Annotated in this window: 56 protein-coding genes (2 of these 56 running past the window's edge); 27 read left to right on the forward strand and 29 right to left on the reverse strand. The window is 47.1% G+C overall.

What is annotated here, in order from left to right; all coding sequences use genetic code 11:
* The 3 genes in view from DXN05_RS05235 to pnuC are tightly spaced (at most 14 nt apart) and all read right to left on the reverse strand, a layout consistent with a single transcriptional unit that may run on beyond the window.
* Positions 1-194, reverse strand: the 5' portion of a protein-coding gene (locus DXN05_RS05235; protein ID WP_116846119.1) for an NAD(P)H-dependent oxidoreductase. 340 nt of this gene lie to the left of the window's left edge; 194 of the gene's 534 nt are visible here — the first part of the coding sequence; it begins with the start codon at positions 192-194; its stop codon lies off the left edge, out of view.
* Between the two features lie 14 nt (positions 195-208).
* A complete protein-coding gene (locus tag DXN05_RS05240; RefSeq protein WP_116846120.1) occupies positions 209-781 on the reverse strand; it encodes an AAA family ATPase in 573 nt (190 codons plus the stop codon).
* A gap of 4 nt (positions 782-785) precedes the next feature.
* Complete coding sequence (gene pnuC, locus DXN05_RS05245; protein WP_158559131.1) at positions 786-1,412, reverse strand: nicotinamide riboside transporter PnuC; 627 nt, start codon at positions 1,410-1,412, stop codon at positions 786-788.
* A 135-nt stretch (positions 1,413-1,547) separates the two neighbouring features.
* Between pnuC and DXN05_RS05250 the strand changes: the two genes are divergently transcribed.
* Positions 1,548-2,663 (forward strand): AI-2E family transporter, encoded by a 1,116-nt coding sequence (locus tag DXN05_RS05250; RefSeq protein WP_211329979.1) that lies wholly within the window; start codon positions 1,548-1,550, stop codon positions 2,661-2,663.
* On the opposite strand, the gene DXN05_RS05255 is transcribed toward DXN05_RS05250, so the two are convergent.
* From DXN05_RS05255 to purN, 3 genes are all read right to left on the reverse strand, one after another.
* A complete protein-coding gene (locus tag DXN05_RS05255; RefSeq protein ID WP_116846122.1) occupies positions 2,660-2,905 on the reverse strand; it encodes an anti-sigma factor family protein in 246 nt (81 codons plus the stop codon). The genes DXN05_RS05250 and DXN05_RS05255 overlap by 4 nt on opposite strands.
* Positions 2,906-2,931: 26 nt before the next feature.
* Complete coding sequence (locus tag DXN05_RS05260; protein ID WP_116846123.1) at positions 2,932-3,486, reverse strand: sigma-70 family RNA polymerase sigma factor; 555 nt, start codon at positions 3,484-3,486, stop codon at positions 2,932-2,934.
* Positions 3,487-3,714: 228 nt separating this feature from the next.
* Entirely contained in the window at positions 3,715-4,314 is a 600-nt protein-coding gene (purN, locus tag DXN05_RS05265) for a phosphoribosylglycinamide formyltransferase (RefSeq protein WP_116846124.1), read from the reverse strand.
* Between the two features lie 597 nt (positions 4,315-4,911).
* Between purN and DXN05_RS05270 the strand changes: the two genes are divergently transcribed.
* The 14 genes from DXN05_RS05270 (at position 4,912) to DXN05_RS05335 (ending at position 21,071) form a co-directional block, all read left to right on the forward strand.
* Positions 4,912-6,198, forward strand: a complete 1,287-nt coding sequence (locus DXN05_RS05270; RefSeq protein WP_116846125.1) for a c-type cytochrome — start codon at positions 4,912-4,914, stop codon at positions 6,196-6,198.
* 101 nt (positions 6,199-6,299) lie between these two features.
* Positions 6,300-9,443, forward strand: a complete 3,144-nt coding sequence (locus DXN05_RS05275; RefSeq protein ID WP_116846126.1) for a TAT-variant-translocated molybdopterin oxidoreductase — start codon at positions 6,300-6,302, stop codon at positions 9,441-9,443.
* A gap of 77 nt (positions 9,444-9,520) precedes the next feature.
* A complete protein-coding gene (nrfD, locus tag DXN05_RS05280) occupies positions 9,521-10,966 on the forward strand; it encodes an NrfD/PsrC family molybdoenzyme membrane anchor subunit (RefSeq protein ID WP_116846127.1) in 1,446 nt (481 codons plus the stop codon).
* A 94-nt stretch (positions 10,967-11,060) separates the two neighbouring features.
* On the forward strand, positions 11,061-11,648 hold the full coding sequence (locus tag DXN05_RS05285) for a DUF3341 domain-containing protein (RefSeq protein ID WP_116846128.1): 588 nt from the start codon (positions 11,061-11,063) through the stop codon (positions 11,646-11,648).
* A 24-nt stretch (positions 11,649-11,672) separates the two neighbouring features.
* On the forward strand, positions 11,673-12,320 hold the full coding sequence (locus DXN05_RS05290; RefSeq protein WP_116846129.1) for a c-type cytochrome: 648 nt from the start codon (positions 11,673-11,675) through the stop codon (positions 12,318-12,320).
* A gap of 45 nt (positions 12,321-12,365) precedes the next feature.
* Positions 12,366-13,595 carry a quinol:cytochrome C oxidoreductase gene (locus tag DXN05_RS05295; protein WP_116846130.1) on the forward strand — a complete coding sequence of 410 codons (1,230 nt, stop codon included), beginning with the start codon at positions 12,366-12,368 and terminating at the stop codon, positions 13,593-13,595.
* An 80-nt stretch (positions 13,596-13,675) separates the two neighbouring features.
* A complete protein-coding gene (locus DXN05_RS05300; RefSeq protein WP_116846131.1) occupies positions 13,676-14,782 on the forward strand; it encodes a cytochrome c oxidase subunit II in 1,107 nt (368 codons plus the stop codon).
* A gap of 64 nt (positions 14,783-14,846) precedes the next feature.
* Positions 14,847-16,664 carry a cytochrome c oxidase subunit I gene (locus DXN05_RS05305; RefSeq protein WP_116846132.1) on the forward strand — a complete coding sequence of 606 codons (1,818 nt, stop codon included), beginning with the start codon at positions 14,847-14,849 and terminating at the stop codon, positions 16,662-16,664.
* Between the two features lie 109 nt (positions 16,665-16,773).
* Positions 16,774-17,682: a heme o synthase gene (gene cyoE / locus DXN05_RS05310; RefSeq protein ID WP_116846133.1), complete on the forward strand. Its 909-nt coding sequence runs from the start codon at positions 16,774-16,776 to the stop codon at positions 17,680-17,682.
* 41 nt (positions 17,683-17,723) lie between these two features.
* On the forward strand, positions 17,724-18,299 hold the full coding sequence (locus DXN05_RS05315; protein WP_116846410.1) for a cytochrome c oxidase subunit 3: 576 nt from the start codon (positions 17,724-17,726) through the stop codon (positions 18,297-18,299).
* Positions 18,300-18,377: 78 nt separating this feature from the next.
* A complete protein-coding gene (locus DXN05_RS05320) occupies positions 18,378-19,055 on the forward strand; it encodes a cytochrome c oxidase subunit 3 (protein WP_116846411.1) in 678 nt (225 codons plus the stop codon).
* A 51-nt stretch (positions 19,056-19,106) separates the two neighbouring features.
* A complete protein-coding gene (locus DXN05_RS05325; RefSeq protein WP_116846134.1) occupies positions 19,107-19,544 on the forward strand; it encodes a cytochrome C oxidase subunit IV family protein in 438 nt (145 codons plus the stop codon).
* Positions 19,545-19,638: 94 nt separating this feature from the next.
* Positions 19,639-20,451: an SCO family protein gene (locus DXN05_RS05330; RefSeq protein ID WP_116846135.1), complete on the forward strand. Its 813-nt coding sequence runs from the start codon at positions 19,639-19,641 to the stop codon at positions 20,449-20,451.
* A 35-nt stretch (positions 20,452-20,486) separates the two neighbouring features.
* A complete protein-coding gene (locus tag DXN05_RS05335) occupies positions 20,487-21,071 on the forward strand; it encodes a DUF420 domain-containing protein (protein WP_116846136.1) in 585 nt (194 codons plus the stop codon).
* Between the two features lie 182 nt (positions 21,072-21,253).
* Here DXN05_RS05335 and DXN05_RS05340 read toward each other — a convergent pair whose 3' ends face one another.
* The 4 genes from DXN05_RS05340 to trmB form a co-directional block, all read right to left on the reverse strand.
* Positions 21,254-23,050 carry a CocE/NonD family hydrolase gene (locus DXN05_RS05340; protein WP_116846137.1) on the reverse strand — a complete coding sequence of 599 codons (1,797 nt, stop codon included), beginning with the start codon at positions 23,048-23,050 and terminating at the stop codon, positions 21,254-21,256.
* Positions 23,051-23,085: 35 nt separating this feature from the next.
* Complete coding sequence (locus DXN05_RS05345; RefSeq protein ID WP_116846138.1) at positions 23,086-23,475, reverse strand: MGMT family protein; 390 nt, start codon at positions 23,473-23,475, stop codon at positions 23,086-23,088.
* 74 nt (positions 23,476-23,549) lie between these two features.
* Positions 23,550-23,756 carry a DUF5522 domain-containing protein gene (locus DXN05_RS05350; RefSeq protein WP_245975129.1) on the reverse strand — a complete coding sequence of 69 codons (207 nt, stop codon included), beginning with the start codon at positions 23,754-23,756 and terminating at the stop codon, positions 23,550-23,552.
* Positions 23,737-24,441, reverse strand: a complete 705-nt coding sequence (gene trmB / locus DXN05_RS05355) for a tRNA (guanosine(46)-N7)-methyltransferase TrmB (protein ID WP_116846412.1) — start codon at positions 24,439-24,441, stop codon at positions 23,737-23,739. The genes DXN05_RS05350 and trmB overlap by 20 nt, the downstream gene beginning before the upstream one ends.
* A gap of 194 nt (positions 24,442-24,635) precedes the next feature.
* Here trmB and DXN05_RS05360 point away from each other — a divergent pair, with 194 nt between their 5' ends.
* Positions 24,636-25,811: a PAS domain S-box protein gene (locus DXN05_RS05360; protein WP_158559132.1), complete on the forward strand. Its 1,176-nt coding sequence runs from the start codon at positions 24,636-24,638 to the stop codon at positions 25,809-25,811.
* 383 nt (positions 25,812-26,194) lie between these two features.
* Complete coding sequence (locus DXN05_RS05365; protein WP_116846141.1) at positions 26,195-26,674, forward strand: Lrp/AsnC ligand binding domain-containing protein; 480 nt, start codon at positions 26,195-26,197, stop codon at positions 26,672-26,674.
* Between the two features lie 98 nt (positions 26,675-26,772).
* On the opposite strand, the gene DXN05_RS05370 is transcribed toward DXN05_RS05365, so the two are convergent.
* The 3 genes from DXN05_RS05370 to DXN05_RS05380 all read right to left on the reverse strand — a co-directional run bounded on the left by DXN05_RS05370 (position 26,773) and on the right by DXN05_RS05380 (position 30,042).
* Complete coding sequence (locus tag DXN05_RS05370) at positions 26,773-27,855, reverse strand: ABC transporter permease (protein ID WP_116846142.1); 1,083 nt, start codon at positions 27,853-27,855, stop codon at positions 26,773-26,775.
* 208 nt (positions 27,856-28,063) lie between these two features.
* Positions 28,064-29,125, reverse strand: a complete 1,062-nt coding sequence (locus DXN05_RS05375; RefSeq protein ID WP_158559133.1) for a glycosyltransferase family 2 protein — start codon at positions 29,123-29,125, stop codon at positions 28,064-28,066.
* Positions 29,126-29,238: 113 nt separating this feature from the next.
* A complete protein-coding gene (locus DXN05_RS05380; protein WP_158559134.1) occupies positions 29,239-30,042 on the reverse strand; it encodes an alpha/beta fold hydrolase in 804 nt (267 codons plus the stop codon).
* Between the two features lie 223 nt (positions 30,043-30,265).
* Here DXN05_RS05380 and DXN05_RS05385 point away from each other — a divergent pair, with 223 nt between their 5' ends.
* Positions 30,266-30,712 carry a MarR family winged helix-turn-helix transcriptional regulator gene (locus tag DXN05_RS05385; RefSeq protein ID WP_116846145.1) on the forward strand — a complete coding sequence of 149 codons (447 nt, stop codon included), beginning with the start codon at positions 30,266-30,268 and terminating at the stop codon, positions 30,710-30,712.
* Positions 30,713-30,738: 26 nt separating this feature from the next.
* Complete coding sequence (locus DXN05_RS05390) at positions 30,739-32,532, forward strand: acyl-CoA dehydrogenase family protein (RefSeq protein WP_116846146.1); 1,794 nt, start codon at positions 30,739-30,741, stop codon at positions 32,530-32,532.
* A 62-nt stretch (positions 32,533-32,594) separates the two neighbouring features.
* Here DXN05_RS05390 and DXN05_RS05395 read toward each other — a convergent pair whose 3' ends face one another.
* The gene (locus DXN05_RS05395) at positions 32,595-33,524 is read right to left on the reverse strand and encodes a DUF3078 domain-containing protein (RefSeq protein ID WP_116846147.1); all 930 of its coding nucleotides are present in this window, start codon (positions 33,522-33,524) and stop codon (positions 32,595-32,597) included.
* A gap of 124 nt (positions 33,525-33,648) precedes the next feature.
* On the reverse strand, positions 33,649-34,740 hold the full coding sequence (locus DXN05_RS05400; RefSeq protein ID WP_116846148.1) for an acyl-CoA dehydrogenase family protein: 1,092 nt from the start codon (positions 34,738-34,740) through the stop codon (positions 33,649-33,651).
* Positions 34,741-34,785: 45 nt separating this feature from the next.
* On the opposite strand from DXN05_RS05400, the gene DXN05_RS05405 reads away from it, so the two are divergent.
* From DXN05_RS05405 to DXN05_RS05420, 4 genes are all read left to right on the forward strand, one after another.
* Entirely contained in the window at positions 34,786-35,964 is a 1,179-nt protein-coding gene (locus DXN05_RS05405; RefSeq protein WP_116846149.1) for an N-acetylmuramoyl-L-alanine amidase, read from the forward strand.
* A gap of 404 nt (positions 35,965-36,368) precedes the next feature.
* Positions 36,369-36,824 (forward strand): nucleoside deaminase, encoded by a 456-nt coding sequence (locus DXN05_RS05410; protein WP_262511492.1) that lies wholly within the window; start codon positions 36,369-36,371, stop codon positions 36,822-36,824.
* A 193-nt stretch (positions 36,825-37,017) separates the two neighbouring features.
* On the forward strand, positions 37,018-37,494 hold the full coding sequence (locus DXN05_RS05415; RefSeq protein ID WP_116846150.1) for a GAF domain-containing protein: 477 nt from the start codon (positions 37,018-37,020) through the stop codon (positions 37,492-37,494).
* Between the two features lie 177 nt (positions 37,495-37,671).
* The gene (locus DXN05_RS05420; protein ID WP_147313840.1) at positions 37,672-38,091 is read left to right on the forward strand and encodes a hypothetical protein; all 420 of its coding nucleotides are present in this window, start codon (positions 37,672-37,674) and stop codon (positions 38,089-38,091) included.
* A gap of 95 nt (positions 38,092-38,186) precedes the next feature.
* On the opposite strand, the gene DXN05_RS24570 is transcribed toward DXN05_RS05420, so the two are convergent.
* From DXN05_RS24570 to DXN05_RS05435, 4 genes are all read right to left on the reverse strand, one after another.
* On the reverse strand, positions 38,187-38,348 hold the full coding sequence (locus tag DXN05_RS24570) for a hypothetical protein (RefSeq protein ID WP_158559135.1): 162 nt from the start codon (positions 38,346-38,348) through the stop codon (positions 38,187-38,189).
* Positions 38,349-38,390: 42 nt separating this feature from the next.
* Entirely contained in the window at positions 38,391-39,047 is a 657-nt protein-coding gene (locus DXN05_RS05425) for a phosphatidylserine decarboxylase family protein (protein ID WP_116846152.1), read from the reverse strand.
* 78 nt (positions 39,048-39,125) lie between these two features.
* Positions 39,126-40,007: a phosphatidate cytidylyltransferase gene (locus DXN05_RS05430; protein ID WP_116846153.1), complete on the reverse strand. Its 882-nt coding sequence runs from the start codon at positions 40,005-40,007 to the stop codon at positions 39,126-39,128.
* Positions 40,008-40,024: 17 nt separating this feature from the next.
* Positions 40,025-40,921 carry a CPBP family intramembrane glutamic endopeptidase gene (locus DXN05_RS05435; RefSeq protein WP_158559136.1) on the reverse strand — a complete coding sequence of 299 codons (897 nt, stop codon included), beginning with the start codon at positions 40,919-40,921 and terminating at the stop codon, positions 40,025-40,027.
* 142 nt (positions 40,922-41,063) lie between these two features.
* Here DXN05_RS05435 and dusB point away from each other — a divergent pair, with 142 nt between their 5' ends.
* Entirely contained in the window at positions 41,064-42,104 is a 1,041-nt protein-coding gene (gene dusB / locus DXN05_RS05440; protein ID WP_116846155.1) for a tRNA dihydrouridine synthase DusB, read from the forward strand.
* Between the two features lie 102 nt (positions 42,105-42,206).
* On the forward strand, positions 42,207-43,109 hold the full coding sequence (locus DXN05_RS05445; protein WP_116846156.1) for an alpha/beta fold hydrolase: 903 nt from the start codon (positions 42,207-42,209) through the stop codon (positions 43,107-43,109).
* Here the strand turns inward: DXN05_RS05445 and DXN05_RS05450 are convergent.
* The 3 genes from DXN05_RS05450 to DXN05_RS05460 form a co-directional block, all read right to left on the reverse strand.
* The gene (locus tag DXN05_RS05450; protein ID WP_116846157.1) at positions 43,093-43,611 is read right to left on the reverse strand and encodes a hypothetical protein; all 519 of its coding nucleotides are present in this window, start codon (positions 43,609-43,611) and stop codon (positions 43,093-43,095) included. The two genes, DXN05_RS05445 and DXN05_RS05450, sit on opposite strands and share 17 nt — an antisense overlap.
* Positions 43,612-43,633: 22 nt before the next feature.
* Positions 43,634-44,203 carry a glutathione peroxidase gene (locus tag DXN05_RS05455; RefSeq protein WP_245975130.1) on the reverse strand — a complete coding sequence of 190 codons (570 nt, stop codon included), beginning with the start codon at positions 44,201-44,203 and terminating at the stop codon, positions 43,634-43,636.
* Positions 44,204-44,277: 74 nt separating this feature from the next.
* The gene (locus DXN05_RS05460) at positions 44,278-45,654 is read right to left on the reverse strand and encodes an aldehyde dehydrogenase (protein ID WP_116846159.1); all 1,377 of its coding nucleotides are present in this window, start codon (positions 45,652-45,654) and stop codon (positions 44,278-44,280) included.
* A 201-nt stretch (positions 45,655-45,855) separates the two neighbouring features.
* Between DXN05_RS05460 and DXN05_RS05465 the strand changes: the two genes are divergently transcribed.
* Positions 45,856-47,343 carry a Gfo/Idh/MocA family protein gene (locus tag DXN05_RS05465; protein ID WP_116846160.1) on the forward strand — a complete coding sequence of 496 codons (1,488 nt, stop codon included), beginning with the start codon at positions 45,856-45,858 and terminating at the stop codon, positions 47,341-47,343.
* 132 nt (positions 47,344-47,475) lie between these two features.
* On the opposite strand, the gene DXN05_RS05470 is transcribed toward DXN05_RS05465, so the two are convergent.
* Both DXN05_RS05470 and DXN05_RS05475 read right to left on the reverse strand, forming a co-directional pair.
* A complete protein-coding gene (locus DXN05_RS05470) occupies positions 47,476-48,828 on the reverse strand; it encodes a Gfo/Idh/MocA family protein (protein WP_116846161.1) in 1,353 nt (450 codons plus the stop codon).
* Positions 48,829-48,877: 49 nt separating this feature from the next.
* Positions 48,878-50,290, reverse strand: a complete 1,413-nt coding sequence (locus DXN05_RS05475; protein ID WP_116846162.1) for a 3-keto-disaccharide hydrolase — start codon at positions 50,288-50,290, stop codon at positions 48,878-48,880.
* 158 nt (positions 50,291-50,448) lie between these two features.
* Between DXN05_RS05475 and DXN05_RS05480 the strand changes: the two genes are divergently transcribed.
* On the forward strand, positions 50,449-51,732 hold the full coding sequence (locus DXN05_RS05480) for a Gfo/Idh/MocA family protein (protein WP_245975131.1): 1,284 nt from the start codon (positions 50,449-50,451) through the stop codon (positions 51,730-51,732).
* Positions 51,733-51,782: 50 nt separating this feature from the next.
* Here DXN05_RS05480 and DXN05_RS05485 read toward each other — a convergent pair whose 3' ends face one another.
* From DXN05_RS05485 to DXN05_RS05505, 5 genes are all read right to left on the reverse strand, one after another.
* Positions 51,783-52,634 (reverse strand): sugar phosphate isomerase/epimerase family protein, encoded by an 852-nt coding sequence (locus tag DXN05_RS05485; protein ID WP_116846164.1) that lies wholly within the window; start codon positions 52,632-52,634, stop codon positions 51,783-51,785.
* A 147-nt stretch (positions 52,635-52,781) separates the two neighbouring features.
* On the reverse strand, positions 52,782-53,351 hold the full coding sequence (locus DXN05_RS05490) for a gluconate 2-dehydrogenase subunit 3 family protein (RefSeq protein WP_116846165.1): 570 nt from the start codon (positions 53,349-53,351) through the stop codon (positions 52,782-52,784).
* Between the two features lie 33 nt (positions 53,352-53,384).
* The gene (locus DXN05_RS05495) at positions 53,385-55,100 is read right to left on the reverse strand and encodes a GMC oxidoreductase (protein WP_116846166.1); all 1,716 of its coding nucleotides are present in this window, start codon (positions 55,098-55,100) and stop codon (positions 53,385-53,387) included.
* A gap of 4 nt (positions 55,101-55,104) precedes the next feature.
* Complete coding sequence (locus DXN05_RS05500) at positions 55,105-56,784, reverse strand: GMC oxidoreductase (protein WP_116846167.1); 1,680 nt, start codon at positions 56,782-56,784, stop codon at positions 55,105-55,107.
* Positions 56,785-56,914: 130 nt separating this feature from the next.
* Positions 56,915-57,671: the 3' portion of a hydroxypyruvate isomerase family protein gene (locus DXN05_RS05505; RefSeq protein WP_116846168.1), read on the reverse strand. 128 nt of this gene lie beyond the right edge of the window; the window shows 757 of its 885 coding nt (coding positions 129-885); the start codon falls outside the window, past its right edge — the gene reads right to left on this strand; the stop codon is at positions 56,915-56,917.

Genomic DNA, 57,671 nt, shown 5'->3' on the forward strand with positions numbered 1-57,671 from the left:
AACTGCAGTATAATTTGTTCATATCCCTCTACCAAATGTTGTTCTGCCACAGTATCAATTTGCCAGGAAGGGTATTGCTCATATAAATCGTGTATGGTAAATTCTTCAGGATAATCGCGCAGTGCGTTTATCCATTGTTTGTTTACCCTTGAAGAAGCGATATCCGGATGCGCTACTATCACCAGTGTTTTCATAGCATGCCATTGTTTTAGTGCAAACAAAATTCTTTAACAGCTGCAATGCCTTTTTGCAGTCTTTCTTCATAATTGCCGGTAATGTTTACCCAGGGAACGTGCTGGTTAATGAGCAGGTCACGGTAAATATGAAACAGCTCTTTTCGTGGTTGTTCATCAGGGTACTCGCGCAGCTCGTCTTTTATCCAGGGCAGATCGATATTGCAGAAAAGATACAGATCGTAACTGCGCTGCACAATATGATCCAGCACAAACTGGTGGCAGCGGCCAAATACAAACTCGCCCCATACCTTCATCACATACATATCCGTGTCGATAAACAATACCGGGTTAACGGTAGGTTTCTCTTTTTTATGTTCCCATTGTTCAGCAGCCATCAGTGCATACCTGTCTTCGAGCGAAAGCTGTCCTTTGGCAATGGGCAGCAAATCGGCATACCTGTAATCGGTGCCGTGCAAGTGCAGGTAGTCCCTTGCATACTCGGGTGCCCACAGTGTTTGAAAATGTTGTGCCAGCTGTTCGCACAAAGTGCTTTTGCCGGTTGATTCGGGGCCTATCACTACAATTTTTTTCAACTGGTTGTTCATGCGGTTAAACAGGTTCGGGTTGGGTTTGGTGCTGTTTTTTGTACCAGGTTACCCAGCCTGCAATGGCCAGTACTAAAAGTACGGTAAACTGTACGCTGGTAAAAACATAGCCTTTGATAAAATACAGCGGTATGGAAACGATATTCGTAATAATCCACCACAGCCAGTTTTCAATTTTCTTTTTGTTCATCAGCAGCATGGCCGTGTAGGCAGTGGCCGAGGCAAAAGCATCGGCAGCAGGAACGGCACTGTTGGTAAACCTGCGTAAAATGGTGTAGAGCAATAACCACATTAATGCAAAAAACGAGCAGGCCAGCAGCCAGTCGCGCCGGTTGCTCGGGGTTATATGCAATACTTTTTCGCCGGTTGTTTTTCGCTGTGCCCACATATACCAGCCAATCATGTTCATTACCGTGTAGTAAATGTTTAAACCGGCTTCGGCATACAGGCCGCCGTGAAAGCTGAGATACACATATACCACGGTGTTGAGTATACCGGTGGGGAATACCCAGATATTTTCAGCGCGCGAAAAGGCAACGCTGGCGATACCTGCAAAAACAGCCAGGTATTCGGGCCAGGTGGTTTGCTGCATACCTGCCACAAATTGCCTGATAACATCGTCGCCGCTCATGCTGTGAAGATACGGTAGGATTTTTGAACAGCTATGGTATGCAACAGCGGTATAAGTGCACATTTCAGGGTGGCCGCCAACCCGGAGTATGTCGCCGCAGTACAGTATATTACAGTTTCATTTCAAAATCCCGCCATGGAAGTTCAGCGCAGACCATTTTATATTAAACTGAGCCATTGCTTAATGGCAATAGTGCTTATTTTCCTGATCCTGTACATGGCACAGGGCATTTGCGTGCCGCTGTCGTTTGCAGGCCTGTTTGCCATTATACTCAGCGCCCCCTGCGGTTACCTGGAGCGCAAAGGGGTACCCAAAGGCATCGCTGCACTGATCTCCCTGCTGGCTGCCCTGATTGTGATGTTCGTGGTGCTGTATTTTATTTCCTCGCAGATCATGAGTTTCAAAAACGAATTGCCTGCATTAACCAGTCAGCTGCAGTCGAGCATACTGGACCTGGAAAACTGGGCAAGGGAAAAATTCAACCTCAGTTCAGACAGCATGCGCGAGATGCTGCACTCTGCTACTTCACAAACCCTGTCGCATACCACTTCACTGGTATCGTTCACGGTATCTACTTTGTCGGGTGCCGTTATTTACCTGGTACTGATACCCATTTATACCTTTTTACTGCTGCTGTACCGCAGGCTTATTGTACAATTCCTGGTAGCCAGCTTCCAGCAAAAACATACGGCAGTTGTGTACAGTGTGCTGCAACAAACCAAGCATGTGATTAAAGGGTATGTGGTGGGATTGCTGATTGAAATGGTGATAGTGGCCATTATGAACTGCGCCGGTTTTTTTATACTCGGCGTGAAATATGCCCTGCTGCTGGGCGTAATTGCTGCCATTCTTAATATTATTCCTTACCTCGGCATTTTTACCGCGTGTATGCTGAGCATTTTAATTACCTATACCACCAATGGTGCAGCCACGGTGCTGGGTGTGGCCATTACGCTGGTGGTGGTGCATTTGATCGACAGCAATATACTGCTGCCTAAAGTAGTGGGCTCTAAAGTAAAAATCAATGCGCTGGTAACAATATTGGGTGTAATTGTGGGCAGTACTTTGTGGGGTATACCCGGTATGTTCCTGGCGGTGCCCATTATCGCCATACTGAAGGTAATATTCGATCATGTAGAAGACCTGAAGCCCTGGGGTTTGCTGCTGGGTGATGAGCCAAAGCCGGTAAAAGTGCTGAAGAAGCAGAAAAACCTGGTTAAGCAAACAGAAGAGAAGCCTGCAGAAGGCTAGTGGCTGTTGTTCAGGTTTTGCAGCAGCTGTTGTTTTTCGTCTTCCGAAAAAGCCGCGGTTGAATGCTCATGCGCATCATGTGCGCACCTGGTAATAAGTTTTGCCTGTTTGGAAAACAGGCGGCACATATAACAGAACGCGAGGTGAAAGCGCAGGCGCCTGCGTTCGCCAACGGTTAATTTTTTCTCTTCATCCTGTAAAATAAACTTCGATGCATCCCTGCAACTGATAATCCACTTCATAACATTCTGCGATTAATAAAACTACACTAGCGTAAAAACCAGTTTTTTTCCAGGCACGAGCGCAGCTGCACTTTAGCCCTGTGCAACAGCACCCAGTAGTTTGACGGGGTAATATGTAAGACCTTACATATTTCTTCACTCGCTGCACCTTCCAGGTATTTCATGGTGAAAACCATGTTCTGCAGGTCTTTCAGTTTGCTTTTGCACTGGTCGAGCACTTCGTAAAACTCCTTGCTTTCGATGCCCTGGTTGTAATCTATACCCCAGGCTGCGGGGTAGTTCTCGCTTTTCCAGTGACCGTTGTTGCGAAAGGCGGTTTCTTCACCTATTTCGGGCAAACTGTCGGTGAGGCGGTTGGCAGCCTTGCGGAAATGGTCGATGATCTTGTTTTTAAGAATGGTGTAAAGCCAGTTCTTCTCTGAAATTTCGCCGCGGAAATGGTCAATATTGCGCCAGGCAGCTACAAAAGTTTCCTGTACCAGGTCTTTCGCAATTTCCCTGTCGTGTACCCTTGGCAACGCATAGCGAAGCAGCATATCGCTGTACTGCATTACCCATTCGTCAATTTTGGAGCCGGCCATACGTCAAACCTAGCAAAAAAGAACGATATGTTACACACAGCCATGTACTTACCAATCCATGTTGTTTAGGGTAGCTCATTAGTATTGTATGATGGTTTAAGGTTTGAAGTTTAAAATTAGATGATAGAGGCACCTTACAGAGAAAAAGCCGAAGAGTAACAGTGATTTAATTAAACGTCGGTGACTTACCGATACCGGCTGTTTTGCTGCTAAAGCAAATTGTGCCGGTTATTTTTTCCTGAGCAGCTGTTCAATAACCGGTGCATAGTTGGCATGCTCCAGTTCGTGAATGCGTTGCGCCAGGGTTGCAGGCGTATCGTTGGGTAAAACCGGGCAGGTAGCCTGGAAAATGGAAGCGCCGTGGTCGTACTGTTCATCCACAAAATGGATAGTGATGCCGCTTTTGTTTTCTTTGGCGGCAATTACCGCTTCATGTACAAAATTGCCATACATGCCTTTGCCGCCATAGGCAGGCAGCAGGGCCGGGTGAATGTTCACCATTTTCTGCGGATAGGCCTGTATAAGCAGGGAAGGCACTTTCCAGAGAAAGCCGGCGAGAATAATATAATCGATACCCGCAGCTTTAAGTGCAGGTACATAGGCATCGCCGCGGAAGAAAGCTTCTTTCTCAATAATCAGCGTGGGAACCTGGTTGTCGGCGGCGATGTGTAATACACCTGCTTCCGGTTTGTTGCTTACTACCAGTGCAACTACAATACCCCTGTCGCCCTGCGGATGAGCGGCTGTGCCAAAATATTCTATTAATCTGCGGGCATTACTGCCTGCGCCTGAGGCAAATACGGCCAGTTTAACCGGTTGTGCTGACATGCTTTCTATTATTATGAGGGGGCAAATATCGTGAATCGCGCGGAGCTTTTCGAGGGGTGGCTTCGGGAGCAGGAAGCGTTGGTCGAGAATCGAGAATCGACACATCGAGACTATCTAAGCGAGCCCGGTGGAGCGGGGCGAAGTTTTTGAGCCGGTACTGCCGCCGCAGGCGGCGTAGCAGAACAAGCTATCTGCTATAAGCTATAGGCTAAAAGCTACCCAACAAATGATGCTTTTTTATATTTCTGTGCAATTAAACTTTACCTGACACAACCTGTTTTGAAATTTCTGGCACGGGTATTTAGCAACTGATAATCCTGTACAAACGGCGGTTACACCTCACACTATAATATATGTAACGCGGCCTATGCAAACTGTAAGTATAGAACATATGGTTTATACTGAAACATTTATAAGCATTCATTTTTGTGCAGGTACGCATGCCATAAAGTAATGTCGATTTGACATAATCGGCTAAAACGCAGACTGTACTTGGTTAAAAAAATTTTAAAGACGTTGGTTTTTTGTCAATATCGTGTCATATTTTTGCAGCCGTTCATGGATATTTTTCCACATCTACACAACAGAATTGTGAATATGATCCACCTAAAGAGTTTTGCCGGAAAGCTGATATTTGGTTTTGTACTGGCTATTGTATTGCAGTTAGGAAATAGTGCCTTGGCACAGGATGGTAAGGCATTGTTCTCGCAAAACTGTGCTTCGTGCCATGCTGTTAACAAGCAATTGACAGGTCCCGCACTGGCCGGTGTTGAAGATCGCTGGCCCGACAAAGCCATATTACACCACTGGATACGCAACAACCAGGAAGTAATTAAAAGTGGTTATCCGTATGCTGTTAACCTGTACAACCAGTTTAACAAAACACAGATGAACCTGTTTCCCGCTATTACCGATAAGGAAATAGACGCGATTCTCGCTTACATCAAAACCGCTGCCGCTGAAGCAAATGCTACACCTGCCGGTGGTACGCCTGCCGATGCTAAAAATGCAGAAGGCGATAACACGCTGCTGTTTGGCATCCTTACCCTGGTACTGGCCATTATTGCTTTTGTACTGTTACAGGTAAACAGCAATCTTAAAAAACTGTCTGACGATAAAGACGGTATTCCTTCTCACGAACCGGTTCCCTTCTGGAGAAACAAATCTTACATCGCTTTACTCGCTGTAGTATTGTTCCTCATTGGTGGTATACTTATTACCAAAGGCGCTATCGGATTAGGCCGTTCCCAGAACTACGAGCCTGAGCAACCTATCTTCTACTCACACAAAGTGCACGCAGGCGTAAACCAGATTAACTGTTTATACTGCCACACCGGCGCACAATACGGCAAACAGGCAACTATTCCTTCTGTGAATATTTGTATGAACTGTCACATGGCCATCAACGAATACAAAGGCCCGAAAATTTACAATGGCGAAGGCGAAGAAGTAAACGGTACTGCTGAAATTCAGAAACTGTACAAATATGCAGGTTTTGAACCAGGCAAACCATGGGATGCCAGCAAAGCCAAACCCATTGAGTGGACACGCATTCACAACCTGCCAGACCACGTTTACTTTAACCACTCACAGCACGTAGTGGCCGGTAAACAACAATGCCAGACCTGTCACGGTGATATTCCTAAAATGGATGAAGTAAAACAGTTTGCACCATTGAGCATGGGCTGGTGTATCAACTGTCACCGCACTACACAGGTACAGTTTAAAGAAAACGATTTCTACAGCATTTACACCAAGTTCCACGACCAGCTGAAACGCGACAGCGCTGAAGCGAAAGCGAACGGCAGGCAGTTGTCTAAAGAAAAATCAGGCATTACTGTAGAGCAGATTGGTGGTACTGAATGTCAGAAATGTCACTATTAATAATATAACAGGCTAAATGAAAACCTGTAACAGAAAGGAAATAGCGTAGCAGATTATCAGGTTTTCAGATTCCAAATTTTCAAATTCCTCAAACCGATATAATGGAGCAGAAAAAGTACTGGCAAAGTTTTGGTGAGCTGAATAATTCAGAGGCATATCAACAGTCGAGTAAGGACGAGTTCCAGGAAGAACTGAACATTCCCTTCGAAGACAGCAAGGGTTTGTTTAAGGGTGTTACACCCAGAAGGGATTTCTTAAAATATCTGGGTTTCAGCACTGCCGCTGCTGCTGTAGCTGCAAGTTGTGAGATCCCTGTAAAAAAAGCTATACCGTTTGCCAACAAACCTGAAGACATTGTTCCGGGTGTTGCAAACTACTACGCTACTACTTATGTACAGGATGGTGATGTGGTAAGCGTACTTGCCAAAGTACGTGATGGCCGCCCCATTAAACTGGAAGGCAACGAAATGTCTCCGCTCACAGGCGGCGGTACTTCTGCCAGGGTTCAGGCTTCTGTACTTGAATTATACGATACGGCACGTTTACGCTTCCCTACTATCGACGGTAAAGAAGCTACTTTCAACGATATTGACAAAGCCATCGGTTCTGACCTCGCTGGCTTAGGCGGTGCACCGGTTGTACTATTAACCAGCACTGTTACCTCTCCAACAACAAAAGAAGCCATTGCACAGTTCCTGGCTAAATACCCGGGCAGCCGTCACGTAGTATACGATGCGGTTTCTGCAACAGGCATCCTGCTGGCAAACGAAGCCACTTACGGCAAACGCGCCATCCCCAACTACCGTTTTGACAATGCGAAAGTGATCGTTAGCCTTGGCGCCGACTTCCTCGGTACCTGGCTGGGCGGTTCCAACGAATACTCGCTGCAATACGTTAAAGGCAGAAAACTGACCGACAAGAAGCTCGACATGAACAAACACTACCAGTTTGAAAGCATGATGAGCCTTACCGGTTCTAACAGCGACGAAAGATTCCTGCACCGCCCGTCTGAAGCAAATGCCGTTACACTGGCCTTGCTGAGCGCGGTAAACGGTCAGGGTGCAAATGGTATTACCGATGCCAAACTGAAAGCCGGCATCGAAAAAGCTGCCAGGGATTTGCTGGCCAACAAAGGCGCAGCCCTGGTAGTAAGCGGCAGCAACGATGTGAATGTGCAGATTGTTGTAAACGCAATTAACGAAGTACTCCAGAGCGGTGGTAAAACCATCGACTGGTCTTCAACAGTAAACTACCGCCAGGGTGTTGACAGCGACTTTGCCAAACTGGTAGACGACCTGAACGCCGGTACAGTAGGCGGTTTGCTTATTTACGGTGCTAACCCGGCTTATACCTGGTACGATACAAAGAAATTTATTTCTGGTTTGCAAAAAGTACGCGTGAAAGTTTCATTCAACCCCAAGGCTGATGAAACCACGCAATTGGTTAAGTACGTTATACCTGATCACCACTTCCTCGAAAGCTGGGGTGATGCAGAACCTAAAAGCGGTTACATCTCCCTGATGCAGCCGACTATTTCTCCTTTATTTAAAACACGCCAGTGGCAAGACAGCCTGTTGAAATGGGCTGGTGCTACCGCCGATTACCTAGGCTTTGTAAAACAATACTGGATTGGCAAACTGGGCAGCGAAAGCGCCTGGGACAAAGCTTTACAGGATGGCGTGGTTAACCCTGCTACCGAACCTGCCGCCACTGCTGCAACGTTTAACGCTGCCGGTGTTGCTGCTGCAAGTGCTGCCCTGGGCAGTGCTGTACGCAAAGGCAAGTACGAACTGGTGATATATGAAAAAACCGGTATCGGCGTAAATGGTGCCGCCAACCCATGGCTGCAGGAATTACCCGATCCTGTTACCAGGGCTACCTGGGATAACTACGCTGTTATCTCTCCTGCACTGGCCAAATCATTACTCGGCATCGATCTCGCCCGCAACGGTGATTCCGATTCTTACGAAGTACACCCCGACAAACCGGTGATCAAAATCACTGCAAACGGTAAAGAAATTACCCTGCCTGCAGTTATTATCCCCGGTACACAGCCCGATACCATCGCCATCGCTATCGGTTACGGCCGTACCGAGAAAATGGGTAAAGCTGTAGTTGGTTCCGGTAAAGATGCCTTCCCTTTCACTTCTTACAATGGCGCCAGCGTGGTAAACACCGTGACTGATGTAACCGTGGCAGAAGTAAAAGGCGAAACATATAGGATTGCCATGACGCAGACACACGGTGTATACGCTACACCACAGGGTGTGCGTACAGAGGTGATCAAAGAAATGCCGCTGTCTGAATACCAGAAACACCCTTCAGTAATTCTCGAAGAAAGAGAGGAAGAACTGAAACCTTTTGGTGGCGTGGCCGATTTTGAGAAAAAAGGTACTATCTATACCTACCACGATAAACCCGGTATTCACTGGGGTATGAGCATAGATATGAACAGCTGTTTCGGTTGCGGTGCCTGCGTGGTAGCCTGTCATGCCGAAAACAACGTTCCTGTTGTTGGTAAAGCGGAAGTTGCCCGTTTCCACGATATGCACTGGCTGCGTATTGACCGCTACTACAGCGGCGATATGGAAAACCCGAACGTAGTATTCCAGCCAATGATGTGTCAGCATTGTGATAACGCTCCTTGTGAGAACGTTTGCCCGGTTGATGCAACCCCGCACAGCAGCGAAGGCATGAACATGATGGCTTACAACCGTTGCGTTGGTACCAGGTATTGCGCCAACAACTGTCCTTATAAAGTACGCCGCTTTAACTGGGCTGACTTTATGGGTGCTGATAGCTTCCCTAACAACCAGGACGAACTGTCTGACGTTGTGCTGATGATGAACGATGAACTCACCAGGATGGTACTGAACCCTGATGTTACCGTTCGTTCACGCGGTGTAATGGAAAAATGCAGCTTCTGCGTACAGCGTACACAGGAAGGCAAACTGACTGCCAAAAAAGAAGGCCGTCCTCTGAAAAGCGGTGAAAACAATGAGTGGGATGTTAAAACAGCTTGTCAGCAGGCTTGTTCTACCAACGCCATCGTATTCGGTAACATCAACGACACGAAGAGTGCTGTTAGCGTTACCAGGGCTGAAAACCACTACAGGTTGTACCGCACACTGGAAGAAATTCACACACTGCCGAATGTAACCTATCTGGCAAAAGTGCGTAACCAGGACGAAATGGAAGAAAAAGCTGAGAAAGGTGCAAAAGCAGAAACGAAGAAAGAAGCTTAGTTGCCTTGTTTAAACAGAAGATAGAAGTTATTCTCATTAAAAGATAATAACCGGGTAAGCCGGATAAACCATACCAGATGCATTTGAAATACGAATCACAGCTAAGGGAACCATTGGTTAGTGGTAATAAGGATTATCACCAGGTGTCAGAAGACATTTGTCGCCCTATAGAAGTTAAGCCTACCAAACTGTGGTATGTTGGCTTTTTTATCGCGATTACATTTTTATGTTTCGGTGTGTATTGCGTTTACAGGGAGGTTACGTATGGTATTGGCCAGTGGAACCTGAATAAAACCATTGGATGGGGTTGGGATATCACCAACTTCGTATGGTGGGTAGGTATTGGTCACGCAGGTACACTGATCTCAGCGATCCTGTTGCTGTTCCGCCAGGGATGGAGAACAGGTGTAAACCGTGCAGCAGAAGCGATGACGATTTTCGCGGTAATGTGCGCAGGCCAGTTCCCTGTATTCCACATGGGCCGTGTATGGATGGCCTTCTTTGTACTGCCTTACCCCAACACCCGCGGTCCGTTATGGCCTAACTTTAACTCTCCGCTGCTGTGGGACGTATTCGCGATCTCTACTTACCTGACCGTTTCTTTATTATTCTGGTACAGCGGTTTGCTGCCCGACTTTGCAACAGTGCGCGACAGGGCTAAAACCAAACTGCGCAAAATGTTATATGGTGTTGCAGCGTTTGGCTGGACAGGTTCTACCAAACACTGGCAGCGTCACGAATCATTGTCACTGGTACTGGCAGGTTTAAGTACCCCACTGGTACTTTCTGTACACACCATTGTATCGTTTGACTTTGCCACATCGGTTATCCCGGGCTGGCACACCACCATCTTCCCTCCTTACTTCGTTGCGGGTGCGGTATTCTCCGGCTTCGCAATGGTACAAACACTGATGCTGATGCTGCGTAAAGTGTTTTTACTGGAAGATTATATTACCATGGGTCACATTGAAGCAATGAACAAGGTTATCGTATTAACCGGTTCAATTGTAGGTGTGGCTTACTTAACCGAGCTGTTCATGGGCTGGTACAGCCAGAACAAATTTGAGGGGTACACATTCTGGTACAGCCGCGCCAACCTGTTCAGCCCTTATGGCTGGAGCTACTGGGGTATGATGGCCTGTAACGTAATCAGCCCGCAGATTTTCTGGTTCCGCAAGCTGAGAAGGAACATTTATGTAACCTTCTTCATGAGTATCATTGTAAACATCGGTATGTGGTTCGAACGTTTTGTAATCATCGTTACTTCACTGTACCGCGATTACCTGCCTTCGAGCTGGAGCCCTTACTACAGCCCCACTATCTGGGAAATGGGCTTCTACCTGGGTACATTCGGTTTGTTCTTTACCTGCTTCTTCCTTTTCGCGAAATATTTCCCTGTTATCGCTATCGCCGAGATCAAGGCTGTACTGAAAACCAGCGGCGAAAACTTCAAGGAAACCGTTGGCAAGGAAGAAGAAATGCAACCGGAAACATTTGCGCACGAATACGCACATGCCCACTAGCATACGGCCTGCAGAAAGGCATTGAATATAACTGATTGATTAAAATAATTGTACTCACTAAACTTCCTGTAAAGGGAATCACAAGGGGTAGTATATGGCAAAAAAGAAATTCGTAGTAGGTTGCTTTGATGACGAAGCAGTTTTGTTTCCCGCAGTAAAAAAAGTTCGTACTGCTGGCTACAAGATACATGATATATATACGCCATTCCCGGTACATGGTCTCGACCATGCAATGGGTTTGCGTGAAACCAGTTTGCATACAGCAGGTTTTATCTATGGTATTACCGGTACCACTACTGCCTTAAGCGGTATTGGCTGGGTGTTTACCAAAGACTGGCCTGTAAACATCGGTGGTAAACCCCACTTTGATTTGCCGGCCTGGATTCCCATTACTTTCGAGTTAACGGTATTGTTTGCAGCGGTGGGCATGGTGCTTACTTTCTGCTACCTGTGCCAGCTGTCTCCGTTCATTAAAAAGCATCACTTCCACGAGCGTGCAACAGACGATCTGTTTGTGATGGTAATTGAGTGCACAGAGAAAACAAATTCCGATGATCTCCAGGCTTTCCTGCGTACCAATGGTGCGGTGGAAGTAAACGTACAGAATGCTGAACCCGGATGGTGGTTAGGTTTGTACGGTAAAGAAGATCAGCTGATCAGAGACACACAGGTAGTTGCTTAATAAGAATTGAACCAAGAATTGCAAATGAAAAAGATATCAATAATCATAGCTGTTTTTGCTGCAGGCATTGCCCTGGTAAGCTGTGGCGACGGCCTGAAACGCAAGCCAGGTACTGTTTACATGCCAGATATGGGCGACAGCCGTGCATACGAAACTTATGCTGATCACAGCATACTGGAAAAGAAAGGTATTTTTTATAACAATAAACCCGTTGCAGGCACTATTGCCCGTGGCGAGGAAATGCCTTTCCTGTTAACAAAAGATCTTCCCGGTGATACTGCCAACTACGTTGCCTCCAAACAGGTAGCCAACCCGGTTACTTCGCTGAATGCAAAAGAAACAGCAGAAGCAGAACGCCTGTACCTGGTGAACTGTGGTATTTGCCACGGCGCCAAACTGGATGGCAATGGCCCGCTGTATAAAGACGGCAAAGGCCCGTTCCCCGCAAAACCTGCTACACTGGTAGGCGACGCGAAATACGAAGCAATGCCTGACGGACAAATGTTTTACTCTGTTACCTATGGTAAAAACCTGATGGGTAGTTACGCTTCACAGCTGTCTCGCAAACAGCGCTGGGCGGTAATACATTATATCAAGTCAAAACAATCGGCTGGAAAAGCTCCAAGCGCGCCGGCAGCAGCAGCTGACAGCAGTGCTACAGCGAAGAAATAGCGTTAGAAAGTAATAATCACTTAACCTGAGATAAAAGAGATTACAATGGCATCTATCAGAGAGCAATTTGAGATACCCGGAAAATTGAAAACATGGTCTTACGCCCTCATCGGTGTAGGCGTGCTGGCCTTTATCCTGGGTTTGGTAACCAAAGGAATCGGCGGCAATGAGCATGACCACAACGTGTTTATAGGTACCCTGATGTACAACAGTATCTTCTTCACGCTGATATGCAACGCCTCCATGTTCTTCATCTGCGCCACAACACTGGCTATGGGCGGCTGGCAGGTTGTATTCCGCCGTATACCCGAAGCCATTTCTACCATGGTGCCGATTTTTGGTTCAATCACTTTCGTTATACTGTTGTATATCATTGGCAGCCACAATCATCATATTTACCATTGGTTAAGTGAAGAGGCAAAATCAGATCCGGTGCTGAAAGGCAAACTGGGCTTCCTGAATCCCACGTTCTATATTACCTGGTCTGTACTCACCATTGGCCTGTGGAGCGTACTCGGCGCCCGCATCCGTAAACTCAGCAGCGAAGCTGATGACGCCATCACCATGAATGGTGAAGCGGGTCAGAGCTTTATCTGGAGAAACACCGTTTCTGCCGCGCTGTTTATCGTATGGTTTGCCTTAACCGTAGGTTCTACTGTTCCCTGGTTGTGGATGATGAGCATTGATGCACATTGGTACAGCACCATGTACAGCTGGTACACTTTTGCTAGCTCATTTGTATCTGGTATGTCGCTGATTGCCCTGTGGGTAGTTTATCTCAAAAACAAAGGTTACCTGGAATATGCCAACGAAGAGCACCTGCACGATATTGGTAAATTCATGTTTGCATTCTCTATTTTCTGGACATACCTGTGGTTTTCACAGTACATGCTCATCTGGTATGCGAACATTCCTGAAGAAACCATTTACTTCAAACACCGTGTTCAGGGACCATACAGAGGCCTGTTTTTCTTAAACATTATTCTCAATTTCGTTTGCCCCATCTTAATTTTGATGAAAAGAGGCGCGAAAAGGAACTATACGCTCATTACCTTTATGTCGGTGCTCATTATATTCGGCCACTGGGTTGATTTTTACCAGATGGTAATGGGCAGCATCTCTAAAGAAGAAGTAACTCTCGGCTGGCTCGATTTCGGAATAGCTGCTTTATTTGTGGGACTGATGATTTTCTTCGTGGCAAAAGCTCTGGCCAAAAAGCCTTTGATGCCGAAATACCACCCATTTCTCAAAGAAAGTATCATTCACCATACATAAGGAGTTCGTTAGCAGCCGGTTTGGCCGGCAGTTTGGAAAAAGTGTTTTATTTCAAGAATTAGAAAATTACTGATAGCGTTATGTCAATGTTTTTTACCATCGCAGTGATCGTACTGGTCTTTCTGGTAATCTTCCAGATTGCTAAAGCCAGTGAATATGTATCGGTGCTGAAAGGAGAAGAAAAGTCGCGTGCACAGGCCAACAAGCTCAATGGTTTTTTTATGATTGCGTTTCTTGTGCTCGGTTTGATTGGTGTGTACTGGTGCAATAAACTGTTGTTTCATAAAACATTACTGGCTCGTGAGGCTAGCAGCATCCAGGGTGAAAGAGTTGATTCCATGCTGTGGGTTACCCTGATTATTACCGGTGTTGTGTTTTTCCTTACGCAGATAGCACTGTTCGCTTTTGCCTATAAATTCCAGGAAAACCCCAAACGCAAAGCGTTTTATTTTCCGCACAATAACACCATGGAGCTGATCTGGACCGTAGTTCCTGCCATTACCCTTACCATCCTGGTAGTAATTGGTTTGCGTAACTGGTTCTTCTTCACCAGCGAAGCACCGCAGAATGCGCTGCACATTGAGGTTACCGGCAAGCAGTTCGGCTGGATTTTCCGCTACCCCGGTCACGACAACAACTTTGGTAAAAAATATTTCCGCGTTATCGACGCGGCCAGCAACCCCCTGGGTTTGATCTGGCAGGACAATGCAGGTCTGAAGCTGAAAGACGATCCTGCAACGCACGATGATATTGTAACCGAGCAAACCGTATACGTGGTTAAAAACCGCCCTGTACAGTTTATCATCAACTCGCGCGACGTAATTCATGACGTAGGCTTACCCGAATTCCGTATGAAAATGGATGCGGTGCCAGGTACACCTACCACTATGTGGTTTACTCCCAAATTCACTACCAAAGAAATGAAGGAGAGAACTGGCAATCCTGATTTCCAGTACGAAATCAGCTGCGACCAGATGTGTGGTAACGGTCACTACTCTATGAAAGGTGTGGTGGAAGTGGTTACACAGGAAGAGTATGACCTGTGGCTGGCTAAACAAAAGCCTTCTTACCTCAGTGCATTCCCTCCTGCAGAAGCAAAACCTGCAGCTGCGGCAGCCCCTGCTGCTGACAGTGCAAAAACTGCTAAAGCCACAGGCGCTGCGGCAACGGATAAAACTAAAATATAATATAAAGGCAAGACCACCTTTATACAATCGATAAACAACACTTAGTTCTAATAAAGAGTTTGATATGAGTAACGAAGCTGTTTTGCACGGAAACGTTGGGGTCGGCCACTCGCATGATGCACATGCGGATCATGGTCATGGCCACCATCATGAAACATTTATCACCAAGTATGTATTTAGCCAGGATCATAAAATGATCGGCAAACAATTCCTGATTACCGGTATGGTTTGGGCTATTCTGGGTGGTTTAATGTCTGTATTGTTTCGTTTACAGCTGGGCTATCCTGATTCTTCTTTTCCCTGGTTGGAAGATATTCTTGGCAAATGGGCGAAAGGTGGTCATATCTCTGCCGAAGCTTATTATGCCCTGGTTACCACGCACGGTACCGTACTGGTATTCTTCGTGTTAACGGCTGGTTTGAGCGGTACCTTCTCTAACTTCCTTATTCCGTTGCAGGTTGGTGCCCGCGATATGGCGTCTCCTTTAATGAATATGCTCAGCTACTGGTTCTTCTTTATGGCGAGCGTAGTAATGCTGTCTTCCCTGTTTGTGGAAACCGGTCCGTTTAGCGGTGGCTGGACTGCCTACCCTCCACTGAGTGCTTTGGGTGATGCGTCGGACGGTTCTAAAACGGGTATGGATCTGTGGCTGGTTGCCATGGCACTGTTCGTAGTGTCGCAGCTGCTGGCAGGTTTGAACTATATCGCTACTATCTTAAACATGCGTACCAAGGGTATGAGCATGACACGCCTGCCGCTGACTATCTGGGCGCTGTTCTTTACTGCCGTACTGGGTGTATTGTCATTCCCTGTATTATTCTCCGGTTTCATCCTGCTGATATTCGACCGTAACTTCGGTACCAGCTTCTACCTGTCTGATATCTTTATTGCCAGCGTAGGTGCGTTGCCAAATGAAGGCGGTAGCGCCATCCTGTACCAGCACTTGTTCTGGTTCCTGGGTCACCCAGAGGTATACATCATCCTGTTACCGGCCATGGGTATGGCTTCTGAAATTATTTCTACCAACGCACGCAAACCCATCTTCGGTTACATGGCCATGGTTGGTTCACTGTTTGCGATTGTTGTACTCGGCTTCCTGGTATGGGCGCACCATATGTTTGTCACGGGCCTCAATCCGTTCCTGGGTTCCATCTTCGTATTGATGACCCTGCTGATTGCGGTGCCAAGCGCCATCAAGGTATTTAACTGGTTAACAACCCTGTGGAGAGGTAATATCCGCTTTACGCCCGGTATGCTGTTCGCTATCGGTTTCGTAAGCCTGTTCATCTCCGGTGGTTTAACCGGTATCTGGCTGGGTAACTCTGCACTGGATATTCACCTGCACGATACTTATTTCGTAATTGCCCACTTCCATATTGTAATGGGTGTGGCCTCTATGTTCGGTATGTTTGCCGGTGTTTACCACTGGTTCCCTAAAATGTATGGCCGTTACATGAACCACACACTGGCATACACACACTTCTGGTTAACCCTCATTGGTGCTTACCTCATTTTCTGGCCTATGCACTACGAAGGTTTGGCCGGTATGCCACGCCGCTACTACGATTACGGCAACTGGGAAAGCTTTAAACAATTCCTGGAACTGAACAGGTTTATCAGCACCGTGGTAATCATCGTGTTCTGTGTGCAGCTCCTGTTCCTGTTCAACTTCTTCTACTCTATTTTCAAAGGAAGAAAAGTAACTACCCTGAACCCATGGGGTTCCAATACACTCGAGTGGACTACACCAATCAGGCCCGGTCACGGCAACTGGCCCGGCGAAATTCCTGAAGTTCACCGTTGGGCATATGATTACGGTAAAGATGGCCAGGATTTCATTCCGCAAACCACACCGGTTGGCGACAATGAGAGCCACCACTAATAATATATTGAATTTGTTACCTGGCGGGCAACCGGCAGGGTAAAAGCCTGATGCCCTGAGAAATCAGGGCATCATTTTTAGAACGAATATTGTGGCGCAAAGTAATTTAATGACGGCAAACGCAGATATAACCCGCTCACGGGCCTCATGGGTGCAGAAACTGAAAGATTACCAGCAGCTGGTGAAATTTACGCTGAGTTTTACGGTAGTGTTTTCCTGTGTTATCTGTTACCTGCTGGCACCCAAGGTAGTGGTGTACGATGTAAAGATGATTGTGCTGTTGTTTATTGCAGGCCTCCTGGTAACAGGCAGTGCCAATGCCATTAACCAGGCAGTGGAAAAAGACACCGATGCGCAAATGAAGCGCACGGGCAGCAGGCCGGTGGCCAGCGGCAGAATGTCGCAGCAGGAAGCCTACACTTTTGCATTGCTGGCAGGTGTTGCCGGTGTGCTGATGATGTGGTACTTTTTTAATTTTTCATCAGCCCTGGTATCGGCATTCAGTCTGTTTTTGTACGCGTTTATTTACACGCCTTTAAAAAAGGTAAGTTCCATCGCTGTGCTGGTAGGCGCCTTTCCCGGTGCACTGCCCTGCCTGATAGGCTGGGTAGCAGGCAACAACGATTTCGGCGCAGGCGGATGGGCACTTTTCGGGATACAGTTTTTATGGCAGTTCCCCCATTTCTGGGCCATTGCCTGGGTAGCGCATAACGACTACAGCCGCGTTGGTTTTAAATTACTGCCCTCTGATAAAGGGCCCACAAGGTTTACCGCGCTGCAGGCCGTTATGTATGCCGTACTGATGATACCGGTAGGCATGCTGCCTTACTATTTTGGTTTAACCGGTATGGTAAGCCTGTGGATTGTGGTGGCAGCCAACCTGTTTATGGTGGTACAGTGTGTTCGATTGTACAAAGAGATGGATGTAAAGGCGGCACGCAGGGTCATGTTCAGCAGTTATATATACCTGCCGATTGTATTTCTTGCATTGCTGGCCGATAAAATACACCTGGTATAACAGGCATTTACAAGCGAAAACAAATTTTGATAACGATGTATATGGAGAATACGGTGAGTACAGAAAGAAAGCGCATACATCCCCACAAATTTACCCTGTGGGTTGCCATGGGAAGCATCGTAATGATGTTTGCCGGGTTAACCAGTGCCTATATTGTTAAACGCAACCAGAGCAACTGGCTTGAGTTTGGTTTGCCTGCTGTGTTCTGGTATTCCACTGCGGTAATCATTATCAGCAGTGTTACCATGCACCTGGCGGTAAAAGCATTCAAGGCAAAGGAAATGGCCCGTTACCGTAAACTTATTACCCTTACAGCCGGCCTGGGTTTGCTGTTTGCAGGGCTGCAGTTTATAGGGTTCAGTGCACTGCACAAAAACGGCGTTCAGTTGTTTGGTATTGGCAGTAACCCTTCGGCTTCCTTTCTGGGTATTATTACCGGCCTGCACGTGTTACACGTACTGGGTGGCGTGGTAGCTTTGATAGTGAGTTTTGCAAGGGCTTTCAGGGTACGCACCCGCAGTTACGCAGCTACCCCTGTAGAGGTGGTTGCAACGTACTGGCACTTTGTAGATATACTTTGGATTTACTTATTTATATTTTTTAACTGGATAGGATAAGAGACAGAAAAAAAGCTGATTTATTCACGCTTTTTCAACATCACCCAATAAATTTGCGAACGAAATTTCTTGAACAACATGGCAACAACAACAGTATCAACAGGATCAACCAAATGGTGGGCCGGCGGGAAAAGTCCCTTTAACTTGGAGTACGGAAAAGTGATGATGTGGTATTTCTTGATGAGTGACGCATTCACTTTTGGCGCGTTCCTGATTGCCTACGGTACAACCCGTTTTGCCACCAACGGATGGCCTGACCCCAACGAAGTATTCCAGTCATTCCCTGGTCTTGGTGCAGGTTACCCGCTGCTGTTCGTGAGTTTGATGACCTTTATCCTGATCATCAGTTCGGTTACCATGGTACTGGCTGTACATGCCGGTCATAACATGGACAAAAAAGGTGTTGTTACCAACCTCATTTTTACCATCATCGGTGGTTTGGCTTTCTTAAGCTGCCAGGCATGGGAATGGACACACCTGTTTCACGAAGGTGCATGGTGGGGTCACAATCCTTTCCCTAATGCTGATGGTACGGTAGCTACTACCAACTTCACCAACTTCTTTTTTACCATTACAGGTTTCCACGGCTTCCACGTATTTTCCGGTGTGGTAATCAATATTATTATGCTGATCATGACGCTGACCGATACATTCGAAAAAAGAGGTCATTACCTGATGATTGAAAAAGCCGGTTTGTACTGGCACTTTGTAGACCTGGTTTGGGTATTCGTATTCACCTGTTTCTACCTTATTTAATCATCACCGCCCTGTTAACAGCATTACACAACCTATTAAAGAATTTATTACATGGAACATACATACGAAAGCCTTCAGCCTAATGCAGATCATGCACGTGAAGCCAAGAAAGAGGTTTGGCGCATTACCCTGTACCTGACCGTTTTAACCATCATTGAACTGGCACTGGGCTTTATCATGATGCACTGGCCTGAAGAAAGCTTTAAAAGGCACCTGGTAAAAGGTATCATCATCATCCTGATGGTATGGAAAGCCTTTTACATTGTAGGTTACTTTATGCACCTGAAACATGAAATCAGGAACTTTGTAATGACCATCGTTATTCCTTTGCTGCTGTTTGTTTGGTTTATCATTGCCTTTATCGGTGACGGTTCATCTTACAACAACCTGAAGAATAAATACAATCCTGCTTACAAAGAAAGAAGCACTATCAAACAGGAGAAAACTGAAGAGCACGGCCACGAGAAGAAGCCCGGTTCGATGGAATAGGAGCGTTACCCTTAACAGTAATTGATTAATAGTAATATATTCAGCCATCCTGCCGGAAGCGGGATGGCTGTTTTATTTAGCATACAATCCCGATATGAATAAGAAAGCCTTACTGGCCCTTTGCATAGCCATTTTTATACCGCTGTTCAGTTACCTGTGCGTGCGTTATGTAAGCCAGGATGCTGTAATCATTCCACGCCATTACCTGCTGGATACGGTAGTGGAAAAGGTGAAAGATGGTAAATTAACCACCGATAGTATCTGGCATACCACCCAGGATATCCGTCTTGTAAACCAGCTGGGAGATACGGTGAATCTCTATGATATCAAAAATAAAATCATTGTTGCCGATTTCTTCTTCACCAGCTGCGGCTCTATCTGCCCTACGCTAACCAAAAACATGGCGCGGCTGCAGCAATCATTTTTAAAGGGTGGTGATACAAGGCAAAGAATCGATTCTTCTATCGTTCAGTTCATTTCTTTTTCGGTTGACCCGGAGCGTGATTCAGTACCAAGACTGAAAGCCTATGCCGACCATTTTGGCGTAAACCACGACAGCTGGTGGATGCTCACGGGACCAAAAGATTCCATCTATAATTTTGCATTTGAACAACTGAAGGTAGACAAGTTCAGCGAGGAGCCGGTGAGCCCCGATTTTGTGCATACCAGCCGTTTTGTGCTGATTGACCGGGACTACCAGATTCGCGGTTACTACAATGGGCTGGATACTGTTTCGCTGCGCCAGCTGGCCCGCGATATTGGTATACTGATGCTGGAAAAAGAACATGGCGCCAAAGCCAAACTGCCATTTGACCCCGTGTTGATGGGTGTTATATTCCTGATTGCAGTGATACTGGTAGTTGGTATACTCAGCATTGTAAAAAGAAAATCAGCACAAACAGCATAACCTTTATTTTAAATCAGCACTTTCAATTAGTTTATATGCTCGCTCCTGCTCTCCAAAAAAACGACAAACGTGCCGGCGCTATTATCTGGATCTTTTCTGTAGTGGTATTTCTGCTGGTAGTGGCACTGGGCCGTTATAAGCTCCAGGTAAACCTGGGTTTTAATGTACATATTTTTGCGGCGTTAAATGCCGTCATCAATACCCTTGTAAGTTTGCTGCTGATTGCGGCACTGGTGGCAGTGAAAAGCGGCAAACTGTTACTGCACAAACGCCTGATGTTAACAGCACTGGTATTGTCTGTGCTGTTCCTGTTATCGTATGTAACACACCGCCTGCTGGCCGGCGAAGCACGATTTGGCGATGCCAACCACGACGGCCTGGTAAGTGATGCGGAGAAGGCTGCTGTTGGTGCTACACGCATGGTTTATTTTGTGATATTATCTACCCATATTTTCCTGGCAGCAGTGATCCTGCCTTTTATCCTGTTTACTGCCTACCGTGCACTGATAGCCGAATGGCCTGCACATAAAAAGCTGGCCCGCTACACCTGGCCGCTGTGGTTTTATGTGGCACTTACGGGGCCCATTGTTTATTTGATGATTAGTCCTTATTACAGATAAAAAGCAGCTTGTTGCTGATAGCTTTTAGCGGTTAGCTAATAGAAAGGGCAGATGTTGATTACATCTGCCCTTTTCTATTTGATGCTCTGTGATCTTTGTGGGTTTTCCTTTGTGGCCTTAGTGGTTAAATACCGCACAACTCAAGAACGCTTCGTGAGCACACTTTGCGGGTGTTATAACAGTTAGTTTAACTCCGATACCTGCACATGCGAGGGGTGTGCGGCATCGTGGTATATTTTGATGGTTGCTTTCTGAAAATCCTTTTCATCAGCAGTGGCAATGTTTACGTAGGTTTGCGGGTTTCTGTCAACCAGCGGAAACCAGCTGCTTTGTACCTGCACCATTACCTGGTGACCTTTTTGAAAAGTGTGGGCCACATCATTCAGCACAAGGGTTACCGGTGTTATTTTACCCGGAACAAAAGCCTCGGGCTGCACAAAGCTGTTGCGGAATTTGCCGCGTATTACCTCGGCCCTTACCAGTTGTTGTGTACCATCGGGCAATACATCAATGAGCTTAACAATAAAGTCGGCATCGGTACCGGTTGTGCTTACAAACAGGTTGGCTGTAACAGGGCCGCAAAGCGTAAAATCTTTCTTCAGTGCTTCACCTGCATAATGCAATACATCCGGGCGGGCTGCAGCAAAACGCTGGTCTGCCGCCATGTATTCATTAATGCGGTCATCCGATTTTTTGTCGATATACGGCACCGGGCTCGCGGGGTCAGATACATATTCATCTGCGCCTTTCACCGCGTTTTTATTTTCATTCAGGCGGTTATTGCCATCCAGGTACCAGGTAATGGTGGTGGTTTCTTTGGGCGGCCATTGGGAGAATGATTTCCATTCATTGCTGCCGGTAACGAACATGGTAGCTTCTGCTGCGTTGAAATTGCCTTTACCCTTGAGATAGAAATTAAAGAAATCGAACTCCAGCTGCTGCAGGTAACCACTGGTATTGCTGCCAAAATGGTAAGTGGCAAACTTGTTCCAGTCCGGCCTTTCCCAGCCGCCATGCGTCCAGGGGCCCATCACCAGCCTGTTCTGGTTATGCGGAGATTGTTTTTCAATGGCTTCATAGGTTTTGAGTGCACCGAACATATCTTCTGCATCGAACCAGCCACCTACTACCAGCACAGCGGGTTGTACATTTTTCAGGTGCGGACGAATATTGCGCGCCTGCCAATAGGCATCTTTAGTGGTATGTGCAAGGTACTCGTTCCATATTTTACTGCTGTCGTGGAAGTATTGTGTGTTCAGGTTTTTGATGGGGCCAATGTTCAGGTAAAAATCATACACCTCTTTAATCTCCAGCTTATTGCTTACCGGCGGGTACTTGGTCCACGGCGCAGTTCTGGGGTGATCAAAGAAATTCATGAAGCTGAAATTATCCATCAGGAAAAATGCGCCGCGATGGTTGGCATCATCACCTTCGAATTCGTCGGTAACAGGTGCCTGTGGCGATACGGCTTTTAATGCAGGGTGTGCATTGGGCAGCGAAGCACTGGCATAAAAACCTGGATAGGAAATACCATAAATACCGGCCTTGCCATTGTTGCCTTTGATGTTTTTCAACAGCCAGTCAACCGTGTCGTAGGTATCGCTGCTTTCATCCACATCGGTGTTTGATTTTTTATTGTCAATAGCCGGTGTCATTTCCTCAAATTTGCCTTCGCTCATATAACGGCCGCGCACATCCTGGTTTACGAAAATGTATTTCTCTTTCGGAAACAGCGCATTGGGGCCAAGCCTGCGCGGGTACTTGTCTTCCCCGTATGGTGCGCAGGAATAAGGCGTGCGCATCAACAGGAAGGGGTAAGCCACCGAAGTGTCTTTGGGCATGTAAATGGCGGTAAACAGTTTGGTGCCATCGCGCATGGGTATCATGCGCTCAATTTTGATGTAGTCGTCTGCAATGCCTTGTGCACAGCTGCAAAGCGTGCTGAGCAAAAGCATACAGGAAAGTAACAGTTTATTCATGAAGGAGATTTGAAAATGTGCGAATGTACAGGCAGCTATAAACCCAGTTCTGTTGCGGGGTCCCAGAACTTGTTTTTGAAATCAACCACTTTGTCTTTCTCCACCAGTATGCGTTCTTTTTTCAGCAGCTGTTCCATTTTTTCGGGCGGGTTGAAATGCGCTTTGCCGCTGAGCATGCCGTTGCGGTTAACCACGCGGTGTGCAGGCACTTTCAGTTTGGCAGGCACGCTGCTCATGGCCCAGCCTACCATGCGTGCAGAACCTTTGGCACCAAGGTAATTGGCAATGGCACCGTAAGAGGTAACACGGCCTTTGGGTATTTGCCGGGCAACAGACCACACATCTTCAAAGAAATGAAAATGCTTATCGGCCGTAGTTACGCGGGCCTGTTCTTCTTTTACCGGTTTTGCTTTTTTGGCAGGCATGTTTGTTAGTAGTTTTGATTTTATCGGAGGCCCATAGACCGATGGGGCCTATGCACAAATATCTACCCACCTGTTTACCTGCTTTGCTGATCTTGCTGTGCGGCCCTGCGTTGCTGCATTTCGCTGCGTTTGGGCTCAGGCACTGCTTCGTAATTATACGGGCAATGCAGGCAGCCGTTGCCGCAACAATACCCGCGCTGCAGGTGGTAATGGGCGGTAAACACCATTAGCCCCTGCGCGTTCAGGTAATAGTCAATATGTTCAGTCAGGCTGTTGCTCAAGAAAACTGTTTTTAAGCACTTCATCCAGTTCTACCGGCAGTTTTTTATCAATGGTAAAGCTGAGGTAATGAACGCGGTTGCTTTGGGCAATATCCAGGCTTTCGTAATAGGTTTTTATTTTCAGTTCATTGCTGATGCCGGCCTGCTGGTATACATTGTCAGAATCGGCCAGTACGGGTAACTGGTACAGTTGAATTACTGCTTTGGTAAACTGGTACAGGTCGGGGCTATCGGTTTTCAGGTGCACAATGCCGCCGGGTGTTAAAAACTGCTGGTACAGGCGCAGGAAACGCGGATGCGTAAGGCGTTTTTTCATGCGGGAGAAACGCAATTGCGGATCAGGAAACGTGATCCATATTTCATTTACTTCACCGGCTGCGAAATAATCGGTTACCTTATCAATTGCCGAGCGGATAAAGGCCACATTGTGCAAACCTTCTTCCAGTGCAGTTTTGGCGCCGCGCCATATGCGGTTGCCCTTGATATCGATGCCAATAAAATTGCGCTGTGCGTACATACGCCCCAGTCCTACCGCATACTCCCCCTTTCCGCAGGCCAGTTCAAGGGTAATGGGGTTTTCGTTTTTAAAAAAGCCCTTCCAGCTGCCTTTGGTATTTTCGGGGTATTCCAGCACATTCGCAAAGGTTCTGATCTCTTCGAACCTGATCAATTTCTTGTGTCCCATAACGCACAAAGATAAGGCAGGGAATTTACAGGCTGCAGGGCGGTGTTTCGCCATTGGTGTAATAAATCAAACAATCCGGCTGAATTTTTGTAAACTTTACATTGTCACTGTGTTAGAGCGGTTGTTTATGGCCCCCAGGCATCGAAACCCGATGCAACCGCCTGATGCATTATTGTTTAAGTATACCGGCGGTTATGAAAAATTATCCCCTGAGAGTTGCCCTGCTGTACTTTTTTATTGGTGCCGCGTGGATTTTTGTTACCGACTGGCTGGTAGACCAGATTGCCAGTTATGCGCGCTCGCAGGCGCTGCAATCATACAAGGGATTGTTTTTTGTATGCGTTACCGCTGTTCTGCTGTATTTTATTATCCTGGGCAATTACCGCCGCATTAAACGCAAAGAACTTGAATACCGCTGTATGTTTAAGGAAAACCCTTATCCCATGCTGGTGTATGATATAGAAACGCTCGAGGTACTCACTATCAACAATACTTTCCTGGAGAAATACGGCTACCGCAAAAATGAAGTGGTAGGGCTGCGCATTACCGACATTGGCCCGCCGGAAGATGAGCTGGCCATTCTTGATTTTGTAAAAAAAGTAGGGGAAAAAGGTTTTTCAGACAGTGGTATCTGGCGCCAGGTAACCAAAGACGGCCGTTCATTTTACGCAAAAATTTCATCGCATCCCACACTGTTTGGCGGCCGCAAGGCACGCATCATGATTACGATGGATGTAGATGAAGAAATGCGTGCAAAAAAGGGATTGCAGGCATCAGAAAGAAAACTGCAAACGCTGATCGATAATTCGAACGATTACATTTACATGGTAGATCCCAGGCTGTGCATTATTGATGCCAATGCCGCATTTAAAGAAAAGTTCAGGCGCGTTACAGGCATAAGTGCAGTATCGTTGCCGCTGGACCTTACGCCGATGGCCACCTCTACCGGCTGGGAGCGGTATTACAAAAGGGCGCTGGCAGGCGAACACCTGCAGTTTGAAGAACAGATTACCGACCAGGAAAGCGGTGAGCTGGAACTGCATGAGATAGTGATGAACCCCATTCATGATGAAAACGGGCAGGTAACCGGTATTGGTTGTTTTTCGCGTGATATTACCTTGCAGCGCAAGCGTGAAGAGCAGATTCAGCTGCAGGTGGCCAAGCTGAAGAACATTGCCTGGCTGCAATCGCACGAATTACGTAAATCACTTACAAATATTATGATGCTGGCTTCACTGATACAGGAAGAGCCGGATAAGCAAGCCGCGATAAAGGAATTGCTGCCTTTGTTACAACAGTCGTGCAACGAGCTGGACCAGGTAGTACGAACCATTGTGGAAACCGCATCTGCGGTAGAGAAAGAGGCATAGGTATAAAAACCAAAGGCCCCCGACACATTGAGAAAACTATCAGGAGCCTTGGTTATAAAACCGGCTGTAGGGGTAGGAGTCGAACCTACACGGGGCAGTTAGCCATAGCACAAAGTCCGGTGGTCAACCCCGGTCTTCCTTGCGGAAGGCTCTACGCTAAGTTTATCCTGTTATCCCCACCCCCGAGACGAGAGGGCATGTCTGCCGAAAATTTCATCACCCCACAGTATGAATAAGAACTAAATGCTTATCGTTGCATTGACAGTACAATATTAAAGAAACATCTTGAATCGTTGAAGATAATTCAATGAAAATTTGGAAAGTATCGATATTATTCAAATATTTGAATAAATATTCAATATTTTCAAAAATAAAGACGAAAAATGCCTGTCAAATTGAATTTAGACAAACTGGATTTCCAGATAATCCAGGAAATGATGGAGGATGCGGAGATTTCGTATGCCGATTTGGGCAAAAAGCTTTTTGTATCGGGCGGTACCATTCACGTGCGCATAAAAAAACTGCAGGAATACGGTATAGTTAAAGGTACAAGATTAAGCGTTGATTTAAAAGCCCTGGGTTACGATGTTATTGCGTTTATCGGCATCTTCCTCGAAAAAAGCTCGCTGTACGATACAGTGGCGAAAGAACTCAAAAAGATACCTGAAATAGTGCGCCTTAATTATACTACCGGTAACTACAGCATGTTTGCAGAGATTGTTTGCAAAGACATCCAGCAGCTGCGTTTTGTACTGCACGATGAGTTACAGAAGATCAAAGGCATTGAACGTACCGAAACCTTTATTTCGCTGGAAGAAAGCTTTGCGCGTAACGTACTGGTCAATGACACCGCTGCCGGTTAAAGCCACAGTATGCTGTTATCAGCAGGCATATTGAATAAACACCGTTTGCGCAATATGCCTGTTTACAAACGGGGTTGTTTCTCTGCGTTTTTGTGTGGCTATACCTTCTCTCTTACGTCTAACGCATCTCTTAAACCATTGCCCAGTAAATTAAAGGCCAGCACCAGCAGCATAATGGCAATACCCGGCGTAAGGGCCAGCATGGGGTTATGCGTAATAATGAAATTGTAATTCTCCTTAATCATTAGTCCCCAGCTGGGCTGCGGCGGCTGCACACCCACACCCAGGAAGCTGAGCCCCGCCTCTACTACAATGGCAGATGCAAAATTGCCTGCTGCAATTACAATCACCGGCCCAATGATATTCGGAATAATATGGTGCACAATGGTGCGGATAGGTGAAAAGCCCATGGCCCGCGTGGCTTCAATGTATTGCAGCTCGCGTACCTGCAATACCTGGCCGCGCACCAGTCTGGCCACGTTAACCCACATAGTTAAGCCTACGGCAATAAACACCTGCCAGAAGCCCTTGCCCAATACCAGCGTAATGGCAAACACCAGCAGCAAGGTTGGTATGCTCCAGATGATATTGATAAACCACATCACCACATCGTCTACCCATCCCCTGAAATAACCGGCAAGTGCACCCAGCAATATGCCGATGGTGACAGAGATTAAAACCGCAATCGCACCTACACCCAGGCTAACGCGTGTGCCGATCAGCAAACGGCTCAGGATATCGCGCCCGAAGCGGTCGCTGCCCAGGCGGTAATGCAGGGTAACTACCGGCTCGGGTGCCAGCTGGTTAAGTGCAAACACCTCGCGCGACGTTACACCCTCGTCTACAAATTTATCGGCAAACAAAGAATCGCCTGTAACGTGGCAGGATGTAACGGGTACCAGCTGATAAGCTGATGCCTGGCCATTGAGCAGCCGGCTGAACAACGATACTGCTTCGGGTGCGCGGTCGCGTTTTACCTGCACTACCCGGATGGAATAACCGGGTTTGGCATTGGCCAATACCGGCAACATGCGGTTGGCAAACGGAGAGCCATCAGGTGCAAAAAAGTAGGCAAATACAGCTATAATAAAAGCCAGTGCAATTACCAGCAGGCCAAAGCAGGCGGGTTTACTCCGCAGCAGTTTGCGCATGGTAGTGGTATGGTTGTTGTCGCTATTCATGTAGACGGTTGTTTACCCCCTTAATTGGGTAGTATCCTGTTTTTTGTCGGTAAGCGCGTTAAGCAATCGCCGCGGTTTGCGTATCTATTGTTAAGCCTTAATTTTTTTTATGCGAACACTGTTCATGATTCCTGTATTATTAGCCGGTTTTATCATCGCCACGCTTTACACTGCCTGGCCATTGAGGCAGGATAAAGAAGAAGCCTGATTATTTCACGGTTCTTCCTTTCCACTGGTATTTGCCAAATTTGCCCAGCCAGCCGGCCACCACTGTGTAGGTGATGTGAAAAGGTTGCATCAGTGCAAACCAGTTTAACAAGCCTTCCTGTTTAAAGAAACGTGCTACCGGTAACATAAACGTTAACTCTACCAGTGTTTTTACAGCAATCAGCCACAACCACACCAGCAGCATCCACTTGCTGTACAATGCTGTAAATACAAAAAACAATATCCCGAAATTTAATAAGTACACCAGCACCAGTACCCAGAAAATACCTTTGTCGTTGTATTTGTCTGCCTTGCTGGCCCAGCGTATGCGCTGGTTAATAAAACGCTTCCAGGTAGGCATGGGTGCTGTAGATACCACTGCTTCGGGTGCAAATACATAACCGATGTTATTGGGATAACGTTGTTTTATTTTATGCATCAGCAGCATATCATCGCCACTCGCAATATTGTCAATGCCTTTAAAGCCGCCTACTTCATAAAAAGTTTTTTTGTGGTAGGCAAGGTTGGCGCCGTTACACATGCTGTGAAACCCGGCTGATACTGACGCTGCGGTAATGCCCTGCAGGCTCATAAAATCAAGGCTCTGGAATATGGAAAGAAAGCTGCCGGTATTGTTGAACACCACGGGCGCGGCTACAAAAACAGACTGGTGCTGCTGAATATAAGCAGCCATATATTGCAGCCATTGCGCAGCAGGCGCGCAATCGGCATCGGTGGTTACAATCCATTCCCCGTTTGCCTGGCCAATAGCCAGCTCAATGGCCTTTTTTTTATAAGAGTTGAGCTGCTGCCCTTTCAGTACCTCTGCAAGTTTTATCATGCGCAGGTTGTTGTGTGTTTGCTGCAGTTGCTCAATAATCACCGGTGTGTTATCGGTGCTGTGATCGTCAATCACAATTATTTCGAACAGGTGTGATGGATATTGCTGTTGCAAAATAGTGTGCAGGCAATTGCCGATATTGTCTTCTTCATCACGCGCAGGAATAATAACGGTAAAGCTGGTAGCCGGTACAAAGCCTGCAGGCACAGCATACAGCTTCATACGGATAAACCATTTGCGGTAAAGGAAAATGAGCACCGAATATGCTGCCAGTAACAAAACGAGTACTGCGAACAAGGTATTTATCCAGATCATCGCAGCAAAGAAAATCAATATTATGCAACCAGCAAGCTGCTGATAAAGGCGGCATTTTTTTCTTTCAGCAACTGATGGCCTGCATCGAGCAGGGTAACCGATACCCATTGCTCCATGCCTTCACTGAACTGCTGGCCGTTTTTACTGAGAATAATGTTATCGAACCTGCCGAATACCAGGTGCACGGGAATTTGGTATTGCCTGATGTTTTCCTTTACCACAGCGAGTTTGGGGCGAAACAGCCGCAGGCAGGTCCACCGCCTGTACAACAGTTGCCGCGATGCAGGGGCCGACATATAATACATGGCTATTTTACAAACAGAGGGGTGCAATAACCGCGTAAAGCGCCCCAGTTTAATCAATGCAAACAACCAGGCCGGATGCGATACGGTATAACGGAACAGGCGGTTGCCGGTTCGTGTTTGGGTGCTTAGCCAATACCAGGGATTGGTATGCAGCCCGTCGGGCGCCAGTAATACCAGTTGCTGAATGTGCTGCGGGTATTGCTGCAGCAGGGTTAGGGCCAACCGCCCCCCCATGCTGAAACCCATGATGCTGATGGGTTTGCGGCCGGTGTTAAGCAGGGTGATAATTTCCCAGAGCATGGCTGCGCTGAAAGGGTCTGGTTCTTTCCATTCGGTGCTGCCATGAAAAGGCATGTCCAGCGCTATTACCGTATAGGTATTGCCTAACCGCTGTGCCAGCAAACCAAAGGTATTGCTGTTTTCGCCATAGCCATGCAGGCAAACAAGCAGGGCGTTGCCCACGCCATAATGCTGGTAGGCGATTACTGAATTGCGGTATGTTAAGCGGCCGGTATACATAGCAACGTAAAACGCAAAAGAATGCCATTTTATGCGAAAGCAGCCCAGGATTTGTGTAACGCAGCTAGCCGGTTGTTCGCCTTTGCAATGGCTGGCTGCCGGGAAAAAACAATCTTTCGGGACAGCAACGTTAAAAAATACAGGACGCGATAAAAAAATAAGGTACAGACTTGTTATATTGGAAAAAACAAACCAACTTTGAAATAGTTGCATAACTAACTATATGCCCAACAACCATTTTAAGCGAGGAGAACTGTACAGTGTTATCAATGGGATGGCATCAACTGCTGTAGCGCGGCGTTTGCAGAAGCATTTCAGGCAGGCCGGGCTGGAAATTACCATTGAGCAGTGGAGTATTTTGTATCATTTATGGAAAAACGACGGGCTTAGCCAGCAGGAGCTGTGCAACCGTACCTTCCGCGATAAACCCAGTATTACGCGCCTGGTAGACAATCTCGAGAAACAACAGCTGGTACAGCGGGTGGCTTCAAAGGAAGACCGCCGCATTAATCTCGTATACCTTACCCCTGCGGCATTGCTGCTGCAGGAAGAAACGATTAGCCTGGCCAATCAAACAATGGACGAAGCGCTGATAGGAGTGAAAAAAGAAGATATAGAAACAGTGAAAACCGTGTTGCAGCAGGTATACGATAACCTCAAACAGCAATAACTTATTAACGAATAAAAACGGTTGCCATGAGTACGCAAACACAACAAACAGCAGGTACCAAAGGTGGTGAATGGCTGATTAAGGAAATGAATCCGTATGACACCTTCATACCGGAAGATTTTAACGAAGAGCAGCAAATGGTGATGGATATGTGTCACCAGTTTCTCGACACCGAAGTGCTGCCGGCGCTCGACCGCATTGATAAACTGGAGCCGGGTTTAATGCCTTCGCTGCTGGTGAAAGCGGGTGAGCAGGGTTTGCTGAGCACCTCGTTTCCTGAAGAATATGGCGGCCTTGGCAAAGACTTTATCACCTCTACCATCGTGAATGAAGGGCTTGGCGGCGGGCACTCTTTTTCCGTAGCCATTGCTGCGCATACGGGTATTGGTTCATTGCCTATTTTATATTTTGGTACAGAAGAACAGAAACAAAAATATATTCCCAAGCTGGCCAGCGGCGAATGGAAAGGTGCTTACGGTTTAACAGAGCCCAACAGCGGCAGTGATGCGCTGGGCGCCAAAACCACCGCCAAACTCAGCGATGATGGCAGGCATTACCTGCTTAACGGTCAAAAATGCTGGATCACCAATGGCGGTTTTGCCGATGTGTACACGGTGTTTGCAAAAATAGACGGCGACAAGTTCACCGGCTTTATTGTTGAACGTGGCTTTGAAGGTTTTACCCATGGCCCGGAAGAACATAAAATGGGCATCAAAGGCTCTTCAACCGTGCAGTTGTATTTCCAGGATTGCAAAGTGCCTGTAGAAAATGTGCTGGGCGAAATTGGCCGCGGCCATATCATTGCTTTCAACATCTTAAACATTGGCCGTTTAAAGCTGGATGCAGCAGCGCTGGGCGCAGCCAAACGTGCAGCCACTATTACTACCGATTATGCCGTAACACGCGAGCAGTTTAAACAACCCATCGCCAACTTTGGTGCTATTCAGCATAAGCTCGCTGAAATTGCCATAAAAATATGGGTGGCAGAAAGTGGTTTGTACCGCACCGCCAAATGGATTGACAACCACGAACACGCGCTGATGGAAACAGGCATCCCTGTTGAAAAAGCCTTGCTGGGTGCAGCAGAAGAATTTGCAATTGAATGTGCGATGCTGAAAGTATTTGGCAGCGAAACACTCGATTTTGTGGTAGACGAAGGTGTGCAGGTGCACGGTGGTAACGGTTTCAGTGACGAATATGTGATCAGCAAAGCCTACCGCGATAGCCGCATTAACCGTATTTACGAAGGCACCAACGAGATAAACCGCCTGTTAACGCTTGACATGACGCTGAAACGTGCCATGAAGGGCAAGCTCGATTTGATGGGACCAGCCATGGCAGTATCCAAAGAGCTGATGAGCATTCCTGATTTTGGCAGTGAAGACGAAACTCCTTTTGCAAAGGAACGCAGGTATATCGCCAACTTTAAGAAAGCCATCCTGCTTACCGCAGGTGCAGCTGTACAGAAGCTGATGATGAACATTGATAAAGAGCAGGAACTGCTGATGAACCTGGCTGATATGGCCATTGAAATTTATCATGCAGAGAGCGCATTGCTGCGTGTGATGAAACTGGTTGACAGGAGCGGTGAAGCCGCCAATCAGTTGCAGATTGATATGATGCACACTTACCTGTACGATGCTGCAGACCGCATTAACAAGGCAGGTAAAGATGCACTGAACAGTTTTGCAGAAGGTGATGAGCTGCGCATGATGCACATTGGCTTAAAACGTTTTACCAAGGTAGAGCCGTTTAATACCAAGGCTGCGCGCAGGCGTATTGCCGCAAAAATGATTGAGGCAAAGAAATACCCGTTCTAAGTATAACAACGTGTTGAATTATAACAATGCCATACCGGCCCCGGTATGGCATTGTTGTTTTGTCAGAACCTGACCAGCAAACCCGCCCCTATCAGTGATTTCAACTGCGTGCCCGGCGATGTTTTGTTTTTGCCGAATTGCCGCACATCATCATCGTAAATAATATCAAGGCTCCAGGTGGCAGATAATACCCGTGAGATTTTTACCGCGAACATATTGGTGAAAAAGATGTCTATGTTCTGCGGTTTGTGTTTGTAGTTGGAGAACAGGTCGAGCCTGCCTTTGTAGCTTACCGTGCTGGTAAGATTGGCAGTATAGTTCACGGTAACATATGCGCCTATTTCATTCTTTACATGCTTAAACGAATCCACACCGAACTGTCCGGCTGCAGATAGGCTGTCATTCTCCACAAACGTCCACCTCGAAGAAATGGGCGACATGAAAATGGAGAGGTTTTTAACCGGGTGATAATCGAGACCGAGGCTGACAATGAGATAAGCCGGTGCAAAGAAATCTGACAGCAGTGTTTTACTGGTCTCGGTATACTCATAACCTTTCGCCATCTGCGTTCTGAAGTTGAACAGGCCGGCAAGGTTTAGCTTGGGATTTAATTCATACCCATACTTGCTTAAGAAATCAATGCGGTCATCATTTTTGCGTGCACCGGTGGAGGTGGTGTTTACATAACCGAAGTTTACATCAAGATTATTGTCCCAGCTGTGTTTGCCCTTTTTGTAAAACGCGTACAGGTTAAGATAGGCGGTAATGGCCAGTGAAAAATCGTCGCCACCTGCAGCCCAGTTGCTGAGTGAAGCCTGAGAGCCATTCAGGCTGAATTGCCCGCCTTTTTTCCAGGTTTTTACAACGGTGTCTTTCTCATCTTTTTTAATGGCTCGGCTGCTTTGGTCCTGCAGGTCTTTGATGGTTTTGTCCTGTGCATAGGTGCATACAGTAAGCAGTATGGCTGCTGTAATCGTAAGCAGTTTTTTCATCCGGTTAAGTTTTCAGGTTAACTAATGTTTGGCTAATGTTGATTTACAAACAAAAAAGCAAATTGTTTGTGCCTGCAATGCCGCATAGTGCTGTGCAAAACCTGCCTGTTAACCTCTTGAAAAGCTAACCGCGCGGATAAATCAACAAACCATGCTGGCTGGCAGTGTGCAAATCGCGCCAGATACGGTTGATCTCCGTATCAGTTGCTGCGGCCTGCAAGCCGCAGTACGGATACAGTTCATCTGCAGTGCGCCTGCTTTCCTGCGCCAGTTTGCGCGATGTTTCACTTACTGCCTGTAAGGCGGCCGCTGTAATGCTGCCTTGCAGTTGTTGCTGCCACGATTCGTCCAAAGCCTTGTAAAACGCGGTGCGCAGCGTTTGAATGGTATGCTGTGCCTGCTGAAGCAGGGGGCCCGCAATGGCCATGGTGCCGGGCTTTTGTGTTTGCTGCAACAGCTGTTGCGCGGCCTCTGTAAAGTGCAGGGACATACCGCTGATATTGGCGGCAAGGGTTGCCTCGGCCAGTTGCAGGAAAGGATATTGGTACAACGGCGAAGGGTCAACAGCCCTGGCCTGGTTAATTTCAAAACAGCGGTCCCGTGTAACCGTTACATTGGTTGCTTTAAAGGCATTACTGGCGGTAGCTACCAGGCCAAACGATTTCCAGGTAGGGAGTAATTCCACTTCGCCGGGCAGCAACACAAAAGGTTTTATGACTGGGTTGCCATCGCTGCCGGTAAGCGGAACACCATTGCGGGTAATGGTGCAGTTAGCGGTAAAAACTGTGGCATGCGGTGCACCGCTGGCATGCAACCACTGACCATTGATAATATAACCTTCAGCTGTAATGGCTGCAGTACCGGCCTGTGCGCCGCTGCCTGCAAAACACACTGCAGGATCGGCAAAAAGTGTTTGGGCAAGTGCAGGTTGCAGAAAGCCGCCAAACCAGCCGGCACCGGTGCAAAGGGTAAGCACCCACGCAACACTGCCATCGGCCCAGGCAATGGCTTCTTCAAAACGCACTACTGCTGGCAGGCTCCACTCAAGGCCGCCGTATTGTTTGGGCGTAAGCAGGGTAAACCAGCGCTGCCGGTGCAGCAAGGCTACCTGTACAGGCGTTAATTGTTTGAGTTGTTCTGCCCGTGCTGCTTCGCTACGCAGGATATTGATCCAGTCTGTTTGTACTATTTCCGAAGGGTGTTTAATCGCTGACATGCTGTAAAGTTATCACTCAAAACATATTTCAATTATCTTCATTTTATGAAGCAGGCAATTAACTTACTACTGGCATTGACCATAACGCTGTGCGCAGCTGCACAAGCGTACCCCGGCAGTTTCTGGATGGGTAAAACAACCGGCAGGTTTCCTTATATGGAATATGGATTGGGCGATGATCGCCTGGGCGGCGCTAAAATGGGTTATATAGATACCAATGTAGTAATGAAAGTGGTAGACAGTGTGAACACGGATTACCGGGTGCAGCTATCGCGGTTTCATTTTGCCTATATGCCTAAAACGGCTGTGAAAAGAGACAGCACGCTGCAGGCAAAGCCCTATATATTGTCAGAAAATTTCCGTGTATACGGCGATGACGATTATGACTATGTAAAAATTAACCTGGAACAGAAACTGCCGTATAAGGCCATACAGGAAATACATCCTTCGCGTTTGCTCGTAGATATTTACGGGGCAACCAGCAATACCAACTGGATAACCCAGCTGAAGACTGCCAAAGAAATCAGGAATGTTTATTACGAACAAAAGGAAGATGATGTGTTGCGCGTAACTATTGAGCTGCAGCACCAGCAACACTGGGGGCATCATATTTACTACGACAGCACGGGTAGCCGTTTGATCATCCGCATCAAACGCCAGCCGGATATTACCAGCATCCGCAACCTGCGTATTGCAATTGATGCAGGGCATGGCGGGGATAATGATGGTGCAGATGGAGTAACCAGTCATGTGCTGGAGAAAAATTACACATTGCTTATTGCCAAACAGCTGGAGAAAACACTGAAGGCTGCAGGTGTAAAACACACGTTTATGACCCGCCGCGACGATACCACTTTAACCATGCCTGAGCGTACAGAGATGCTGTTGCAGGAAGCGCCTGATTTGCTGATCAGCATACACCTGAATTCTGCAGGGAATGATTCTGTCAGCGGTACCAGCACTTACTATCGTTATATCGGCTTCAGGCCATTGAGCACGGCTATTTTAAAACAGATGCTTGCACTCGGTTTGAATGAATACGGTAATGTGGGCAACTTTAATTTTGCGTTGAGCGGACCAACAGAATACCCCAATGCGCTGGTGGAAGTAGCTTTCCTGAGCAACCGTGCAGACGAGAAAAAAATACTGAGCCCGGCATTTCATAAAAAAGTGGCAACGCAGATTCTGAAAGGCATACAGAACTGGATTGCGGGGATGAAGTAGTAAGCCGTTCAAAAGTTCCAACGTTTACATGTTCCATTTGAACGCCTCTTGAACAATTGAACAATGAAACACTGGAACTTTTACAAGGTTAAAACAAACAAACTGAGTGATGCTGAAAGGCATACAGACAGATTGCGGCAATGTAAGCCGTTCAAAAGTTTCAACGTTTAAATGTTCCAGTTGAACGCCTCTTGAACAATTGAACAATGAAACACTGGAACTTTTACAAGGTTAAAACAAACAAGTTGAGTGATAAGGAAAGGCATACAGAGCCGGATTGCGGCAATGTAAGCCGTTCAAAAGTTTCAAAGTTTAAATGTTCCATTTGAACGCTTCTTGAACAATTGAACAATGAAACAATTGAACTTTGAACTATTGGCCCCCCGGACGCTAAAACAAACAAATTGAATGATATAATTACATACGATGATGAACATTATATGCGCCAGGCTTTAAAGGAAGCGCGGCGTGCTTATGATGCAGACGAAGTGCCTGTGGGCGCTGTGGTGGTAATGCAGAACAGGATTATTGCGCGCGGTTATAACCAGGTAGAAACACTGAACGACCCAACAGCACATGCAGAGATGATTGCCTTAACGGCTGCGTTTAATTTCCTGGGTGCAAAGTATTTGCCTGATGCTACTTTGTATGTAACCGTTGAACCTTGTTTAATGTGTTGCGGTGCATTGTACTGGAGTAAAATTTCGCGCGTGGTGTTTGGTGCAGCCGATGAAAAAAACGGGTACAAGCATATTACGCAGGAGCAATGGCCCTTTCATCCCAAGACAGAACTGGTAACCGGTATTTTGCAAAATGAATGTGCTGAACTAATGAAATCTTTCTTCAGAAGTAAAAGATAGCGGTACCGTTTTTTCACCGGTTTCATGTAGTTATTTCTCACACAATATGTTGCCATAATGGTGAATTACCGTGTATGGAAGCGATAAAATGTTGTGCTATTTATCTTTAAGGATATAACAGTACGTTAATCAATGTAATCACATTTTGTTTACTGCGAAAACGGTGTAATTTTACTGCCTGATTAATATTGTTATGGCAGAAGATTTACTGGTGAGTGAAGGGTCAAAAACTACACAATACGAATCGCTGATTCCCCAAATAAAAGGTTTACTGGAAGGTGAACCTGATTTAATAGCCAACCTGGCAAACGTTACCGGTGCGTTGAAAGAACAATTTAACTGGTTCTGGACTGGTTTTTACCTTGTAAAACAAGACGAACTGGTACTTGGTCCTTTTCAGGGGCCGGTTGCCTGTACAAGAATAAAAAAAGGGCGCGGGGTTTGTGGTACAAGTTGGGCAGAGGCGCGCACCGTGATAGTACCTGATGTAGAAAAATTTCCTGGACATATCGCTTGCAGCAGCTTATCGCGCAGTGAGATTGTCTTACCTATTATCAGGCACAATGAAGTAGTTGCAGTACTGGATGTTGACAGTGAATACCTGGACCATTTTGATGAGACCGATCAACAGTATCTGCAGCAGATTATCGACCTGCTTGTTTTCGAATAATTAAGCCATTTTTCACCAAGAGAATGGATTTTTTTTCAGAACTTGTATCTGGAAAAACCCATCAATCCTAATATCCGTTAAACCATTGTCCCTGTTGTATTGTCAAAACAAATAGTATCGTAATCCCCTCCATGTTTTGAAAGCTAACCTAGCTATTATTTAAACTAAACGGATTGTATGGAGAATCATTCAACTGCTGATGATTTGCGTAACAGGTTAATGGATCTGTCACAGGCAATGTTGTACATTTATGATGAAGCTGGTCAGAAAATCCCGGTGGGATTTATCCGAGAAATGGATCTGGATACTGACAGCAACATCTACTTTTCAATCATCAATTTACCCATTATCGCGAGCGACTGGTGCAGCTATGCTGCTGAACTGTATTTCTATAAAAAGGGATCGCCTGTAAGTATCCTTGTAAGCGGAACGGCGGTGATCACTGATTATGAAACACAGCACCTGAAATTTACGATTCAGCAAATCGGGTTTCAGGGTGTGGAAGAAAAACCAGCCAAAGCATCTTACTTTAATTTCTTTAAATACCTGTTCCCGGTAAGCGGGCACCAGCAACAGCACCATTTGAAGCTGGGGTAAACTTATTAGCGGCTAATTTTTTATAGAAAGGCATCTAAAAAGATAGTCCTGCAACTGTTAAACACTTGCAGGACTATTCACTTTGTTTGTTTGTGTTAAGCCGGCTTTTTGTCCATGCTTTTATGGTCTTTTTTGCTGCAGGTTTTACCTTTCGCTTCCTTTTTGCTGCAGTCTTTGTCTTTATTTTTCTTATCCCCGGCGAAGGCAACACCCGATACCAGGACGGCCGCAATGGCCAGTAGCATTAATTTTTTCATACAGCTTTTTTATGGTTGGTGATTAAGCAATCAATTATGCTATTACCAGCTGGCCAGTACGGTTACACCGCCTTTTACCACCTGGTTCAGTTCTACTTCCACTTTGGTACCTACAGGCAACAATACATCTACACGGCTGCCGAACTTGATAAAGCCCATTTCCTGGCCCTGTTTTACCTGCTGGTTTACTTTCAGGTAATTGCAGATGCGTTTGGCCAGTGCGCCGGCAATCTGTTTTACTAATATAACACCTTTTGCGTTCTCCAATACCACGCTGTGGCGCTCATTTTCGGTAGAAGATTTGGGGTGCCATGCCACCAGGTATTTGCCTGCATGGTACTGGCTGTATTTTACGGTTCCGCTAATGGCATTGCGGTTTACGTGCACGTTGGCCGGGCTCATGAAAATGCTTACCTGTATGCGTTTATCTTTGAAATATTCTACGTCAACTATTTCTTCGATTACCACTACTTTACCATCGGCCGGACAAATAATCTGGCTGTCATTAACAGTGAGTGTTCTTTTGGGAATGCGGAAAAACGAAACAATAAATAACAGCAGAAACAACGTGGCAATAAATACAATAGCAGCCAGCCAGGGAAGTGAAGAGCTGAGAAATGTAAATGATACAAGGTTTAATACGCCAAAAATAAGGGCGGCAATACCAATAGACTTGTAACCTTCTCTGTGAATCGTCATGATGAAAATTTGAGCGGTAAAGATAATGAGAAGCCGTCAGCTTGCGGAAACTTGCACGGCTGTAAGTTTCAGGCTGTTTCAGCCTCCGATTATTTTAAGAAAAAGCCAGGCAAAGGGGGTGGCCAGTAACAGGGAATCGAACCGGTCGAGGAAACCACCGTGACCGGGCATCATTTGCCCGCTGTCTTTTACACCAGCCATGCGTTTCAGCTTGCTTTCGAGCAGGTCGCCGGTGGTGCCCACCACTGCGGCAATAGCGGAGATGCCCACCAGGGCTGCAATATCTTTCAGGCCACATAAAAAATAACCTGCCAGCGTAACCACGGCCACGGCCAGTATGGCGCCGCCTGCAGTGCCTTCCCAGGTTTTTTTGGGTGAAATGGGCGAGAAAGGTGTTTTACCGATAAACGAGCCTACAATGTAGGCCATGGTATCATTGATCCAGATGGCAGCAATAAGCACTACGGGGTAAATCCAGCCAAGATCCCTGGGCAGCAGGGTATGCGTAACCGACAGGCCGTTGTTGCGGATATCGATCATCAATGCCCAGCTTAACGAGATGTACAGCAACCCGAGTAAAGAATAACCGAGCAGCTTAAAATTCAGCTGGCGGCTCAGTACCACTTCGGCGGTAGGCAATACCACAATCATGGTTAACAAAATACCCCAGCCCAGTTCGCGCAGATGAAAATTACCGATGCTGTAGGCATCGCTCGTCATCCACAACATAAAGCCCCAGCCCATGAGCTGTACGCCATAGCGGTGAATAGGGGTCAGTTCTTTGTAATCAGGATCAATAAGCCCTACCAGCTGCTGGTATTCTTTCCAGCAACCGAAATGGATAATGGTGAAAAGCAGCAAAAACGTCCAGTGGTTTACCAGCAAACCTGCCAGCATGATGACCACAAAAACCACGGCTGATAATGCGCGTGTTTTAAAAGTTTCGATGTTAAGGGCCATTGTAAATGGTTTATATTTTATGCAAACGGATCGTCTGAGAAATGCACAGGCGCGGGATCAGGATACTGCAAACGCAGCTTCTGACTTTCTTTCCTGAAATACATGAACACTGCAATGATCGCCACAATGCCAACCAGGCCCCAGTAAAGCGGGTACGATTCGTTGATGGCATCTGCACTGAGCTTGCCCTGCCTGCTGAGGATATACATTTGTGTTACCACCAGTGCATTGTTGAGAAAATGCGCTAGTATGTTGAGCCAGATATTGCCACTGTAATAAAAAATATAGCCTAGCATAAAGCCCAGAAACATCCTGGGTAAAAAGCCGTAGTACGAAATATGCACGGCGCTGAATACAATGCTGGTGATTAAAATGGCAGTAAAGGCACTTTTGGTCCAGCCGGTCATCAGCTGCTGCATACAGCCCCTGAAATACATTTCTTCTACCATGGCAGGGATAAAGGCGATGATGAACAGGGTATAGATATAGTCGCGCAGGTTTTGCATATGGCCCAACACCATTACCTGGTCGTCGTATTCCTTTTCCATCTGTTTAAACCTGCGGGCAAGTTTATCGCCGATGGGAATGCGCTCGTTTAACTCTGCGAGTGCACCGCTTACATACAAGGCGAAAAACACCAGCAGCACAACCATAATCAGCTGTTTGATGTTGATGCGTGAAGAGAAGCGCAATTCGCGCAGCGGGAAGCGGTTAACAATTCGTGCGAAAAATAAGGCAGGCAGGCCCATACTCACGAGCGCACCGGTACCCTGTGCCAGGCGCACGAGATCGGCGTTTTCGGGTTGGGTGATGGCCCTGGGTATATCTGCCAGCGGTATATGCCAGCCCAACGCGGCGATGCCGAAAATTACCACAGACCCGATTATGGTGCAGCCACCAAAAAGTCCTAACAAAATGCCTAATTGTGCCCAATAACTGATTCTTGGAGGTTGATACATGCGATTCCTAATAAGGGTGTAAATTTGCAACTTTCAAGGCAAGTGGCAAGTTTTCTTGCAAGGAAAACCATTTACCTGAACAATTTTGATAATCAATATGGTACGCATCGATAATATAGAATTGCCTGATTTTCCGCTGTTGCTGGCGCCCATGGAGGATGTAAGTGACCCGCCTTTTCGTGCGGTTTGCAAAGAGAACGGGGCCGACCTGATGTACACGGAATTTATCAGCAGCGAGGGGTTGATAAGGGATGCCATCAAGAGCCGCCAGAAGCTGGATATCTTTGAGTATGAACGCCCTGTGGGCATCCAGATATTCGGTGGCGATGAAGAGGCGATGGCTTTGAGCGCGAAAATAGTCGATGCCACCAACCCCGAGCTGGTGGATATTAATTTTGGTTGCCCGGTAAAAAAAGTGGTATGCAAGGGTGCCGGTGCCGGCGTTTTAAAAGATATTGACCTGATGGTGCGCCTTACCGCAGCGGTGGTACGCTCTACCAGCAAGCCGGTAACCGTAAAAACCAGGCTGGGCTGGGATGAAGCCAGTATTAATATTGAAACCGTAGCCGAACGCCTGCAGGATGTGGGCATTAAAGCGCTCACCATTCACGGCCGCACAAGGGCCCAGATGTACAAGGGCGAGGCTGACTGGCGGCTGATTGCCAAAGTAAAAAACAACCCGCGCATACAGATGCCTATTTTCGGTAACGGGGATATTGACAGCCCGGAAAAAGCGGTGTTGTACAAAAAACGGTACGATGTAGATGGTATTATGATTGGCCGTGCTGCAATTGGTTACCCGTGGATTTTTAATGAAATCAAGCATTTTGCAGCTACAGGCACTCATTTGGCACCACCCACCATTCAGCAAAGGGCAGCTGCCATCCGCAAGCACCTGGTAAAATCGGTTGAATGGAAAAATGAAACCGTGGGTATCCTGGAAATGCGCCGCCACTATACCAATTACCTGAAGGGCTTTCCGCACATAAAAGAATTCCGCAACCAGCTGGTAACCTTAAAAACCGTTGCAGAAATTGAGGAAGTGCTGCAGCAGATTGTTGCGCGTTACGATGGTTTTGTGCCGGAACGCAAAATTGCAGGCTTCGCTGCCTCGCAGCTGGAAGAATGTGCGTACTGATTTTATACCGGCGGTGCAGCTAAACAGCCAGTCGTCTTTTCTTAACATAAACTCAACCAAGGGACAGCTTATTTGTCCTATTAGTGTTATAAGTTTGACTGCATGGCCCAAAGGATTGCCCGAATATTACTGCGAACAGTATTGATTTTATTTATACTGATGATTGTGCTGCTGCTGGTGTTTGACCGGCTGGTGCAATTCAGAATGGATGATAAGGAAGTAAGGACTTATTTCGAGGCGAATCACACGCCGGTTTCCATCCGTTATTACCAAACGCACGACCGCACCATGCGGTATATCAGCACTGGTTCGGATACCAGTGCCACCGTATTGTTTGTGCATGGTGCACCAAGTTCCTCCACTTATTTCCGGGATTATTTAACCGACAGCCTGCTGCTTGGCCAGGCTACGCTGTATGCTGTTGACAGGCCGGGGTATGGCTATTCGGGACTTGCAGATCCTGTTACCTCCATTCAAACACAGGCTGCCATGATACGGCCTATTCTTGACAGTTTGCAAAAGATACATCACCCGGTGGTACTGGTGGGTGCATCGTATGGCACATCGGTGGTGTGCAGAATTGCAATGGACTATCCTGAACTGGTGGATGGCATTGTACTGGTGGCGCCTGCACTGGCACCTGGAGAAGAAAAAATTTACTGGTTTACACCAATGATTGAAAGCCCGGTTTTTCACTGGTTTATTCCACGCATGTTTAAAACAGCGAACATTGAAAAAATCACCCACAAAAGCGAGCTGGAGAAAATGCTGCCGCTCTGGAAAAATATACATGCGCCGGTAAACTATATACAGGGATCGCAGGATAAACTGGTGTATACTACCAATGCTGCATTTGCGCAGGCACACCTGGTAAACTCACCGCATGTGAATGTGCAGTTTATTCCCAAACGCGGGCACCTGATTGCTTTTTTAGAAAGGGAACGCATCCGCAACAGCATACTCGACATGCTGCAGCGTGTAAAACATACTAAGGCTGATGAGTAACAAAATTGCTGAGGTCATTGGTATAGTCACGCGCGCGTTTGGCGGCGAAAAAATCTGCACCCAACATTATTATTGCCTGTATGCACAAGGCTAACCCCAGGCCGGAGAGCAATTGTTTTGCCGCATTGTTCCGGTACAACACAAATAAGGCAATGCCTGCCAGTGCGAGGATTATTTCAACAGCCTGGTACAGCGGAAACCTGCGTGTTACCTGCTGCATACGCGGCAGCTCTTTTTGTTTAAGCTGGCCGGGATTCATATCAAATGCATATACGTTGGCAACGCGCTGTGCATCGCTGCGCTGGTAAACTGTATAACCGGCTGCAAGCTGTATGCAGCCGGTTATCATTAATGGTATGGCTGCGCCTTTCCATGCAGGCGTTTTCCACAACAGCCAGCCCAGCAGGGCTATAATAATGGCTACTATGCCGATGATCACAAATGCCAGTGCAATTTGTTTTTCGGCTATAAAATATTTTTCAATTACAGTTCTGCTGAGCATGTTTATTTATTTTACAACGGTGTTACAATTGCTTCAGCGCGGTAATAAATGTATCGCTTACAGGTGAAATGGCAGGGCCAAAATAATTCATAAGTTCACCTTTGCCGTTTACCAGGTATTTGCTGAAGTTCCATTGTGGTTGCTGGTCGTTCCAGCCGTTTTTGGCTGCATCACTTAACCAGGAGAAAACCGGGTTTTGCTGTGTGCCTTTTACCACGCTGGTTTTTTGCATCAAAGGGAAAGATACACCATAATTTACCTGGCAGAAAGCAGCGATGGACTGGTCGTCGGCTTTTTCCTGTTCTTTAAAATCATTTGCAGGGAAAGCAAGAATAGCAAGGTCGGGGAATTGCTCGTGCAGCTGTTGTAATTCAGCATACTGGCCGGTGTAACCACAATCGGATGCAGTGTTTACCAGCAATACTTTTTTATGTTGAAAATCTGCAAAAGAAATGGGTTTGCCTGTATTGGCATTGGCCTGCAGGGTATAAAACGGAACAGCCGGTTTAACCGAGCGTTTGTTGCTAAAGGCTTTATTGTTAACACCGAAGAAACGGGTAAGTTTCATTATTACCGGGTACGCTTTCCGCATGAATGATTGTTTGCCTGTCATAAAATTTGCGTTTGATGTAGCCGGAGACGCGCGTCTTTCCTGCTCCTTACAACTTACCGTAAAAAACGTTTGAACCATTTCATTTTACCGGCATAAGGCGGGTACTTGACCGGCGGGTCAATCCAGGTAGCGGTTTGTAAAATTGCCTTGGGGCGGGTAAACGCATCGAAGCTGTATTTGCCATGGTACTGGCCGGTGCCGCTGCATCCCAGGCCACCAAACGGCAGGTTGGGGTTACTCAGGTGCACTAATGTATTGTTGATGCAGCCCCCGCCGAAGCCGAGGTTTTCAGTGAAATAATCCTGTGTTTTCCGGTTGTTGCTGAATACGTACAGGGATAAGGGATTGCTGTGCTGGCGCACCAGGTCTGCCGCCTCTTCATTGGTACGGTAAGTAAATACGGGCAGCAGTGGCCCGAATATTTCTTCCTGCATCAGCGGCTGGGTATGGCGCACCTGGTCCATCACCGTAGGTGCAATATATAAATCAGCTGCATTGGCCTGACCGCCAAACAGGATATTGCCTTGCGGCAGGTACGATAACAGTTTATCAAACCTGCGGCGATTGATAATGCGGCCATAGTCTGGTGAAGCTGCCGGGTCGGCGGTATAAAACCGGTGTACGTGCTGTTGTATCTGTTGCAGCAGGGCATCACGGCAATCGTTTTTTACAAGCAGGTAATCGGGCGCCACACAGGTTTGCCCTGCATTGGTAAACTTGCCCCAGGTAATGCGTGCGGCGGCAACAGCGATATTAGCGGTTTCATCTACAATGCAGGGACTTTTGCCACCAAGCTCTAACGTAACGGGGGTAAGGGTTTCAGCGGCCATTGATGCAATAGATTTGCCAACCGGAATGCTGCCGGTAAAAAAAATATGATCAAAACGGTAGGCTTTCAGCAGCTGCCGCACCACAAGGGCACCATCTCCCTGCACAACCATAATATGTTCTTCCGAAAAAAAAGTTTGTATCATCTGTTCAATTACCGCTGCAGTATGCGGCGCCAGTTCGGAGGGTTTCAATACAACGCAGTTGCCGGCAGCAATGGCGCCTGCGAGTGGTGAAAGCAATAACTGGGCAGGATAATTCCACGGCGCAATAATGAGTGAAATGCCCAGCGGGTCGCGTACAATTTTGCTCGATGAAGGAAACAGCATCAGGGGCGTGCTTACTTTTTCGGGCTGCATCCACTCGCCCAGGTGTTGCAATGCATGTGTTATTTCGGCGTATACCAAACCTATTTCGGTGGCATAGGCTTCTTCGGGCGATTTGCGGAGATCTGCATGCAGTGCGCGTTGCAGCAGCGGTTCAAATTGTTTCACGGCATTTTTCAATAGCTGCAGCTGTTTTTTGCGGAAAGCAAGCGTACGTGTGGCGCCGCTGCAAAAGCAGTTGTGCATGGCGGCAAAGGTGGTAGCAGTTAATGGCATGGTTCGCATTTAGCCCGGGCACGCATTGGCAGCAGGGGCCCGGATGGGTTAAACAACTGTAATTGACGCTGTTTGTTCGGGGTTACACACAAAGCTGGTGCATTATTTTCTAATTCAGAAAAATAGAACTTAGCTAAATCGGTTTACTTTTTAATTTATTTACTATCTTGAAAGCTCATTGATTAACCACGATTTATTCATATGAAAAGCAAAACTCCCGGGCAAAAAGCCCAGCAGGCAGAAGAGCAAAGTTCTTCATCGCGCAGGAAATTTATCCAGCAAACAGCAACGGCACTTGCCGGTTTTTACATTGTACCAAGACATGTACTTGGCGGCAAAGGTTATGTGGCACCCAGCGATAAACTGCTGATTGCCGGTGTAGGTGCGGGTGGTAAAGGTGGTGACGATATCCGTCATTTCGCAGCTACCGGTCGTGCTGAAATTGCTTACCTGGTAGACGTTGATGACAGGCAGGCTAAGAACAACATTGAGAAATTTCCGAAGGCCAAATATTATCACGACTGGCGTGAGTTATTTGAGAAAGAGAGCAAAAACTTTGACGCGGTTTCAGTTGGTATCCCCGACCACAACCACGCAATTGTTGCCTACCATGCCATGCAGTTAGGCAAACACGTGTATGTGCAAAAACCGCTTACACACGATATTTACGAAGCAAGACTGCTGGGTGAAGCGGCCAAACGTTATAAAGTAGTAACCCAGATGGGAGACCAGGGTTCATCCAACGATGGCGTTCGCACCCTGAAAGAGTGGTATGATGCAGGTTTGATTGGTGATGTGCATACTGTGCATTGCTGGACTAACCGCCCCGTATGGCCGCAGGGTATTGCATGGCCCAGCCAGAACAAACCCGTACCCGCCGGTCTTGAATGGGATTTGTGGTTAGGTACTGCGCCCAAACGCGAGTATGTTGACAACGTAGTTCCTTTTAACTGGCGTGGCTGGTGGGATTACGGTACCGGCGCACTGGGTGATATGGCTTGTCATATTGTAGGCCCTGTGTTTAAAGTAATGGAACTGGGCTTCCCCACAGAAGTTACCTGCAGCCAGGCAACTATTTATGATGGCAACTTCAGCCAGGCTTATTTGCCAGACAGTGGCCCTGTTGCCTCTTCAGTACACTTTAAATACAAAGGCAAAAAAGGCGAAGACATCCGTTTGAACTGGATGGATGGCGGTATTCAGCCTGAGCGCCCTGAAGAATTAGGACCTAATGAAATAATGGGTGGCAAGGGTGATGTAGGAAACGGTGTGCTGTTTGTTGGTACCAAAGGCAAAATGATGTGTGGCGTATACGGACAGGATCCGCAATTGCTGCCAACTGCACGTACTGCAACAGATGGCAACGTTCCGCAGAAATATCCACGCATTCCGGGTGGTGCAGAAGGTCACTACAAACAGTGGGTAGATGCTTGTATTGCAGGCTATGGCCAGCAGCAGGTAGATTCTCCGTTTATTGGCTACGCTGTACCGTTAACAGAAAGCATCCTGATGGGTAACCTGGCTATCCGCAGCTTCAACCTGCGCCAGGCACGTGCCAACGGTAAAGGCTTTACTTACCCGGGCCGCGGCATTACCCTGCAGTGGGATGGCGACAACCAGAAAGTAACCAACTTCGATCTGGCTAACCAATACGTAAAACGCGAATACCGCGAGGGCTGGAAATTATAATCGCTTTGCGATCGAAAATTAAAAAGGAGTTGCCGTTCGGCAACTCCTTTTTAATTTGAAGATGTGCTGATTTGAAAATTTGAAAATGGAGTAGATGAGTAAAGCGCGCTTTCAAATTTTCAAATTGCCACATTAGAATTTGAAGACCTTTCCGCCGGCCATTACTTCCTGGCGTTCTTCGTCGAATGTGGCTTTTTGTCCGGTATGTACGGCGGCGTTGGTCATAATGTTGGCGATGGAGTGTGCGTAGCCGGCTTCAACCGATGCATTGGGCTGCTGGCGGCTGCGTACGCATTCGAGCCAGTTGCGCATGTGTGCGGTGGTGAGTTTATCGCCGCCGGTATTGGCAGAAGCCACTACCTGTTCGGCCTGTGACAAACTTACTTCGGGCAGCAGGTTGGGCTGCATGTTCATAGCAGCTGCTTCTTTTTTGCCGAGGCCGCCTGCAGGTGAAACTTTATTGGTGATGAGGTTTAACTCGCCGCCATTGGAATAATAGATCTCAGCAGGATGTTCATCGCCATTGTGCATGCGCGAGCTGAAGATAACCTGGAAGCCGGTTGCAGGGTCATTTGCAGGGCCATAGTCAAATACAGCCGTTGTGGTATCCCAGTTTCTGCGACCATCTTTCCACATATAAATGCCGCCGTTGGCAACTACGCTGCGTGGATGTCTAAGACCGCTGAACCAATGCACGGTATCTATCTGGTGGCTCATCCACTGGCCTGGCATGCCCGATGAATAAGGCCAGAACAAACGGTATTCGAGATAGATGCGCGGGTTAAATGCTTCAAACGGGCGGTTAATTAAAAAGCGCTTCCAGTCTGTATCCTGCTCTTTTAACTGGGCAACCAGTTCGGGTCTGCGCCAGCGGCCGGGCTGGTTTACATTCCAGGTTAATTCAACCATGGTAATGGGGCCAAACTTGCCTTCTTTGATAAAGTCGGCTGCGGCTTTATAATTACTGCCACTTCTGCGCTGTGAACCGATCTGCACAATTTTGTTGGTTTCCTTTACCGCTTTCAGCGCAGCTTTGGCATCATCCATTGTTTCGGCAAACGGCTTTTCAACATAGGCATCACGACCGGCTTTCACGGCTTCAATGGCGTGATAGGCGTGCTGAAAATCGGCGGTGCTGATGATCACTGCATCTACATCTTTAATCTTGTACAGCGCGTCGTTGTTAACGCAGGTTTGTATATCATGCCCCAGTTTGTCTTTCAGGAATGCCTGCCCTTCATCCCTGCGCTTGTTCCACAGGTCAGATACCGCAATGATATCAAAGTTCAGTTCTTTATAATTGTTTTGAAATGCAGGGAACAGCGAGGTTCTGAAGCGGTCAGAAAAACCTACGATACCGATGTTTACCCTGTCGTTGGCGCCGAGAATGCGGCCATAGCTTTTGGCTGAAAGGCCCATGGTGCCGGCATATACAGCAGCAGTTGCCTGTGCTGTGTTTTTAATAAAGTTTCTGCGTGAACTCATATGACAATATTTTGGAAGCAATTAAGGTATTGGTGTTATTCAATGCTGTTTATTTCAGCTCTTTTATTTTGATGCTGCGGTAAGATACGGTGTTGCCATGATCCTGCAGCAGGATATGTCCTTCCGTCCACTCGCCAAAGTTTTTCCAGTCTTTGTACTTGCTGATGGCTACCAGCTTTTTGAAATCGTCGGAACCTTTTACATACGAGATTACTTTGTAGCCATTGAGGTAATGTTCAACACGGTTATCGGGGTAAACAATGATGCGGCCGATGTTCCATTCACCAATTGGTTTAAAGGCGCGTTTATCGCTTATGCTGCGCGGAATTAAATCGTACAGGGAAGACAGGGTTCTGTCACCATCGCGGCCGAGTTTGGCGTCAGGATGGCGTTCATCATCGAGCACCTGGTATTCAAGACCAATGCCTGATTTGCCCTTGGTATCGTAGCTTTCTTTTACAAAATACTTCACGCCGCTGTTGGCGCCGGGTGTGAGTTTAAATTCAAATTGCAGATCAAAAGCCGTGTATTCTTTATCGGTAATAATATCACCGCCAAGACCTTCTTCCTGGCCATTACTGCCCTGGATAGTGAGTACACCATCCTGCATTAACCAACCTTTTTCAGGAAAATCTTTTTTGTTGATACCACGCCAGCCCTTGCTGCTTTTGCCATCCCATAATAAAGAGATGCCATTCTTTTTTTCCTGCGGAGACAATGTGTTGGGAATAAGGTTTACTACCTCAATATCGTCTGGTTTGCGCGGGTGCAGGTTTTGTGTTTGAATGCGGATGTTTTTCCAATGTATCTGCTCGCCTGCTTTTTCAGTGGCGCCGATAGCATGTACCTGCAGGGCGATAAAACCTTTGGGTGTCATGTTATCAACAAGATTGGCAGTGGGGATATCATTGATCCAGGTGCGGATGCTGCTGCCGATACATTCAATGTGGTAATGATTCCATTCACCGACTTTAAATGCCTTTTGACCGCCGGGATTGTATTGCAGCGTGTATAGCCAGTCACGGCGCGCCTCATCATAAATACCGCCGCTCCATGCGCGGGTGCTGGGGTCTACCTCAACCTGGTAGCCGTGTACGCGGCCATTTTTGTAAGACGGTGTACTCTCGCTGCGTATTTGTATGCCTGAATTCATAGATCCTACTTTAAGATCTACTTCAAGAATAAAATCGCCGTAATCTTTTTCGGTAGCAAGAAATGAATTGGGCTCACCGGAAACAGTAGTACCGGTAAGTGTGCCATCGGCTTCAACGGTGTAAATGGCTTTGCCGTTGAGTTGTTTCCAGCCGGTTAAATCTTTTCCGTTGAATAAGGAGGTCCATTCGCCCTTCTGTGCCTGTGTGGTGCATATACAGCTTAATACAATGCCAATGGCACATAGTGATCGCTGAAATGCTGTGCGGACAAAGGGGGCGGGAGTTTTAACAGGTAAAGCGTAGTGCATGTCAATCGTTGGTTTAACTGATTATTCAGGTATATCACTTAAATTTAGTTTAGTTAACCATAACAAACCTCCGTTTATTTAATTTTTTTCACGAAAACGTTTGCTGTATGATGCACCGTCGTAATTTTCTCCGTAATGCTGCGCTCACATTTTCCGGTATGAGTATCCTGCAACAATTGCCTGCCGCTGATATCGCTTCCTTACGCAATGGTATTGCAGCTTCAGATAAAATTAATGTGGGGTTGATTGGCTGCAAGGGCATGGGCTGGGCCGATCTTTCTTCTATACTGAAATTACCGCAGGTGAACTGCGCTGCCATTTGCGATATTGACGACAGCATTATTGCCATGCGCAAGGCAGACCTGGCTAAATTGAACTGCACACCAACTATTTACAAGGATTACCGCAAGCTGCTCGACAACAAAGACATTGATGTGGTGATTATTGGTACGCCCGATCACTGGCATTGCCTGCAAATGACAGACGCCTGCAGTGCAGGTAAACAGGTATATGTTGAAAAGCCGATAGCCAACAGTATTAATGAAGCACAGCAAATGGTTGCTGCTGCACAACGCTACAATACCATTGTGCAGGTTGGCCAGTGGCAGCGTAGCCAGCAGCATTTTAACAAGGCCATTGAATTTGTGCACAGCGGTAAACTGGGCCGTATTGTAAAAACAAAAGCCTGGATGTACAATGGCGGCTCCAAAGCATTAACGCCTGTAGCCAATGCACCGGTGCCTGCAGGTGTTGATTACAATATGTGGCTGGGGCCCGCCGCACACCGCGATTTTAATAAGAACCGTTTTCATTATGACTTCCGCTGGTTTTGGGATTATGCCGGTGGGTTAATGACCGACTGGGGTGTGCACCTGATTGATATGGTGTTGCTGGGCATGCAGGTGAATGCGCCTGTTTCGGTAACGGCAAACGGCGGTAAATATTCTTTTCCCGGTGATGCACGTGAAACACCTGATGTGTTAACTGCCTTGTATGATTTTGGCAGTTTTGATATGACCTGGGAACATGCCATGGGCGTGGCAGGTGGGCAGTACGGCCAGCAGCATGGTATTGCATTTATCGGCGATAACGGCACACTGGTATTAACCCGCGGTGGCTGGGAAGTAAGGCCTGAAAAAGACAGCAGTAAGAAGGTAGATAAAATGGAAGCTGTTGCCTGGCAGCCCTCAACCGATAATGGTTTAGATAACCACACCGTAAATTTTGTAGAAGCCATTACAAAGAAAGATGCTTCCCTGTTGCATACGCCGATACAGGCTGGTGCGCAGGTGGCAATGGTAAGCCATATGGGCAATATTGCCTTTCGTACGGGCGAGAAGATTAAATGGGATGCTGCTAAAATGCAGTTCAATCACAATGAGGCCAATGCATTGGTAAAACCAGACTATCACAATGGCTGGAAGCTGCCGAAGTTTGCATAAAAGAAAACAGCTATTCCATGCAATTCGCGTGGAATAGCTGTTGCCTGTATTTACAGGGACAATGTTTTCATGTATTCAGCATCTGCCTTTGCACATTCAAGCGGGGTGCCCTGGTCGTAGCGTTCCTGCTCGATGATGAAGTATTTCATGCCGTATTTTTTTGTCTGTGGCAACAGAGTGCGGAAGTCGATGCTGCCGGTACCTGCAATTACAGAAGCATCGGGCGTGGTTGCGCCTTTCTGCCTGTCTTTCACGTGGCACAAACGGAAGCGGTTGTTGTACTTTTTCATATACGCAACCGGGTCTGCACCTGCAGTAACTACCCAGTAAATATCCATCTCGAAATCAACCAGCGAAGGATCTGTGTTTTCAATCATCACATCCTGTGGTATTTGTCCGTCAACAGACTTGAAAGAATAGTCGTGGTTGTGGTAAGCGAAGCGGATGCCATTCTTTTTACAGATAGCACCTGCTTTGTTAAACTCATCGGCACAGCGTTTGAAATCATCAATAGATTTCTGTGGTCCTTTGTACGGGCAAATCAGGTACTTCATACCGATGGATGCTGCGTCTGCTGCCTTTTTTTCAAAGTCGGTTTTGTAGTCGCAATGGCTGCTGATAATGGTAAGACCGAGATCGCCGGTGAATTGTTTAAATTCTTTCGGCTGCATGCCCCAGAACATGCCCTGTTTGCCTTCGAAGCTTTCGATCTGCGTGTATCCGTACGAGGCAATTTGTTTCAACACGCCTTTGGGATCTTTGGCAATATCATCGCGTACACTGTATAACTGTAAGCCAAAGTTGCGTGATGGTTTGTAAGCTGCCAGCATTTTGCTTGCAGGCAACAGTGCACCTGCTGCAAAGCCTGCTGCCCGTAAAAAGTCTCTTCTTGATTGTGACATAGCTGATTTTCCGGTTTATTGAGTGTGTGGTGTTCGCTTGCTTTTGCAATACCCTAAACAAGCATTGCGTGTTGTTATTTTACCGGTTGGATAAAACAACAACACGCAAAGAAAGTAATGTTTTGCCTAATGGCGCGGTATAAATTATTATGAAGTAGCCCAGGCCTTGTCGCCCTTTTTATAAGGCAGGTTGCCATCGTAGTGCCCGGGTGTTTCAATATAGCGCAAGGTTTTGGTGGCACCTGTTTCTGATGTGAAGTAACCGAGCAGGGTAAGCTGTTTCATTAATTTGAAATAATGCTCCGGGTCTTCCTTTTTCTTGCTTTTATAATACGCTTTCTGTTCTGCGTCCAGATCGTTCAGCAACGCGGTGCGTTGCTCCGGTGTGCTGTCGAGGAAAGACTTGCTGTTTTTCTTTTTGCTGGCTTCATCGAGTTTGCCGATGCCTTCGGTAAATATTTTCTGGTTCTCATCGGTATAACAATCCTTCACCATCATATTCATAAAAGCGCCGATGCCAACCGATTTTGCGCCGGGTGTACTGGTGGTGGGAATAATGGTTTCACCTACCTCATCGAGGAAGGCAATATCATCTTTAGACAGCTCGCTGCCGCCTTTTTTATCTGTGTTTTTACAGCCACTCAAAAAGAATTCAGAACCAATCACGGTTGCGCCCATTAACAGGCCCACGCGTGAAAGTGCATCTCTTCTGTTCATAACAAGGTGGTTTATGTGTTTAATGAAGTTTGTTTAAATATTTCCCTTTTTCAATTCAGCTACTGCATAATCTGCAGCCCTTGCCGTTAGCGCCATGTACGTCAGTGACGGGTTTTGGCAGGCAGCAGATGTCATGCAGGCGCCATCTGTAACAAAAACATTGGGTGCATCCCATACCTGGTTGTGTGCATTCAGTACAGAGGTTTTAGGATCTTTACCCATGCGTGCGGTACCCATTTCATGAATACCATGCCCCATGGCGTGACCGTTATCCCAGGTGCTGATGTTTTTAACGCCGGCAGCTTCAAACATGGCTTTGAGTTCGCTTACAATGTCTTTGCGCATTTCCAGCTCGTTTTGTTTCAGCTCGGCATCCATGGCCAGGATGGGTAATCCCCATTTGTCTTTTTTTGTTTTGTCGAGCGTTATTTTGTTTTCGTGGTAAGGCAGTATTTCGCCAAACCCGGTAGCGCCGATGCGCCAGCCGCCCGGTTCGGTGAGTGCTTCTTTCAAAGGCGCACCAACACCCATTTCTGCCACATCCCTGCTCCAGCCTTCCCTGCTGGCGCCGCCCTGGTAGCCGAAGCCGCGCAGGTAATTGCGTTTGTCGCCGTACAGGTTGGCAAACCGTGTGATATAAAAACCATTGGCACGGCGGCCGTATACATACTTGTCATCGTAACCTTCAATATCGCCCGATGCGCCGATGTTGTAATGATGATCCATTACATTATGCCCCAATTCCCCACTGCTGCTGCCCAAACCTTCGGGCCATATATCGGTGGCCGAGTTCATGAGCACCCATGCCGAGTTAAGGGCCGATGCGCAGAGGAATACGATTTTGCTGTTAAACGTGTATGTTTTGTTGGTAGCAGCATCCAGCACTTCTACGCCTGTGGCTTTTTTGGTGTTCTTATCGTACAGCACTTTTGTAACAATAGAATCGGGCCGTACGGTTAAGTTACCGGTGAGCACGGCTGCGGGCAGGGTAGATGACTGCGTGCTGAAGTAACCGCCAAACAAACAACCTTCCCAGCAACGGTTGCGAAACTGGCACTGCGTGCGGCCGGGATGTGGTGCGGTAATGTGTGCTGCGCGGCCAATAATCATGTGGCGCTGGTTGTTGTAGTGCTTTTTGAGGCGGTCTGCAACATCAATTTCCACGATGTTCAAAGGCATGGGCGGCAGAAACTGTCCGTCGGGCAAATGTGGTAAGCCTTCGAGCGAGCCGCTGATGCCGGCGAATTTTTCTACATGATCGTACCAGGGAGCGAGATCGTTGTAGCGAATAGGCCAGTCAATGGCGATGCCATCTTTGGCGTTGGCTGCAAAATCAAAATCACTCCAGCGGTAACTCTGGCGGCCCCATAATGTAGAGCGCCCGCCGAGACGGTAACTGCGCCACCACCAGAAAGGTTTAATTTCTGTGTAGGGAGCATCTTCGTCGTTGGCCCATGCATCTATTACTGCTTCGGTGGCGCCCCAGGTGCGCATCATCTTGGGGTTCTTCTTCGCCTGCTCTTCGGTTACCCTTCCGCGGTGTTCAAATTCCCACGGCTTTTTAGGCGCAGTTTTATAATCCTTGATGTGTTCGTAGTTGTGGCCACGTTCCAGCATCAGTACTTTCAGCCCTTTTTCCGTAAGCTCTTTGGCTGCCCAGCCACCGCTGATGCCAGAGCCCACTACAATAGCATCGTAAGTGTTTTTGGCGGCTGCCTTGTTGTTGACGTATGTTGAATCTCCGGGCATAATATTACAGGTTGCCTTTTTTTAATTCACTTACGGCAAAATCAACTGCACGTGCAGTGAGCGCCATGTAAGTGAGTGATGGGTTAACGCAGTTGGATGATGTCATACAGGCGCCATCGGTAACAAATACATTTTTGGCATCCCATACCTGGTTATTGCCGTTGAGCACCGATGTTTTAGGATCTTTACCCATGCGTGCACTGCCCATTTCATGAATGCCCATACCAAAGGTGTAACCGGCGTCGTATGTTTTTACATTTTTGATGCCTGCAGCTTCAAGCATTTCAGCGGCATCGTCCATCATGTCTTTGCGCATTTTTTTCTCATTGTCTTTAATCTCACAATCCATGCGCAATACAGGCAGGCCCCATTTGTCTTTCTTGTCTTTGTCGAGCGAGACCTGGTTTTCGTGGTAAGGCAGTGTTTCGCCAAAACCGGTTAAACCGATAGTCCATTTACCGGGTTCGCTCATGGCATCTTTCAACGGAGCGCCGATGCCCAGTTCAGCAATTTCGCGCTGCCATCCCTGGCGGCTGGCACCACCCTGGTAACCAAAGCCACGCAGGTAGTCGCGTTTGTCGCCAAACAGGTTGCGGTAGCGTGGTACATATATGCCATTGGCACGGCGACCGAATACATACTTGTCATCATATCCTTCTGCTTCGCCGGATGCGCCTGCACGGAAATGGTGGTCAATTACATTGTGCCCCAGCTCCCCGCTGCTGCTGCCTAAACCGCCGGGCCATATATCGGTGGCTGAGTTCATGAGAATCCAGGCAGAGTTTAAAGCAGATGCACAAACGAATACAATTTTGCTGTTGAAAGTGTACGTCTTGTTGGTTTCTGCATCGATGATTTCCACACCGGTTGCTTTTTTCGTGTTCTTATCGTACACAATTTTGGTAACGATAGAGAACGGACGCAGGGTGAGATTGCCTGTTTTTACAGCAGCAGGCAATGTAGCAGACTGTGTGCTGAAATAACCACCGAACGGACAACCCAGCCAGCATTTGTTGCGGTACTGGCAATTGGTGCGGCCGTTGTGCGGTTGCGTGATATTGGCAACACGGCCTATGATAAAGCGGCGTGCGTTTTTGTAGTGTTCTTTTACCCTTGCAGCCACATCTTTTTCAACAATGTTCATTTCCATGGGCGGCATAAACTTGCCGTCTGGCAACTGGGGCATGTTTTCGACAGAACCGCTGATGCCTGCAAAAGTCTCTGCATAATCGTACCAGGGGGCAATTTCCTTGTAACGGATCGGCCAGTCTACCGCGATGTTTTCCTTGGCATTGGCTTCAAAATCAAAATCGCTCCAGCGGTAGCTTTGGCGGCCCCACATCAGTGAGCGCCCGCCAACATGATATCCACGGAACCAGTCAAACGGTTTAGCTTCTGTATACGGACATTCCTGTTCGTCGGCCCAATAATCAAGGTTGGCTTCGTTAAGTGTATAGTCGCGGCTTAATACCGGGTGATCAGTTAACATTTTCTGGGTGCGCATGCCACGGTGGGGAATTTCCCAGGGGTTTTTGGTGGCATTCACGTAATCCTTGATATGCTCAATGTTACGGCCTCTTTCGAGCATCAGCACTTTCAGTCCCTTTTCGGTGAGCTCTTTTGCTGCCCAGCCGCCGCTGATACCGGAGCCTATCACGATTGCGTCGTACGTTTGATCGGCCATGATTGTAATTTTTTAGGAGGAGGAAATAAGGTTAGAAGGTTCAATATATGATGGTCAATATAACTCGGTAAGGGCTTTGTGTACAGTACGTAAAGCCCCATGCCGTGAAGCAGCTTTGTAATAGCGTTGATTAAACGTCACAGATTTCGATTGCCTTGCGCAGGGAGGCCATTTTATCTTTTGCTGCTGGAATAAATTCCTGTGCCACAAAACCTTTAAAACCGGTTTTTACAATTGCACGCATAATGGCAGGATAGTACAGCTCCTGTGTTTCATCAATTTCATTTCTGCCCGGCACACCGCCTGTGTGGTAATGCCCGAAGTATTCGTGTTTATCCTGGATAGAGCGTATTACATCGCCTTCATCAATCTGCATGTGATAAATATCGTACAGCAGTTTAAAGTTGGGAGAACCTACGCGTTTACACAGCTCAACACCCCAGTCGCTGCGGTCGCACATATAATCTTTGTGGTTCACTTTGCTGTTGAGCAGTTCCATCTGTAAAATCACGCCTTTTTTCTCTGCCAGGCCTACCAGTTGTTTCAAACCTTCGGCGCAGTTTTTCAAACCCGTTTCATCATCCATACCCCTGCGGCTGCCGCTGAAGCAGATTAAGTTTTTGTAACCTGCTTTGGATACGTATTCGATATGATCGTTGTAATTCTTCAAAAGCGTGGGATGGTACTGCTTGTCGTTAAACCCCTCGGTTAAACTGATTTCTGCGCCATTACACATGGAAGAAAAAAGCCCGTGTTTTTTGAGCGTGTCCCAGTCTTTCGGGCCTACCAGGTCAATGCCTGTAATACCCATGTCTTTTGCGGCTACGCACAATTGTTCTACTGAAAAATCGTCATAACACCAGCGGCAAACGGCGTGGTTGATGTTT

It is taken from the genome of Deminuibacter soli (genome assembly GCF_003412455.1).
Taxonomy (GTDB): Bacteria; Bacteroidota; Bacteroidia; order Chitinophagales; family Chitinophagaceae; genus Deminuibacter; species Deminuibacter soli.

What these genes read in the sequence shown, in the direction of transcription:
- DXN05_RS05240 (WP_116846120.1), bottom strand. Translation starts at nt 781, where the DNA reads ATGAACAACCAGTTGAAAAAAATTGTAGTGATAGGCCCCGAATCAACC.
- pnuC (WP_158559131.1), bottom strand. Translation starts at nt 1,412, where the DNA reads ATGAGCGGCGACGATGTTATCAGGCAATTTGTGGCAGGTATGCAGCAA.
- DXN05_RS05250 (WP_211329979.1), top strand. Translation starts at nt 1,548, where the DNA reads ATGGAAGTTCAGCGCAGACCATTTTATATTAAACTGAGCCATTGCTTA.
- DXN05_RS05255 (WP_116846122.1), bottom strand. Translation starts at nt 2,905, where the DNA reads ATGAAGTGGATTATCAGTTGCAGGGATGCATCGAAGTTTATTTTACAG.
- DXN05_RS05260 (WP_116846123.1), bottom strand. Translation starts at nt 3,486, where the DNA reads ATGGCCGGCTCCAAAATTGACGAATGGGTAATGCAGTACAGCGATATG.
- purN (WP_116846124.1), bottom strand. Translation starts at nt 4,314, where the DNA reads ATGTCAGCACAACCGGTTAAACTGGCCGTATTTGCCTCAGGCGCAGGC.
- DXN05_RS05270 (WP_116846125.1), top strand. Translation starts at nt 4,912, where the DNA reads ATGATCCACCTAAAGAGTTTTGCCGGAAAGCTGATATTTGGTTTTGTA.
- DXN05_RS05275 (WP_116846126.1), top strand. Translation starts at nt 6,300, where the DNA reads ATGGAGCAGAAAAAGTACTGGCAAAGTTTTGGTGAGCTGAATAATTCA.
- nrfD (WP_116846127.1), top strand. Translation starts at nt 9,521, where the DNA reads ATGCATTTGAAATACGAATCACAGCTAAGGGAACCATTGGTTAGTGGT.
- DXN05_RS05285 (WP_116846128.1), top strand. Translation starts at nt 11,061, where the DNA reads ATGGCAAAAAAGAAATTCGTAGTAGGTTGCTTTGATGACGAAGCAGTT.
- DXN05_RS05290 (WP_116846129.1), top strand. Translation starts at nt 11,673, where the DNA reads ATGAAAAAGATATCAATAATCATAGCTGTTTTTGCTGCAGGCATTGCC.
- DXN05_RS05295 (WP_116846130.1), top strand. Translation starts at nt 12,366, where the DNA reads ATGGCATCTATCAGAGAGCAATTTGAGATACCCGGAAAATTGAAAACA.
- DXN05_RS05300 (WP_116846131.1), top strand. Translation starts at nt 13,676, where the DNA reads ATGTCAATGTTTTTTACCATCGCAGTGATCGTACTGGTCTTTCTGGTA.
- DXN05_RS05305 (WP_116846132.1), top strand. Translation starts at nt 14,847, where the DNA reads ATGAGTAACGAAGCTGTTTTGCACGGAAACGTTGGGGTCGGCCACTCG.
- cyoE (WP_116846133.1), top strand. Translation starts at nt 16,774, where the DNA reads ATGACGGCAAACGCAGATATAACCCGCTCACGGGCCTCATGGGTGCAG.
- DXN05_RS05315 (WP_116846410.1), top strand. Translation starts at nt 17,724, where the DNA reads ATGGAGAATACGGTGAGTACAGAAAGAAAGCGCATACATCCCCACAAA.
- DXN05_RS05320 (WP_116846411.1), top strand. Translation starts at nt 18,378, where the DNA reads ATGGCAACAACAACAGTATCAACAGGATCAACCAAATGGTGGGCCGGC.
- DXN05_RS05325 (WP_116846134.1), top strand. Translation starts at nt 19,107, where the DNA reads ATGGAACATACATACGAAAGCCTTCAGCCTAATGCAGATCATGCACGT.
- DXN05_RS05330 (WP_116846135.1), top strand. Translation starts at nt 19,639, where the DNA reads ATGAATAAGAAAGCCTTACTGGCCCTTTGCATAGCCATTTTTATACCG.
- DXN05_RS05335 (WP_116846136.1), top strand. Translation starts at nt 20,487, where the DNA reads ATGCTCGCTCCTGCTCTCCAAAAAAACGACAAACGTGCCGGCGCTATT.
- DXN05_RS05340 (WP_116846137.1), bottom strand. Translation starts at nt 23,050, where the DNA reads ATGAATAAACTGTTACTTTCCTGTATGCTTTTGCTCAGCACGCTTTGC.
- DXN05_RS05345 (WP_116846138.1), bottom strand. Translation starts at nt 23,475, where the DNA reads ATGCCTGCCAAAAAAGCAAAACCGGTAAAAGAAGAACAGGCCCGCGTA.
- trmB (WP_116846412.1), bottom strand. Translation starts at nt 24,441, where the DNA reads ATGGGACACAAGAAATTGATCAGGTTCGAAGAGATCAGAACCTTTGCG.
- DXN05_RS05360 (WP_158559132.1), top strand. Translation starts at nt 24,636, where the DNA reads ATGAAAAATTATCCCCTGAGAGTTGCCCTGCTGTACTTTTTTATTGGT.
- DXN05_RS05365 (WP_116846141.1), top strand. Translation starts at nt 26,195, where the DNA reads ATGCCTGTCAAATTGAATTTAGACAAACTGGATTTCCAGATAATCCAG.
- DXN05_RS05370 (WP_116846142.1), bottom strand. Translation starts at nt 27,855, where the DNA reads ATGAATAGCGACAACAACCATACCACTACCATGCGCAAACTGCTGCGG.
- DXN05_RS05375 (WP_158559133.1), bottom strand. Translation starts at nt 29,125, where the DNA reads ATGAAGCTGTATGCTGTGCCTGCAGGCTTTGTACCGGCTACCAGCTTT.
- DXN05_RS05380 (WP_158559134.1), bottom strand. Translation starts at nt 30,042, where the DNA reads ATGTATACCGGCCGCTTAACATACCGCAATTCAGTAATCGCCTACCAG.
- DXN05_RS05385 (WP_116846145.1), top strand. Translation starts at nt 30,266, where the DNA reads ATGCCCAACAACCATTTTAAGCGAGGAGAACTGTACAGTGTTATCAAT.
- DXN05_RS05390 (WP_116846146.1), top strand. Translation starts at nt 30,739, where the DNA reads ATGAGTACGCAAACACAACAAACAGCAGGTACCAAAGGTGGTGAATGG.
- DXN05_RS05395 (WP_116846147.1), bottom strand. Translation starts at nt 33,524, where the DNA reads ATGAAAAAACTGCTTACGATTACAGCAGCCATACTGCTTACTGTATGC.
- DXN05_RS05400 (WP_116846148.1), bottom strand. Translation starts at nt 34,740, where the DNA reads ATGTCAGCGATTAAACACCCTTCGGAAATAGTACAAACAGACTGGATC.
- DXN05_RS05405 (WP_116846149.1), top strand. Translation starts at nt 34,786, where the DNA reads ATGAAGCAGGCAATTAACTTACTACTGGCATTGACCATAACGCTGTGC.
- DXN05_RS05415 (WP_116846150.1), top strand. Translation starts at nt 37,018, where the DNA reads ATGGCAGAAGATTTACTGGTGAGTGAAGGGTCAAAAACTACACAATAC.
- DXN05_RS05420 (WP_147313840.1), top strand. Translation starts at nt 37,672, where the DNA reads ATGGAGAATCATTCAACTGCTGATGATTTGCGTAACAGGTTAATGGAT.
- DXN05_RS24570 (WP_158559135.1), bottom strand. Translation starts at nt 38,348, where the DNA reads ATGAAAAAATTAATGCTACTGGCCATTGCGGCCGTCCTGGTATCGGGT.
- DXN05_RS05425 (WP_116846152.1), bottom strand. Translation starts at nt 39,047, where the DNA reads ATGACGATTCACAGAGAAGGTTACAAGTCTATTGGTATTGCCGCCCTT.
- DXN05_RS05430 (WP_116846153.1), bottom strand. Translation starts at nt 40,007, where the DNA reads ATGGCCCTTAACATCGAAACTTTTAAAACACGCGCATTATCAGCCGTG.
- dusB (WP_116846155.1), top strand. Translation starts at nt 41,064, where the DNA reads ATGGTACGCATCGATAATATAGAATTGCCTGATTTTCCGCTGTTGCTG.
- DXN05_RS05445 (WP_116846156.1), top strand. Translation starts at nt 42,207, where the DNA reads ATGGCCCAAAGGATTGCCCGAATATTACTGCGAACAGTATTGATTTTA.
- DXN05_RS05450 (WP_116846157.1), bottom strand. Translation starts at nt 43,611, where the DNA reads ATGCTCAGCAGAACTGTAATTGAAAAATATTTTATAGCCGAAAAACAA.
- DXN05_RS05455 (WP_245975130.1), bottom strand. Translation starts at nt 44,203, where the DNA reads ATGCGGAAAGCGTACCCGGTAATAATGAAACTTACCCGTTTCTTCGGT.
- DXN05_RS05460 (WP_116846159.1), bottom strand. Translation starts at nt 45,654, where the DNA reads ATGCCATTAACTGCTACCACCTTTGCCGCCATGCACAACTGCTTTTGC.
- DXN05_RS05465 (WP_116846160.1), top strand. Translation starts at nt 45,856, where the DNA reads ATGAAAAGCAAAACTCCCGGGCAAAAAGCCCAGCAGGCAGAAGAGCAA.
- DXN05_RS05470 (WP_116846161.1), bottom strand. Translation starts at nt 48,828, where the DNA reads ATGAGTTCACGCAGAAACTTTATTAAAAACACAGCACAGGCAACTGCT.
- DXN05_RS05475 (WP_116846162.1), bottom strand. Translation starts at nt 50,290, where the DNA reads ATGCACTACGCTTTACCTGTTAAAACTCCCGCCCCCTTTGTCCGCACA.
- DXN05_RS05480 (WP_245975131.1), top strand. Translation starts at nt 50,449, where the DNA reads ATGAGTATCCTGCAACAATTGCCTGCCGCTGATATCGCTTCCTTACGC.
- DXN05_RS05485 (WP_116846164.1), bottom strand. Translation starts at nt 52,634, where the DNA reads ATGTCACAATCAAGAAGAGACTTTTTACGGGCAGCAGGCTTTGCAGCA.
- DXN05_RS05490 (WP_116846165.1), bottom strand. Translation starts at nt 53,351, where the DNA reads ATGAACAGAAGAGATGCACTTTCACGCGTGGGCCTGTTAATGGGCGCA.
- DXN05_RS05495 (WP_116846166.1), bottom strand. Translation starts at nt 55,100, where the DNA reads ATGCCCGGAGATTCAACATACGTCAACAACAAGGCAGCCGCCAAAAAC.
- DXN05_RS05500 (WP_116846167.1), bottom strand. Translation starts at nt 56,784, where the DNA reads ATGGCCGATCAAACGTACGACGCAATCGTGATAGGCTCCGGTATCAGC.